This is a genomic window from Microcystis sp. M083S1 (assembly GCF_020246405.1).
In the GTDB taxonomy this organism is placed as follows: domain Bacteria; phylum Cyanobacteriota; class Cyanobacteriia; order Cyanobacteriales; family Microcystaceae; genus Microcystis; species Microcystis aeruginosa_C.
Window position 1 is genome coordinate 1 of record NZ_JADBTB010000089.1, and the last position, 50,146, is coordinate 50,146.

45 protein-coding genes are annotated in these 50,146 nt (G+C 41.7%); 17 read left to right on the forward strand and 28 right to left on the reverse strand.

From position 1 onward, the window contains the following. Positions 1–280: 280 nt before the first annotated feature. The 4 genes from IM450_RS08945 to IM450_RS08960 all read left to right on the forward strand — a co-directional run bounded on the left by IM450_RS08945 (position 281) and on the right by IM450_RS08960 (position 5,894). A complete protein-coding gene (locus IM450_RS08945; RefSeq protein WP_287669139.1) occupies positions 281–919 on the forward strand; it encodes a HEPN domain-containing protein in 639 nt (212 codons plus the stop codon). A gap of 194 nt (positions 920–1,113) precedes the next feature. Next, a complete protein-coding gene (locus IM450_RS08950; RefSeq protein WP_287669142.1) occupies positions 1,114–2,394 on the forward strand; it encodes a DNA cytosine methyltransferase in 1,281 nt (426 codons plus the stop codon). Between the two features lie 86 nt (positions 2,395–2,480). After that, positions 2,481–2,654 (forward strand): S26 family signal peptidase, encoded by a 174-nt coding sequence (locus IM450_RS08955; RefSeq protein ID WP_370445071.1) that lies wholly within the window; start codon positions 2,481–2,483, stop codon positions 2,652–2,654. Between the two features lie 159 nt (positions 2,655–2,813). Then, complete coding sequence (locus IM450_RS08960; protein ID WP_287669144.1) at positions 2,814–5,894, forward strand: patatin-like protein; 3,081 nt, start codon at positions 2,814–2,816, stop codon at positions 5,892–5,894. Between the two features lie 202 nt (positions 5,895–6,096). On the opposite strand, the gene IM450_RS08965 is transcribed toward IM450_RS08960, so the two are convergent. The 5 genes from IM450_RS08965 to IM450_RS08985 form a co-directional block, all read right to left on the reverse strand. Beyond that, positions 6,097–7,713: a S8 family serine peptidase gene (locus IM450_RS08965; RefSeq protein ID WP_287669147.1), complete on the reverse strand. Its 1,617-nt coding sequence runs from the start codon at positions 7,711–7,713 to the stop codon at positions 6,097–6,099. A gap of 43 nt (positions 7,714–7,756) precedes the next feature. Further along, a complete protein-coding gene (cax, locus tag IM450_RS08970; protein WP_287669150.1) occupies positions 7,757–8,842 on the reverse strand; it encodes a calcium/proton exchanger in 1,086 nt (361 codons plus the stop codon). Then, complete coding sequence (locus tag IM450_RS08975; protein ID WP_287669153.1) at positions 8,839–9,300, reverse strand: cupredoxin domain-containing protein; 462 nt, start codon at positions 9,298–9,300, stop codon at positions 8,839–8,841. Before IM450_RS08975 ends, cax begins: the two co-directional genes overlap by 4 nt. Before the next feature lie 251 nt (positions 9,301–9,551). Next, the gene (locus IM450_RS08980) at positions 9,552–9,860 is read right to left on the reverse strand and encodes a DUF6679 family protein (RefSeq protein ID WP_002735547.1); all 309 of its coding nucleotides are present in this window, start codon (positions 9,858–9,860) and stop codon (positions 9,552–9,554) included. Positions 9,861–10,212: 352 nt separating this feature from the next. Then, complete coding sequence (locus IM450_RS08985; protein ID WP_287669155.1) at positions 10,213–11,064, reverse strand: alpha/beta fold hydrolase; 852 nt, start codon at positions 11,062–11,064, stop codon at positions 10,213–10,215. Between the two features lie 231 nt (positions 11,065–11,295). On the opposite strand from IM450_RS08985, the gene IM450_RS08990 reads away from it, so the two are divergent. Together IM450_RS08990 and IM450_RS08995 are read left to right on the forward strand one after the other, a co-directional pair. Beyond that, the gene (locus tag IM450_RS08990) at positions 11,296–11,748 is read left to right on the forward strand and encodes a hypothetical protein (protein WP_043997674.1); all 453 of its coding nucleotides are present in this window, start codon (positions 11,296–11,298) and stop codon (positions 11,746–11,748) included. A gap of 406 nt (positions 11,749–12,154) precedes the next feature. Next, complete coding sequence (locus IM450_RS08995) at positions 12,155–12,427, forward strand: lipopolysaccharide assembly protein LapA domain-containing protein (protein ID WP_287669159.1); 273 nt, start codon at positions 12,155–12,157, stop codon at positions 12,425–12,427. A 226-nt stretch (positions 12,428–12,653) separates the two neighbouring features. On the opposite strand, the gene IM450_RS09000 is transcribed toward IM450_RS08995, so the two are convergent. From IM450_RS09000 to cas10, 7 genes are all read right to left on the reverse strand, one after another. Continuing rightward, entirely contained in the window at positions 12,654–14,129 is a 1,476-nt protein-coding gene (locus tag IM450_RS09000) for a hypothetical protein (protein ID WP_287669161.1), read from the reverse strand. 4 nt (positions 14,130–14,133) lie between these two features. Further along, positions 14,134–16,077, reverse strand: a complete 1,944-nt coding sequence (cmr6, locus tag IM450_RS09005; protein WP_287669163.1) for a type III-B CRISPR module RAMP protein Cmr6 — start codon at positions 16,075–16,077, stop codon at positions 14,134–14,136. 63 nt (positions 16,078–16,140) lie between these two features. After that, complete coding sequence (locus tag IM450_RS09010; protein WP_287669165.1) at positions 16,141–16,530, reverse strand: hypothetical protein; 390 nt, start codon at positions 16,528–16,530, stop codon at positions 16,141–16,143. A 20-nt stretch (positions 16,531–16,550) separates the two neighbouring features. Beyond that, positions 16,551–17,114: a Uma2 family endonuclease gene (locus tag IM450_RS09015; protein WP_287669167.1), complete on the reverse strand. Its 564-nt coding sequence runs from the start codon at positions 17,112–17,114 to the stop codon at positions 16,551–16,553. 9 nt (positions 17,115–17,123) lie between these two features. Then, entirely contained in the window at positions 17,124–17,903 is a 780-nt protein-coding gene (cmr4, locus tag IM450_RS09020) for a type III-B CRISPR module RAMP protein Cmr4 (RefSeq protein ID WP_008200464.1), read from the reverse strand. Between the two features lie 442 nt (positions 17,904–18,345). Further along, entirely contained in the window at positions 18,346–19,470 is a 1,125-nt protein-coding gene (locus IM450_RS09025) for a type III-B CRISPR module-associated Cmr3 family protein (protein ID WP_287669171.1), read from the reverse strand. Next, on the reverse strand, positions 19,443–22,481 hold the full coding sequence (gene cas10 / locus IM450_RS09030; RefSeq protein WP_287669173.1) for a type III-B CRISPR-associated protein Cas10/Cmr2: 3,039 nt from the start codon (positions 22,479–22,481) through the stop codon (positions 19,443–19,445). The genes IM450_RS09025 and cas10 overlap by 28 nt, the downstream gene beginning before the upstream one ends. A gap of 1,036 nt (positions 22,482–23,517) precedes the next feature. Between cas10 and IM450_RS09035 the strand changes: the two genes are divergently transcribed. Beyond that, positions 23,518–24,537, forward strand: a complete 1,020-nt coding sequence (locus IM450_RS09035; protein ID WP_287669175.1) for a methyltransferase — start codon at positions 23,518–23,520, stop codon at positions 24,535–24,537. Positions 24,538–24,581: 44 nt separating this feature from the next. On the opposite strand, the gene IM450_RS09040 is transcribed toward IM450_RS09035, so the two are convergent. Both IM450_RS09040 and IM450_RS09045 read right to left on the reverse strand, forming a co-directional pair. Further along, positions 24,582–26,015, reverse strand: a complete 1,434-nt coding sequence (locus tag IM450_RS09040; RefSeq protein WP_287669178.1) for a phosphoglucomutase/phosphomannomutase family protein — start codon at positions 26,013–26,015, stop codon at positions 24,582–24,584. Between the two features lie 68 nt (positions 26,016–26,083). Further along, entirely contained in the window at positions 26,084–26,428 is a 345-nt protein-coding gene (locus IM450_RS09045; RefSeq protein ID WP_002773423.1) for a hypothetical protein, read from the reverse strand. 387 nt (positions 26,429–26,815) lie between these two features. Between IM450_RS09045 and IM450_RS09050 the strand changes: the two genes are divergently transcribed. Continuing rightward, the gene (locus tag IM450_RS09050; RefSeq protein ID WP_002800587.1) at positions 26,816–27,649 is read left to right on the forward strand and encodes a photosystem II manganese-stabilizing polypeptide; all 834 of its coding nucleotides are present in this window, start codon (positions 26,816–26,818) and stop codon (positions 27,647–27,649) included. A gap of 216 nt (positions 27,650–27,865) precedes the next feature. Here the strand turns inward: IM450_RS09050 and IM450_RS09055 are convergent, their stop codons facing one another. The 3 genes from IM450_RS09055 to IM450_RS09065 all read right to left on the reverse strand — a co-directional run bounded on the left by IM450_RS09055 (position 27,866) and on the right by IM450_RS09065 (position 31,288). Further along, positions 27,866–28,648 (reverse strand): DUF3226 domain-containing protein, encoded by a 783-nt coding sequence (locus IM450_RS09055; RefSeq protein WP_287669216.1) that lies wholly within the window; start codon positions 28,646–28,648, stop codon positions 27,866–27,868. Then, a complete protein-coding gene (locus tag IM450_RS09060) occupies positions 28,645–29,826 on the reverse strand; it encodes an AAA family ATPase (protein WP_287669182.1) in 1,182 nt (393 codons plus the stop codon). The genes IM450_RS09055 and IM450_RS09060 overlap by 4 nt, the downstream gene beginning before the upstream one ends. Positions 29,827–30,136: 310 nt before the next feature. Beyond that, on the reverse strand, positions 30,137–31,288 hold the full coding sequence (locus IM450_RS09065; protein ID WP_287669185.1) for a type I restriction endonuclease: 1,152 nt from the start codon (positions 31,286–31,288) through the stop codon (positions 30,137–30,139). 199 nt (positions 31,289–31,487) lie between these two features. Here IM450_RS09065 and IM450_RS09070 point away from each other — a divergent pair, with 199 nt between their 5' ends. Together IM450_RS09070 and IM450_RS09075 are read left to right on the forward strand one after the other, a co-directional pair. Next, complete coding sequence (locus tag IM450_RS09070; protein ID WP_002800591.1) at positions 31,488–31,937, forward strand: DUF29 domain-containing protein; 450 nt, start codon at positions 31,488–31,490, stop codon at positions 31,935–31,937. Positions 31,938–31,949: 12 nt separating this feature from the next. After that, positions 31,950–32,699, forward strand: coding sequence for an amino acid ABC transporter ATP-binding protein (locus IM450_RS09075; protein ID WP_002762440.1), 750 nt, complete (start codon positions 31,950–31,952; stop codon positions 32,697–32,699). An 18-nt stretch (positions 32,700–32,717) separates the two neighbouring features. On the opposite strand, the gene IM450_RS09080 is transcribed toward IM450_RS09075, so the two are convergent. The 4 genes from IM450_RS09080 to IM450_RS09095 all read right to left on the reverse strand — a co-directional run bounded on the left by IM450_RS09080 (position 32,718) and on the right by IM450_RS09095 (position 40,385). Next, positions 32,718–34,283, reverse strand: coding sequence for a cation:proton antiporter (locus IM450_RS09080; protein WP_287669190.1), 1,566 nt, complete (start codon positions 34,281–34,283; stop codon positions 32,718–32,720). Positions 34,284–34,442: 159 nt separating this feature from the next. Next, a complete protein-coding gene (locus tag IM450_RS09085) occupies positions 34,443–37,745 on the reverse strand; it encodes an efflux RND transporter permease subunit (protein ID WP_287669192.1) in 3,303 nt (1,100 codons plus the stop codon). A 6-nt stretch (positions 37,746–37,751) separates the two neighbouring features. Beyond that, positions 37,752–38,951, reverse strand: a complete 1,200-nt coding sequence (locus IM450_RS09090) for a proton extrusion protein PcxA (RefSeq protein ID WP_287669195.1) — start codon at positions 38,949–38,951, stop codon at positions 37,752–37,754. Positions 38,952–39,251: 300 nt separating this feature from the next. Beyond that, positions 39,252–40,385 carry a glycosyltransferase gene (locus tag IM450_RS09095; protein ID WP_287669197.1) on the reverse strand — a complete coding sequence of 378 codons (1,134 nt, stop codon included), beginning with the start codon at positions 40,383–40,385 and terminating at the stop codon, positions 39,252–39,254. Positions 40,386–40,678: 293 nt separating this feature from the next. Here IM450_RS09095 and IM450_RS09100 point away from each other — a divergent pair, with 293 nt between their 5' ends. From IM450_RS09100 to nblS, 3 genes are all read left to right on the forward strand, one after another. After that, the gene (locus tag IM450_RS09100; RefSeq protein ID WP_002800600.1) at positions 40,679–40,858 is read left to right on the forward strand and encodes a hypothetical protein; all 180 of its coding nucleotides are present in this window, start codon (positions 40,679–40,681) and stop codon (positions 40,856–40,858) included. Between the two features lie 75 nt (positions 40,859–40,933). After that, positions 40,934–41,281, forward strand: a complete 348-nt coding sequence (locus IM450_RS09105; RefSeq protein WP_002800601.1) for a DUF4359 domain-containing protein — start codon at positions 40,934–40,936, stop codon at positions 41,279–41,281. Between the two features lie 114 nt (positions 41,282–41,395). Then, entirely contained in the window at positions 41,396–43,387 is a 1,992-nt protein-coding gene (gene nblS, locus IM450_RS09110; RefSeq protein WP_287669200.1) for a two-component system sensor histidine kinase NblS, read from the forward strand. On the opposite strand, the gene IM450_RS09115 is transcribed toward nblS, so the two are convergent. Both IM450_RS09115 and IM450_RS09120 read right to left on the reverse strand, forming a co-directional pair. Beyond that, entirely contained in the window at positions 43,368–43,727 is a 360-nt protein-coding gene (locus IM450_RS09115; protein WP_002800603.1) for a hypothetical protein, read from the reverse strand. The genes nblS and IM450_RS09115 overlap by 20 nt on opposite strands. Positions 43,728–43,924: 197 nt before the next feature. Beyond that, positions 43,925–44,332 carry a hypothetical protein gene (locus IM450_RS09120; protein ID WP_002800604.1) on the reverse strand — a complete coding sequence of 136 codons (408 nt, stop codon included), beginning with the start codon at positions 44,330–44,332 and terminating at the stop codon, positions 43,925–43,927. A 44-nt stretch (positions 44,333–44,376) separates the two neighbouring features. Here IM450_RS09120 and IM450_RS09125 point away from each other — a divergent pair, with 44 nt between their 5' ends. The 3 genes from IM450_RS09125 (at position 44,377) to folE (ending at position 47,104) form a co-directional block, all read left to right on the forward strand. Continuing rightward, complete coding sequence (locus IM450_RS09125) at positions 44,377–45,282, forward strand: hypothetical protein (RefSeq protein ID WP_287669204.1); 906 nt, start codon at positions 44,377–44,379, stop codon at positions 45,280–45,282. A gap of 345 nt (positions 45,283–45,627) precedes the next feature. Beyond that, the gene (locus tag IM450_RS09130; protein ID WP_287669206.1) at positions 45,628–46,356 is read left to right on the forward strand and encodes an SDR family oxidoreductase; all 729 of its coding nucleotides are present in this window, start codon (positions 45,628–45,630) and stop codon (positions 46,354–46,356) included. A 49-nt stretch (positions 46,357–46,405) separates the two neighbouring features. Further along, positions 46,406–47,104: a GTP cyclohydrolase I FolE gene (gene folE, locus IM450_RS09135; protein WP_002800609.1), complete on the forward strand. Its 699-nt coding sequence runs from the start codon at positions 46,406–46,408 to the stop codon at positions 47,102–47,104. A 55-nt stretch (positions 47,105–47,159) separates the two neighbouring features. On the opposite strand, the gene IM450_RS09140 is transcribed toward folE, so the two are convergent. Continuing rightward, positions 47,160–47,798, reverse strand: a complete 639-nt coding sequence (locus IM450_RS09140; protein WP_002800610.1) for a phosphoribosylanthranilate isomerase — start codon at positions 47,796–47,798, stop codon at positions 47,160–47,162. A 120-nt stretch (positions 47,799–47,918) separates the two neighbouring features. Here IM450_RS09140 and psaK point away from each other — a divergent pair, with 120 nt between their 5' ends. After that, positions 47,919–48,185, forward strand: a complete 267-nt coding sequence (psaK, locus tag IM450_RS09145) for a photosystem I reaction center subunit PsaK (RefSeq protein ID WP_002736399.1) — start codon at positions 47,919–47,921, stop codon at positions 48,183–48,185. 348 nt (positions 48,186–48,533) lie between these two features. Here psaK and IM450_RS09150 read toward each other — a convergent pair whose 3' ends face one another. From IM450_RS09150 to IM450_RS09165, 4 genes are all read right to left on the reverse strand, one after another. Further along, positions 48,534–48,836, reverse strand: a complete 303-nt coding sequence (locus tag IM450_RS09150; RefSeq protein ID WP_002784443.1) for a type II toxin-antitoxin system RelE family toxin — start codon at positions 48,834–48,836, stop codon at positions 48,534–48,536. After that, entirely contained in the window at positions 48,793–49,020 is a 228-nt protein-coding gene (locus IM450_RS09155; protein ID WP_002756856.1) for a hypothetical protein, read from the reverse strand. Before IM450_RS09155 ends, IM450_RS09150 begins: the two co-directional genes overlap by 44 nt. Before the next feature lie 280 nt (positions 49,021–49,300). Next, the gene (locus IM450_RS09160; protein ID WP_287669214.1) at positions 49,301–49,828 is read right to left on the reverse strand and encodes a DUF3011 domain-containing protein; all 528 of its coding nucleotides are present in this window, start codon (positions 49,826–49,828) and stop codon (positions 49,301–49,303) included. A gap of 146 nt (positions 49,829–49,974) precedes the next feature. Further along, positions 49,975–50,146: photosystem II protein D2 (locus IM450_RS09165; RefSeq protein ID WP_271931852.1), on the reverse strand; the 172-nt coding region annotated here is incomplete at its 5' end.

Sequence of the window (50,146 nt, forward strand, 5' to 3'; positions counted from 1 at the left end):
ACTCGACCGACCCAACTGCAACAAAAAGCGTTAGATTTATTGGAAGTTTCTCTGATTTGTACCCAGTAACGGGGCGCTGGAAATTTTCTTAATCCTTTCTACAGCACGGGTTATGGCTTTTTGTCAACGGGGAAGTCCAGAAATACTAAACAATCAACCTATGATCGTTTTCATTTATGGGGTCAAGCTTTATCAGAAGTATTAGATATTAACTTCAATATTCCTCAGATGGAAGACAATCGTATTATTTTTAAGGGGTTAAGATAGTTGTTTTTTTACTATGCCGAAATCTCTAAGATTTAGACAACTAACCAAAGAATTAAATCGACTCAAAAAACAATTCCTACCTCGTAAATTCAGCGAGATAAATGACTATTCTGAAAGACAATTAGCTTTAACTTTTGCCTATCGAGTTTTTGCTCATGCTGAGATTGAATCTTATCTTGAAGATCGAGTTTGGGATACAGTACAGACAGCAAAAAATATCTGGGATAATCAAGGTAAAGCTGGTCGAGTTTTGTTATGTGTAATCGCTTTTTCTGGTCAAGAAATGGAAAATCCTCCCGACACCCTTACTCCTCTTAAAGGTAACAAAAATGTCTCCCTAGACAAACTGAAAATAACTAAAAAAATTGACATAGTGATTAGATGTTTTAAATCAGTTATCGATCAAAATCATGGGATTAAAGAAACTAACCTATTAAAATTACTCTTACCAATCGGCATCGATAGTGATGACTTAGATCAAGTTTGGTTACTAAATATGAATACTTTTGGAAAAGAACGCGGTGAAATCGCTCATTTTTCGGGAATAAAAACGAAAAAAACGCCTAACCCTGCCGACGAATTAGAAAGAGTTAAACAAATTATTCAAGAATTAGAGAAAGTCGATCAATTGATTACTAACTTGCTCAAGTAATTGCACTCTTAATAAAACTTAAATTGTTAATTATATCAGAAATACAGTATAATAAAAAGCAGAACGTAGGTTGGGTTGAAGCATGAAACCCAACACCCGCATAGTTTACGCTACCGCTAACCCATCCTACCAATAATTGTGCCTCCCTACTTACAGTATAATAAAAGGCAGACAATAGAGAGCTAATCATCAAAGTGAAACATAGACCAATTGCGATCGATTTATTTGCCGGCTGCGGTGGGATGTCCCTTGGTCTAGAAGCGGCGGGATTTGATATTGCTGTAGCGGTGGAGTTTGATGCAGTCCATTCCTTGGTTCATCATTTTAACTTTCCCTATTGTCAAACTATTTGCCGGGATATAGCCAAAGTAACAAGTAGAGAAATATGGGAATTATTAAAACTAAAAGGCTATGCCACCGATGTTAGTTTAATTGCCGGCGGTCCCCCCTGCCAAGGTTTTTCACTGATTGGTAAACGACAAATAGATGATCCTAGAAATTCTCTAGTATTTGAATATCTGCGAATTGTAGGGGAAATTAAACCCAAGTATTTTATCTTTGAAAATGTCCCCGGCATGGCGACGGGTAAACATAAACAATTTTTAGAGGAGTTAATCTCTGAATTTGAAGCTATTGGCTATGCAATCAATCAGCCAATTAAAATCCTTGATGCCAGTGAATACGGCGCACCACAAAAGCGCAGAAGATTAATCTTAATTGGTAGTCGAAAAGACGTGACGATGGCTAAATATCCCCTGGCAAAGACCGTAGATTTGAACTCAGCCAAAAAATCAGCTTTTACCAGCGTCTATGATACGATTTCAGATTTAGAATTAATACCGGCTTTTATCGATACTGATTTAGGCATACCTGCATCAAAATTAGATTATAGTGGTAAGAGGAAAAAATATTCAGTGCAGCCAGGGGATATTTTTAAACTTTGCCATCAAAGAACAGTAGATACAAAAATCTATGGACATATAGGCTCAGTTCATACCCAAAGATCAATTGATAGATTTATCGTAACCGAACCGGGTACAGTGGAACCAAAAAGTCGCTTTTTCAAGCTTTCTCCCACTGGTTTATGTAATACTCTCCGGGCCGGAACTAATAGTGACAAAGGGGCCTATACTGCTCCTAGACCCATTCACTATTCTATTCCTCGTTGTATTACTGTACGAGAAGCCGCCAGATTACATACATTCCCCGATTGGTTTCAGTTTCACCGCACAATATGGCATGGTTTTCGTGAGATTGGTAACGCGGTTATTCCGCTATTATCGAAAGAACTTGGCTCTTCTGTGATGGGAGCAATGAATATCAATACCGCTAATCTCAACCGAGTTATTTTAGAAAAAATGCCCGAAGACTTATTGCTATATAATATGTCTCAAGCATCAAACTATTGGGGAATCTCTGACGATGTTATCCCGAAAAGAAAACGAGGTGTCTCTCAGAGGCTGTTCGGTATTTAAATGATACCAATCAAAGAGTATTATCTTTTAGAAGCACCGCGCTATAATTTGCCGTTAATTCAGGTTCCTTCTGGTGAATATTTTTCATGGGAGATAATCGTAATCATAGCAACGATTTCCATATCTGGGGATTTTTACCAGTCAAGAACCTGATTAGCTGTGCAGTTTTTCGCTTTTTCCCACTGCATCGCTTTAGCTGGTTTTCTGACTTCTGTTTTCCGGCAACCTCAAATACCAGGATAAATGTAAAGATTTATTAAAATATAGTGTAGGATACAACGTTTGTGGCGGGGTGGTGTGTATCCTTTTATATTGGGAAATGTGGTAGAGCGTCCCAACCCTGATCGCAAAAACCGCCACAAACGACTCCCAACTGTATCTGTCCCTTTTAGAACGCCAAATAACTGTGGAGACTTGCTATGACTGCAACACCTGGTCAAAACACACAATCTTCGTCAGCCACTTGCTTGAAAAAACCAGATTTTCGTAGGGAAACTCGCTTAGGATTAGTGCTTTATGGTGGGGTTTCTCTAGCAGTTTATATGAATGGTGTTTGTCGAGAATTTTATAACGCAACAAGGGGTCGGGGGATTTATAAATTAATTAAAGCACTGACAGATTCAGATATTGTTGTTGATATTGTATCGGGAACTTCAGCGGGAGGAATTAATGGAGTTCTCTTGAGCTATGCAGTTGCTAATAGCTACGAAAAAATTGTAGTTGACTTTAAGGAATTTGGAGATATTTGGCGAGAAAGTGGAGATATAAATAAATTACTGCGTCCGATCAAAAAAGAAAATAATCAGACCAATGTCAACTCTCTTTTAAACGGCGAGGGATACTATCAGGAAGAACTTTTTAAAGCTTTTGAAAAAGCTGGAAATAACCAACAATCTGCTCCTGATGGAGAATGGTATTCAGAGTTTAACGAATTAGATTTGTTTATCACTGGCACTGATGTTTTAGGAAGAATCTATAAAACCTTTGACAACACTGGAAAAGTCATCGAAATAAAAGATAATCGTTGCGTTTTTCATCTTAAATATCGAGAAGATCAAGATTTTGGAGATCCTTTTTCTACGACAGATAAAGATACTCAACAAGCCTTAGCTAAACTCTGTCGAATCACCTCTTGTTTTCCCCTGGCTTTTCCCGTAGTACCTGTCGAAATCAAGTCTGATAATAAGGTAGATAACCAACTACAAGAATGGGGAAAGCTTTTGAGAAATCGCATCCTTCCGCAAGAACCTCCAAAAGAGGGATATAAAATCTATTTTGTTGATGGGGGAGTTCTAGATAATCGTCCTTTTAGTTATACCACTGAAGCCATTTATTATCGTACAGCAGATCGTCCTGTCAATCGTCAATTATTTTATCTCGATCCCAATCCGGAAAGCTTTGTTGACAGTACCAAATTTAAAGAAATGGAGCAACCTACTGTTTGGGAAGTCATCACAGGTTCTCTAATCAGTTTACCCAGATATGAAAGTATTAGCAAAGATCTTCAACAAATCAAAGGTATTAACGACAAAATTCGTCGCTATAATTTGTTATTAAAAAGTGTTGATGAAGAAGTATCTGAACAAACAACAGAAGCCAAAAATCGTTATTGGAGGTGTCGTTTAGTCAGTTTAAGAGATAGTGTTCTCTCCGTAATTTTTGACAATCAATATTTTGTTGGAAAAGAACAAGAACAGGAAGAACTATTAGAAAAAAGTGCCAGTTTATTGACCCAATTTATTAATAATTCTGAGGAAATTAAAAAGCGAGAGGAAACTTTAAACTCCCTAGCTCAAGATGTTGAAAATCTAGATATTCAATATGCTATTAGAAAACATAACTTTCTCTTGTCCCAAATTTACTCTCTGATATCTGATGCTATTACTAAAGATACAGATGATATTACCAAATATACAGAGTTGAAAAATTTAGCCAATAAAATCACTTGGCTGCTAGAGTTGCTCAAAGTCATTGATCAGGTTATCAAAGAAGTGATAAAATCCGAACCTGTTCGACAAAAATTTTATCAACTCATCACAGAAGAGGAAGAGGACAATAATCAAGAATCTGTAAATTTGAAGCGCAAAAAAATATATGATTATCTATTAACGTTGTTGCGTCTTATCTTAGATAGTCAAGATTTAGCCGATGTTACCGTAGAAAATCTCAAAGAGCTAGATTTTGACAAAATCAATTTTATCCGGGGACAATTACGGAACAGGGTTAAAGTTATGGCTCTAGATCAAGATTGGGAAGCATTAACTATAACCAAAGGTGAAACAATATTAGAAAAAATAGAACAAGCTTCTGCGAAGTTGTTAACTGAACAATCGGAGAATGTAGAATCAGCAATTGGCAAATTTGAGAAATTTCAGCTAATTGATCAAGTAATATATCCCTATCAATATTTGTCCGATGTCCAAAACAACAGTCTAATTAAACTTGTTCGTATTTCTCCCAATGATGCTGATAAAGGATTTGGCAAAGATAAGGGACTTGAAGAAAAATTAGCTGGAGATCAATTTCGTGCTTTTGGAGGCTTTTTTAAGAAATCTTGGCGTTCTAATGATATACTTTGGGGACGGTTAGATGGACTCAACCGTATTGTTGATGGGTTATTAACTTCAGAATCCTTAAAAGCCTTCTCTGGAGTTGTAAGTCGCCAAATTAAACTAGAACAATTCTCAGGAACTCAGGAAGAGAAAATTCAAGAATACGTCAAGCGACTTGTTGATGAATCTTTTCCCGTTGATGAATCTTTTCCCACAGAAACACAAACAGAAAAAAATGAGCTAATTCAAGACTTAATTAAACTTGCTCAACCTAATACAACCCTTGCAAAAGAAGAATTAGAAGAATTCTTAAATAAGCTTGTCAGTTTAGGACATAGTGCTATTCTTAAGGAAAATTTAGGGAATGTATTCAAAGACGCAATTTCTGAACAATTGGAATGGAATCAACAAAAAATTGACTCAACTCCTGAGCCAAACTACAAATATGTTGGTGGCTATTTTGACAAAGCAGTAACTCCCTTAGCTGCTGCAGAAATTGCTAAACGTTCCCTAAAAGATTTAAAAGGGAAAGAAAAAGAATACTTCCTGGGTGAATATGGAGTTGGTTCAGAAACAATAGTGAAAGATATACCTTCTAATATTCTCAAAAGTTTAGGCGCTCGGTCAGCGATAATTTTGAGTTATATCATAGAATCTAGTAAGACTGGTAAGCGACTGCTGAGACTTCAATCTTATCAGCTTCTCAAACAAATTCTGAATATATACTATTTCCTGTCCCAAAGAAGTAGTCCCAGCAGCTATAAAACACAAGCCTCTCCCCTCATCTCTGCTTTGAAATCATTGCTTCTTTTTATTATTGGATTTGGAGTAATAGCCTATCTACTAAATGTATTACCAAGATGGGCTGTGTTGACCATTGCAACCTTAGCATTACTCTGGATAATAAAAAGCTTATTGGGACTATTATTCGGGAAGACCTCTAAATAACCGCTGGCAGCTGTGCCAAGGAAAAATCAAGGTCCTGTAGGGGTTGCCATGGGGGAGAGAATCTGGTTTATGATCGGCGCTCGCGTCCTGTAGGGGCGAAGCATTCGGGCATAACCTATCGCTGAAACCGTAGATTTCCTATCCGAATGCTTCGCCCCTACTTTTTCAGCAAACCCTACTTACTATCTTACTATCATTTTTATTATTCGGGAACCGTCCACCAAGCAAGAGCAAAAGCTTGTTCTTTCTCGTTAACTTGTTGACGATATTGAACCCGAATTTTATAGTTTCCAGAGATGGGGACAGGACAAAAAATATGCTCTAAACTATCACTATCACTCAGGGAAGCACAGGTGTATTTATTATTATCCTCCTGGGCAGGTAAAAGATAAACATCTAAATTATTCAGTCCGCGATCCTGGAAACTTTCATCGAGATCATAGAGATTATTGCGATTAGTATCGATTAGTTCTACCAAACGATCCCAAGCCAAAGTTATCGAAACAAAACTATTAGCTTTTAAGGGCTTCTCTAGGGCATAATCTTGATAACTATTAGCGGTAACTGTAGCGTAATCCCAACCAATAGCAGGAATAGATTCTGCGGCGGACCATTGACCATTACTAAACTGTTGGTAGGCGCGAAAAGTGTTAAGATGTCCCGTCCCCATCTGCATATCTAAAGGAATTTTCGGGTATTTATAAGCATCGGACTCTAACCAAGTTTTTTGGTCTTTAGTTAAGACCGTCCGTCTCATACCTAATCGTAACCCATCGCCCTTATCTTTAATTTTATCGGCAGCATTAAGCATTACTGCTTTCATCACTTGATGATGACGAGAATCGAGACTCCAATGGGGATTTTTTTGATTAATTTGTTGATCGCCGTATTCTTGTAAAAGTGCCACCGATGCCGTAATATGAGGAGCGGCGAAACTGGTGCCACTAACAGTATTTAATTTACCTTTGAGATCATAAAGCTCTATTTTATTGCCGGGAGCAACTAAATTAATTGACCGTCGCGAACCATCATTAATTTCCCGTTTAATTAAACTGCGACCAATACCCACCGGCAAAGCACTAATATTAGCAAAATCAACTTTAGTGAATTTTCCTTCTCTTGTCGCTGTATAAGCGGTAGTAATGCCGTTAAAATGATCGGTGGGAATGGGAATTCCTCCCTTACCTTGATTACCAGCAATTACATAAAGAACATCCTCAACTCGCGATGACCAATCAACACATTGAGTTAATAAAGCTTGACCATCTAATTTTGGTTCCTGTCGCTGATCTCTTTGCAAAGATTCCCCAAAACTAAAGTTAATTGCTCGCACATCACCGCTATTTTGTCGGGCAATATTTTGACTGGTAAGACATTCTTCCGGTTGTCCGCCGCGTCGCAAAGAACCCACCGCCCCCGAATATAATCTCGCTTTTGGGGCCACTCCGGGGATTTTTTTATCATCACTGACCATCACCGTTGCCACCATAGCGGCGTGATTATCTAGATAGGTGTTGGGTTTGGCAATTTGATCGCGAAAAAAAACACCAGCTAATTTATAGGGAGGCTGCCAAGCTGCCACTTTATCATAACCGAACTGAGCCGGTCGGCCGATTTCCACTTGACCGATGGCAATTTTTCGCCCTAATAAATTATAGGGTTCCGCCCGCAGGCGATCAGCATAAATTCCCTGTTCACCGATGGAATTAGAAAGAACTAGGGAAGGAAGGAGAATTATCGTTACTACTAACCCGACGACAAACCAAAACCCTCTTTTCATCATCAGCAATCCTGCGGCAGTAAGGTGATATCGATCCATTTTAAGACAGAAATCTCAGAAAATACCTAAATCTCTTTTTTGGCTAGGCGGGATGGTAATAAAAAGCCACGGACAAGATTAAATAGGTGGCTAGTAATAGGGTTCCATCTAACCAATTGGAACGACCAGTAAAGCTGATTAAATTAGTGACAACCACCGCTACAATCAAAGCCACCACGTTAAAGGGATTAAAATTTAAATCCATCGGTTGCTGCCAAAATTGACCGATAAAAACTAATAAAGGTGCCACGAATAAAGCCACCAATAAACTATCACCCATAGCCACGGAAACCGTTAAATCCATCTGATTTTTTAGGGCTAATTGAGTGACGGTAACTATTCCAGAAACATCGCTAATTAAAGGAATGAAAATCACCCCGATAAAGAGAGGAGTGAGATTAAATCCTTCCATCACCGATTCCACTACATTAACAAATAAATCTGACTCATAGGCTACAGCTACGGTGGAAGTAAGCAGCACAAGTAACCAAATCCAGACTTGAGCTTTTTCTTCCTCACTAACCTGATTGTCAGGGGTATTTTCATTACTTAATCCCACTTCGTAGAGATAGCTATGGGTTTTGAGGGAAAATAATAAAGTTAACCCGTAAACTATTAATAAAACCGTAGCGGTGACTAGGGAAAGACTGAGAATATCGGCAACTTCCACCACCTTAGAAGTATATATTACCAAAGTTGGTAAAGCGATCGCTATTACTGCTAAAGTCATGGAAGAACCATTTACCCGCGCTAAAATCGGTTTAAATTCCTGCTCTTTGTAGCGAATTCCTCCCGTGAGCATTCCCATGCCCATAAATAATAATAAATCGCTGAGAATACTGCCAGTAATACTGGCTTGTACGATGTCCACCAAGCCTTTTTTTAGGGCAATTAAGGCAATAACTAAAGTGGTAGTATTGCCAAAGATAGCATTAACTAATCCTCCCAAAGTTGGCCCGGTGACTACGGCAACTCTTTCCACAGCCGTACTTAACCAAATTGACAGGGGAATGATCGATAAAGCTGCAGTGATAAAAATAGCTTGATCTCCCCAATTAAGACGACCAGCGATCACCGATAGAGGAATAAATAATAGGAAAGCAAAGGAGACAATTTTTCTTAAATTCATGGGTTATTAATGGCGATTTCTCCCACCATTCCCGCTTCAGCATGACCTGGAATAGTACAGATTAATTTATACTTACCGGTTTTGAGAGGAACTATCACCCATTCTGCCTGTGCATTAGGTTTTAATTCTAGTTCGTGAATCGCCCCTTTAATCTCCACTTTTCCCGCTTCAACTTTCTGCGTCCAACTAGCATCGGCAAAGTCTTTAGCGGTAAAATAATGTTTAGTGGGACTGGGATTATCGAGAATTAATTTGTATTTTTGTCCAGCAATAAAGTCTAATTGACTAGGAAAGAATTTTAATTCTCCTTGCCCGGAGCCTAGACTAATTTTAACTTCTAGAGGGGCGGAGCCGGCAAAGGCCGGAAAAGTTACTAACCAACAACTAACTAAAACTATTACTACTGCCCCAAATTTTTGATAGATATCCTTGGCAGCGAAGTAGGGATTAGAATTCATTTTGCTCCTCCAGCTTATAATAGAGAAAATCCGACGGCTTTTAAGTAGCTAGACACAATCAATTACACATATCTAACTACTTCTTGCCTTTTGCCTATCCTAACCAAGAAATTAATTCTTCACGACTACTTAGGATAACTTTACAACAAGTGATGATTCTGACTGGCTCTCTTCCCTTCTATCCCTTAAAAGTCCCTTGGCCATGGTTAAAACCTCGGGACTTCTAGCCACTGTCATTTAAATCGACTAAATTAATCTAAGCTATCGGGAGAATGGGGATAAAGTTGTTCTGCTTCCGGACAATCTTCCGAGACATTAATATCAGGATTCGTCCGCGACACGGAGGCCAGTTTTCTGCTCACCGCACCGATACTTTCTAAACGCACCATTTCTTCCCAAGAACTAATCTCGTCTTCTTCTTCTGTTTCGTAGCGAATGGTGACGAGATCGCTTTCTAGATCGATAATACGAGCATTATCAATCCATCTTTGCTGATCGCGCAAGAAAATGCAGACTTCCTGACCATCCATACAGAATTGATAAATCTTGCGGTGTAACATAAATTGCTCCTAAACAACTTCTTTTGTTGGATTTAACTAACGGGAAGTGACAAAATGCCAATCTCAGCAATAGCTCAAAAATTCCCGCGGATAACACAAAAGGGAGAAAAATTCCGCTAGTAGTGGCAAGAATGGGTAAGAAAAGTCAGGTTTCCAGTTTGGGGCTACGTTCTTCAAAGACATCGATTCGATTAATAGACGGCCTCGGCGATCACTAAAAAATCGCCCTTATAGAGTCATTGTTACATAAATTTTCACTTCATAACAGTATCTGTGGATGGAATGGGGTGATGGGGTGATGGGGTGATGGGGTGATGGGGGAATTTCAACTAAAACCTCAACACTTAACCCCCTAACACCGATGCTGATTTAAAATAGCCATCATCTTTTGGGCCACCGCTGCTGTTTGTTCGAGCATGGCAAAATGACCACAACCGGATAACTCAATCACGTTGCCGCCAGTTTCAAACAAAGGATGAAAACTGGCCAGATGGTTAACGTACTTAACTTCCATAATCGTATCCTCTTTCCCCGCCAGAAAATAGACCGGCTGCGGGAGACGGGAGACAATCTGTGGTAAGAGATGAACTTCGCTGATAGTGGTGGTTTCCAAAAGTGACCCTAGGGCCGCTTGGTAATCGGCCCGGACAAAATCAATCACTCGCTGTTTGCCCCATTTTTTACTTAGGGTTTGCTTGACCATCATCCGCGAGAATAAAACATCAATCAAGGGAACACGGGGCAACCAAGGCGGTCTTCTCTCTAAGATCTGTCTTCCGGCTTCCCGAAATCGCTCAAATTCCTCCTTTAGATAGATGCCGCCGCCGGCATTCATACAGATTACCCCTTTAATGCGTTCAGGACAGCTATCCGCGGCCCACAAAGCAACACTACCACCGAGGGAATGACCGACTAACCAAGCAGCATCGAGGTTTAAGCGGTTAAGAAGGGTAATAACGTCTTGGGAGTAGGATTCAAGGTTATAACTGCTAGGAGGACTGTTAGAGGTGATTTTTTGGGAGTCGCCAAAGCCCCGGAGATCATAAACTAGACAGGGATAGTCTGGGGAGAGAATATCTACCAAAGGCTGCCAGTAGTGACGACTCAGCAGCCAACCGTGTATAAAGACTAAAACCGGTTTATCCGCTTGGGGCGAAAATAACTCGTAACTGTGGGATACTCCCGATATGTCGATGGTAGGCATATAATCAATCTCAACCTAAATTAAACCGTTGATAGGGGTTACTAGGGAAACTTCTAGAGAAAAAAAGGTGTATTTAGCCTTGTTTATAGAGCAAAATCGGGGAAGTTCCTAAGCTTCCCCCGATAGCTGATCACTCACTGCTATAGACAATTTCAAAAGCTTCTACTCAAGTATAAAACATTGGAGATACCTTCCTAAAATAGGATGAACACCCTAGACCAGGATTTATCTATGAAATGCGATCGCTTTTTGACTCTTTCCCTCGTGTTAAGTCTGGGATTAGTTTTTCCCCCTTCTTTACCCGCTCAAAATCCCCCCGCTACCACCTTTCACCCGGGTCCTTGGCAACCTGTTGCTAGGGTGAATATGAGTCGTCCCGTGGAGATCAAAATTATCAATCAAACCGATATTGACCTCAATTATGACCTATCGGCCAATATTAATTCCTCTCCCCAATTATTATCTCCAGGTGCGGAGACAACCCTAAGAGGTTTCGTAATTCCAGCATATATTCTGATTAATCGGGCTAATGCCGCCGCGGATCGCTATTCTTCTAGTTTAATCTATGCCGTAGAGGTCAATGATGATAATTTAGTCACGATTACTGTCACCAAAGTTCCGGGGAGTACCCCCGGTTATACCACCTTTAACATCAATCAACAGGGTGCTATTTATATTTACTAGCTCTAGCTTAGGGCGATCAGACTACAATTATATGATCGCGATCGAGATTTATTCGAGATCGATCGACAATTGTAACGTTTTAGTCAATTAACGGTAATTTCCGCCCCACGGAGGTTAAATTAATAGGGGTATAACTCCCAAATTAAGTAGCTGGTTATAATTAAATTAAAAATGGATTTTAGGTTCGATCCCCCCTAGCCCCCCTTGATAAGGGGGGAAGCCGAAGGCGGGGGGATCCCCCTTGATAAGGGGGGAAGCCGAAGGCGGGGGGATCCCCCTTGATAAGGGGGGTGCCGATCCCCCCTTAGTCCCCCCTTAATAAGGGGGGCATCTGATAATTTTTCAAGCCTACCTACTTAGCCTACAAAAGGTTAAAAAATATCCTACAAACCTGGCGAGGACAAGCATGAATACAATCACTAATTTTTTAGCTAGTGCTATTGTCGGTGGTTGGATTATGACTATGGCAGTTTTTGCTATCCAAAATATCCAACCAGTTTCTTTAAAGTTTCTACAATTTGAGTCAATTAAAGTACCCATCGGCATTTTATTGGCTTTTTCTTTGGGAATAGGATTTTTTATGGCCGCAGTTATTCCGACTTTTTTGAGAAAGTCGAAAAAATCTCCTCGCAGTCGCTTTTCTTCCCCAGAATCGGAGTTAGACGAATTGGATTTTTAAATAGTCTTTTGACTGGCTAATTTATCGGCTCTCTTAGGGTTTGGTGGGTAAAATGTGTTCTAAGATACAGTCTTGCCAGCGAGGGACTGGAACGAACCACAAAGACACAAAGGACACAAAGATCGATCGGTCTTATATAAGTTAAACTGATCACACCAAGAATAAGAGAGCCATTTATCGGCAGCATCCCGGGTGTATATTGTAGGAGCTAATTGCATTTTGTACTTTAAACAACATTATAATTTTTGATAGCTGTTCTGACTCTCTCATGAATAGAAGCAAATAAACTTCCTTGCCATAAATAATTAAATTTATTTTCTGTGATTAGATTGAGACAATTTAAAATTCGCTTTTCCCAGTCTTTTTGATTGTAAGTATCTTTTCCCCAAGCTTGATATAATTCTCCCTCACTAATGCCACCTAATTTATGAGATAATCGATTTCTATGATTACGCAATTCTTCAGAACCCCAAGCTTTTAAATCCTTAAAGTTTGCCTGGGGAGAAGTGAGAGCAATATACTTCTCTATTAATCTCTGTTGAGTGCGACTATCTAGCTTAATTTCAGAGACAGGATTGCCATTATTAACAAAAAGTTCTTTAAGAGCAGGATATTTATTCAACACAGATGATTGTAAAGATGAATAAGTATATTCAGAATTAACCATATAGTCTTTAAATTCATGTTTTAAACACTCATAAATTAAGCCTTCTACCGCTCGGAAACTATGAAGCATAGCCTCGGTTGTATTTTTTTGTTTTAGTCTAACTACTGCGGTATAAGCTTGTTCATAGGCCATCCACCAATATTGTTGATGCTGCTCTTTTTGTTGATTATTGAAACTAAAAGAAGCGGATTGAAAAAAATCTTCAAATTGTCCTTGATTCCAGCTTACTCCAGATTTAATTAGAGCATAAGTTTCTTTCCATTTTTGTTTATTTTGTTCATAGTAAGGTTTAACTAAGTTATGAAGACCAGCATAATCATAGCGTTCTAATAATTGTAGGGCTTGTTGTCGAGTGCGATCCCAAAGATAGTTAGTCCCTAAAAAAGGCCCGGTGTAATCTGAAGAAATTCCCTTTTGATTGTTAGAAGGGGTGGGAATAAATTCATAGAATTTAATATCGTTTCCATAAAAACTCAATCCCGAAATTCTCGACGCTTCTGAAGCTTGCCCCACCCCACCTTTTAAGCACAATAAAATGGGTTGATCGGGTTGAGGTTCTATATTTTCTTTCCATACTTGTTGCCACCAACGGAACATTTCCTCGAAGTTAGAAGGGTTTTCATCATTTCTACCTATATAGAGAATATTTACTACCAAATCAGAATTTAATTTATTTAGCCAATACTTAATTAATTCTCCTGAGTAAAGAGTATCTTTTTCTCTTTCTTTTACTGTTTCATTTTGATCAGTTACTACTAAATAAACTTTTTCGAGATCATTGATTTTATCTTCCAAAAGCTTACCCAGAATCACTGGTTTTACCTGATCGCCATAATATTCAATGTTTTCCCAAAGGTATTGGGATATTTCTCGAAAAGATGATTTTTCGGTCAGAGCTAAATCAGACACTACTTCTATCTGTTCTCCGAGAATATCACCTTTCATACGATCATCGCCAATATTATACCAGTCACCAGTGGTGACTTGAAACATTAAATCTCTGGTTCCGATCGTTGCAACTAAAATTGATTTCATGAGATTATAAAGGGAATATTTGAGCAAAATTTTGAGGACTTGTATTACTTCTTAATTGTTTGATAAACTCTTGACGGGGATTCAGATTAGCGCCGAATACAGTAACTATCTGGTAATTTCCTAAATCAGCAATCCACACGGGAGAAGGTTTAGCTCCACCACTGACTTTACCACAGAGATTACCATCATATTCTCTTTGACCATTTTTACCGGTAATTTTCAAAGTATCACTGTGAAGAATGGCTAAAGCATGGGGTTTACCTCTTTGTTCATTTCCTGCACAGACAAAAATTTGACAGTTACTATCGGCCGCATCAATCCATTGATTTTGTGAAACTTGATCTACTGTTCTGAGATTATTAGTATTGATATTGGTTTCACTAATTTTATCCAAAATACCATAAAAATCTTGCAATCTTTGCTGAAATTGTTGTTTAAACCCCTGCACATCCTTGGCAATTGCCCAAAAATCTTCTTCACTGTCAATATACAATGTCGAACCACGAAACCAGGGGGCGTATTCACGAGTTTTGCGAGAATAATTAGGTCGTCTTGCACCTTGACCAATACCACCCATATCAGCTAAAAACCAAAGCAAATTTTTAGCTAATTTTTTAACATCTTCTTGTTTATCTTTTGGGGTTTCAGAAGATAAAGATAAGACTAAAGTTCCCCGTTGTTCACCACAAGGATCATTTTTACCCTGAGCATTGGTTCGAGGTTCTTTTTGGGTAACTTTACCCTCAAGAATATTCACTTGTAGATAACCGTATTTTTTAGGATTAATACCTCCAAATAATTCAGCTTCAATCTTTTGAACTTCGTTAATAGGTAAAACTCCAGAGGCCAAAACACGAAACCAGTATCGCAGCATCGATTTAAAGGCTGTCGGACGAACTTCTGCAACGGGTGCGCTCCGCATTTGCCATTCATTGCGTCGGTGATTCCATTGCCATTGGGTGAATCGTTGATAACCATGAATTAATTGACCTTCTAGCTCAAAATTTAATCGATAAAAACTCGAATCGTTGTCATTTTTATTATTATCAGGATGAATATTATCATCAATTGGCTTTAATTCACCGTAACCACTATTTACTTGTGAACCTATACCAAGCTGTAGCCCTTTATTAAGCCATTGTCTTACCTGTTCAAGTATCTTTTCATCCTCACAGTTACTAGCTAGACGTAAACCAATTAAAAAAGTTGGTTCTTTGAGAGATAAAAAAGGATTAGGGTTAGGAGAATATTCCATAGAATCATCTTTACATGACCAAATATTATTAGCCATGTCCATTTCTAACCCCCCGTTTTTAGAAGGTAAAGGATAGGCATCAAAAAAGACAACTTTACCCGTTTTATTTTTTTCCTCTTTGGCGTTTATATCGCCAAAATAGAGAGTGGTTTTTTCCACAGCTTCTTTCCATTCCAGATTATTTGTCGCCATGATTTCTCGGATGGCTTGGTTTCTGGCAACACCGCGCAATGTACTAGATGGAATATAGGGCATTCCGAGGGCATCAAAGGCAGGTAAAAGAATACTTTCCGGTCCACGATGACCACCGACACGAATACGCCAGGTGGATTTGATTTGAAAAGTGATTCCGTCTTTCGCTAACAGTTGAGTACGTTGATTGAGTTGCTCAAGACGCTGAGTGTAGTTAGCATTTTCTTGGGCTGTTTGCAGAATTTGGGTTTTAGTCGCATCTTTGTGTGGATAGTCGGCAGCACGCATCCAACGGAGATATTCGACAAAACTGGCTGATTGGTCAGGTTGAGGTTCCTTTTCGGCGTTTAACCAGGGTGAGGGTTGAGGAGGATTATTATTGCCGCCGCCGCCACTAGGAGGCTTTTTGGGGGGTTGGTGGTTATTTTGCTGCTGTATAGCCGGATTTTTTAGGGTGGGTTTTTGAGGGGGATTAGGACGTTGTAAGGGGCTATGGGACATAATAATTATAATTTCCTTTCTAGTTCAATGAATTATAAAAACTGTGGTGACAATTTACCTGAGTTAGTCCCCACTTTCCACATCGGAATAGATGGCATTGGCCCAGAAGCTAAATTCTTGGGCGATTTCCAAGCCTAAACCCGTTAGACCCAGATAATCATCGGTAGATAAATCTTTGAGAGTAGTTAATCCTTGAGAATTAGAAAGATTATTTATTTGAGATAACTCTTCTAGGCATTGAAAATACTTTTTAACGACCTCTTTTTTTCCTTCTTGATTTAGGGTAGTTTCCTCAGCTTTTAGGCGCATCATTCCCCAAGTCGAAAGATAGATATAAAGTTCAAGAGCTTGTTTTTTTTGTTCTTTGCGGCGACTATCATCACCAGTATTTAAATATAATTCTTGTAAAGCATTGAACACGGGATTGCTAATCGTTCTAGGGTCGAATGTCACGGTTATTTTGGCTCCAAAAGTTAAAAAATATTCCCTGACCAAAGGGCATCAAGAGAAATGATAATATCGGGAAATGCGGCGGCAGATAAAGTTCCTGTAGTAAATTTTTCTTGATATTGATAATCAGAATTTATCGGTTGACGGAAAACATAAATCTCTCGATTTTTGATGGCAACTACCCAATATTCTGCAATACCAGCTTGGGCATAGATGTGTTTTTTTTCGGTTAAGTCTTTACTGAGAGTTGAGTCGGAAATTTCGATTAACCAAAAAATTTCATCAGCATAGGGATGATGATCTCGATAGCGAGAACGAGGGGGAAAAACTACAGCGATATCGGGTTCAGGTTCTGAGTTTTCTAAGGTAATGGGTCCAACTTCTCTTACCCATGCTTTATCCTTGAGACGTTGACGGAGAAAGTGGGCTAATCCTTCTCCACTGTCTTTATGTAAAGGGCCTTCTGGACTCATTTCGAGAATATCTCCATTCAGTAATTCTACACGCCGATCGATTAAAATTCCCGCCGCAATCATGCGATGATAATCGACCACTGACCATTTAGCTAAGGCAAGATTATCAGTCATAAATTACCTCTACAATTGTTGCACAAAACCGCGTCCTAAACTTTCCTGCCCACCGATTTGAATAATGTCATTGTTTGCTAATAACCGTTTAAAATCAGCTTGGGATTTTTGTTTGGTTTGATTAGCTTGAGAGGTGACACCCCAAGGAAAATACATTAAGGTGTCGGGGGGAATAGCTTCTTCATAACGAAGTCCACCATCGACGGATTTATGCTCATCTAATTTAATTTTAACTTGTCGCCATAAACTCATTTGAATGAGAGTCGTGCAATGCTGATCAGGCAATACTAAGACTTGATTAATGCCACTGCTGACAGAGTTTTGGGGAATAAAACTTGACCAAGTTGACCAGTCTTTTAGATCATTATCCTTGAGAATGGCATCCTTGAGATAGACGTTCCTGTTAGCTCTTTTAAAACTACAGCTATATTCGGGGGGAATTGTCAGACGAGGATTAGTTAATCTTGTCCAACGACGGAGAAGTAAAGGCGAAGTGATCCAGACGACACCGTGACTTAGAGAAGAGATGGGCAACCAGAGAATCGAACCATCTCCTATCCAGATGTCTCCCTGTTCCAAGTTTTCTGCACCTTTATCGATTTCATTACCGAATAACTTAAATTTTAGGGTTTCTTCGGTAGCTAAAGAACGGATTTTCCCGCGAATCGTACTGGAGGGAATATATGGTAAAGTGGTATGGGATTCACGAGCAATACCCACTAGATTGCCTTCTTGAGTCATGCCTCCGGTGTGTAGGGGAGAAAGTAGATAGAAGTGAATTAAGTTCATGATTAATTAACCTGAGTTCAGGATAAGTAAAAGGACGGGTAGTAAGCTGAAAGTAACCTAAAATTCCGATAACCTGTCCTAATATTTAGTTTAGATGCTTTATTTGATCCTGTAGATGATTTCTGTCACCAGTTTGAAGGGCATTGGCCTCAGAAGTTATGGCATCATGGAGTAATCAAACGAGTAAGGGCAAAAAGTCGGCTCGCTTATTCTTTGTTTGATCAGTTTAACTTAACTATAGAAGCGATCAATTTTTGTGTCCTCTGTGTCTGGAGTGGTTCCTTCCACTCCCTCGCCAGCAAGACTGTATTTTAGAATACATTTTACCCACCAAACCTAAGAGAGCTAAAAGTCTCTGTTTAAGTGAGATAATGACCATTTTGATTGCTTGTCATCAAAATCATTAACGCAATTTTCAGCACTTCTATCTCGATCCTGTAGGTTAACTATTCTCCTTATAGTTTATCCAAAGTAATTCTGAGTAGCCTAATTTGCGCCAGCGTTGGTGATATTCGGGACTATCGGGCTGATCTTGAAATAGGCGCTCGGGTTGATTTAAATAGTATTGACTACCCGGGGGGGCGGCGAAGACTTGGGGGGCGGGAATGCTAGTATTTTCTTTTGATTGAATGCGGCAACTGATGGGGATAGCTCGATCGGTTGCGACACTGACTAAATTGCCCGGTTTCTGATTACTATTAACAGTATGGGCGAGTTTCCATTCCCAGGGCCAAGAGCGACAAATGGCTTGATTATTATCGTGACGGCGTTCAAAAATACCGGGGGTAACGAGATAGGCGATCGCTTTATTTATTTGTTTAAAGTTCTCCTCGGATTTTTGTTTTAACTCTTGCCATTGTTGACCTAAATTATCGCATTTTTCCAGTATAACTCGGTGTCCTTCTCCTCCTAACCGCAAAGTTGTGGGAGTGGGAATATTAACATCAATTCCGATCGCTATACTCCAACCGGGTAGCATTCGGATCGCTTTTTCGACAAAGTATCCATCGGCATCTTCTACCTGTTTACTTCCCGGTTTCATGGCGTTATGGGAACGAATTTCTTCTCGCCAGGGTTTATCTTCTCCTTTGTGTTTTACTAACCAGCAAGGGTCGATCGCTCCTGTTTTTAAATAATCGAGAATAACTTTAAAAGGTAGATACTGACGATATTTACCTTCGTTCTCTTCTTCCGCTTGATTTTCTCGATTTTGGCAATTTTTGTTAGGTTTAGCCTTAGCTAAGGGGGCAGGTTTCAATCGATCCCAAAATATATGGTTTTCTGAAATCGTTAAATTATCACTCCAAGAAACAGGAATTAATGGGTCAGAATTGGCGAATCCTAAAGGACGGGGTAGATATAAAGTATCTCCAGCAAAAGATAGGAATGGACCGGTGATTTTAAAATAACTATTTTTAGAGCGATCTAGTAAAGCACTTAAAGCCCCGGCGATCGTGTAACTGTTGGGGGGAAATGTACTTCCCACCCAGGCTGTTTCCTTGGAGCTAAAGGGTTTCGCATCGCGGAGGAGAAGAACATCTAGGGGAGTGATTGTGTACCAATACATGACAGGGAATCTCCGATCTTAATCTCTCTTTTTCGAGTCATAAAAGCTGCTAGTTTAAGCCAATTGTTGATAGCTTTATTAAGAACTTTTGGTGTGTTTTCTGTAGTTTGCCAAAGGCTATCTAGAAAGTTGCCAAGTTCTTTTTGAATCTGCTCTGTTTGTTCTTTTGATAAGTTCTCGCGACGGCTACAGAAGGCTTTTGTCCAGGGAAAAATCGCTTCTTGTACTGGTGCGGGATGTTGTTCCCAAATTGTCGCAGCTTGTTCAAAGATACTGGCATCTAAATCGAATTCTAAGAGTTTTTGCCATTGATAAAAAACATCAAACTTAGCTGTAGATTTTAGGATGTTTCCGTTGCCGTAGAGAACGCGCACTTGTACAGCGTCTTTTTTGACTTTTTTGCCGTCAAAGTCTTTATAGGCGTGTTCCTTGGCTTTTTTCTCGGCTTCCCAGAGATTTTCTAGGGCGATAGCGAGGGGTACGGAATGATGAGCAATGACAATACCGAAACTGATAGTCGCCCACTTTCCCATGGTAAATAGGGGACGTTTGGAGAGATTTTCGGGAGTTTTTTCGCCTTTCCATTGCCAATAGTCACCGGCGTTATTAAATTCGCCATGGGGGTCTTTTTCTCCCTTAAAACATTGGCGGATATCCCATAACCATTTATCCCATTCCCAGAGATTAGTATAGGCAAGAATATTATCACCGCCACCATAGATTAAGCGTCCTGCATAGCGTTGTTCGGTGAGGTAGGGAACGAGTTGATTAGAGAAGTCTAAAAGGGCGCGACTGAGGGCGCTATGGGTAGATGGTCCCATGGGTTTATCGAGGGTGACAAAATCGGCAAAAGCTTTTTGCACTTCTTTTTCTAGGGTATCGGTTTCGGTCGGGGGATGATCGGCGTATTGATGAAGTGACTTAGGGATATATTCTCGATAGGGTTTCATTTTTTGGCCTTTTAACCATTCCCCCATTCCGTCACCATCTCCTGCGGCGATAACATACCAATCAGCCGGGTTATTGTTGGGATAGTTTTGGTCAATTAATTGGCTTAATTGATGGCGATAATTAGCCATTTCTTCATCGGTAATCTCTAGTTCTTCTACTAACCATCCCGCATTGAGAAATCGAGGGTGATAACGTTTATATTCTGGTTCGATGTGATCGTCAATGTAGGGGATTCCCCAGGGTTGGGTAAGTGCCGGGGGAATCTTTTTCCCGTCTTCTCTTAACCTACGCGAGATGGTGCGACAAGCGTGATGAAAATGGTCGAGATCACCGCCTGTTTTGAGATAACCGGCGACTCCCACGGTTAAATCGGGATAAGCGGCATCTAGACGCTTTTGGTCGCTATTTTTTAAGAGTTTTGGCAGGATTAGGTGTAATCCGCGTTTAACGGTTTCGGTGGCGTTGAGTTGTTCGATCCCATCGAATAATCCGGCATTTCGTTGCCAATATTCTTTGCTTGCTTTTTCGCTAATCCAATCGTTGTTACTATCGGGATGGACGACGGGGCCAAGTCCAGAAATGGTGGAACGGGGGCCGAAAGCGGTGGGAATCTGCCAATCGCGGGCGTTTTTGACGGCAGCAAGCGCTGAACGGTTTTGATCGAAAGCACTACTCCACCAAGAACCAACATTAGAACTAAAGGGATGTTTTTTCCATTTCTCAAGGCGTAGTTTTCCAGCTTTTTGCAGAAATTCCCGCTCTTTTTCTAAGAATAGAGCTTTTTTATCGTAGAGATTATAAAGTTCGTTTTGTTTATCTGGCCAGCTTTGCGCTTTTTCTGGGTCTTCGGCTTGATTTTCGTCGATATTTTCGTTTTCTTTGTAAATTTCGCCACTGATGAGGGGTTGGTCTTCTCTACCGATGGGAACCCCCACATAATAGGTTTGCCATTGGGCATTTAACCAACTGTCCCAGGTACGACTATTTTCTTTTAATTTGGGCATCCAGTGACGTTCTGCCAATTCCTCGAAAACTTGCCGACTAATTTCTTTCCATTCTTTTAATAATCTAGATTTGGCGGTTTGCATAGCCGCCGCGACTTTATCTTTGGGCAAGACGAGGATAATAATGTGGGGAAATCCGGCGGTTAGTAATTGTTGATCGCCCGGTGGGTCGATCCAGGAGCTAAAATCGGGGTATTTTTCTAGTAACCATCGATCGATTAAGGGTTGTGCGTAGAGAGAGGGATAGATCAAACTATCGGGGCCGTATTGTTGGGCCAGTTGCCAGCAGACTTGAGCAGATAGATAGTGCAGAATCCAAGAACCTGCCCAAAAATCGCGCATTTTGCGGCTGGCTTTGATTAGTTCTTGCACAGGGGAAAAGGTGAAACTAACGAGATAAGCGTGGGATAATTGTTTTCCTGTCGGCCATTTATTGACCACATCCTCGGAGGTGAGATCATATCCCGCTAGGGCCCCGGCGATGGCTGCCGTTAAACTGGCATGACTCCAGATCGATCCGTCCGGTATTCTGGTTTCGGCGGGCATTAAAAGCAGATTTTCGTCATCGAGTAATTTCGTCGCCGCTTGGGGAAGACAGCGCCATAACCACCAAAATAGTTCTTTAGCTTCGTTTTCTGAGATTCCTGTGCGTAATCTGGCGGGAATTTGGTTAAATAGTTGGTTTTCCTGTTCTTTTAAGTAATCTGTGCGGTTAGAAGCGATTTTCTTATGGGTTGTGTCGGCTAATTTGAGATCTAAGGGTTCTCCGGAGAGGAGGTGACGCAATTCTAGACCTGTTTCTCGATCGTAGTTAACGAATTGGGTTAAACTACCGATCGCCGATCGATCACTGGCCGAGGTGATATAGTCAGCTAGTTTGATTTGTTTAAGAATTTTTTTAGTCGATTCTTCGGGGTTATATTTTCCCCACAACTTCATTACTTCTAAATCTCTCCAAAAGCTGTCACCACCCCGTCCTGAGTTGCTATGCAGTGCTTTCAAGACGGGATCTCGTAGCAATCCCCAGATTTTCGCTTGCCAGTATCCCAGGGCCACAAACGCCTCAACTTTTTGCCGACTGATCTTCTCGTTATACTCAATATGCCCCAGTAATCCTTGAAGATAACAGGGTATTTAAAAGATTTTTAGTAAAATGCTTCAAAAGCTTATCCTGTCTGAGTTTCTGCTAATATAGATTTTTTTTCTATGATTAGAATATTTGGATAGTTTTTTGTCTATGCAAACTCTTTATCCGGTAAAATCCCTCGACATACCACAGGCTGGAGATTTTAGCGGTTTATATGGCTGATTTACCTAAAAATTGGGTTTAAAGCCTCGCCCTTTGAGGCGACTTTATAGGATGATTGAATGGCAACTTGACAAGATATTTATAGTAATGTTACATTAACCCCATCTCTATACTCACTGAAGAAATTAGTTGAATGGAAACAAATGGATTCTCCCGACTTCAAGTTTTCAACTGCCTGACTCTCTGCTTGTGCTTAGAAATTAGTTGAATGGAAAGATAAGGTCGAGGGCGAACCGCTATTTACAGGCTTTTCTCTCTACTCGCACTTAGAAATTAATTGAATGGAAAATTATTGTAGGGCTAATTCATGAATTAGCCCTACAATTCAATTAAAGCCATTTTCCTATCTCTACTCGCGCTTAGAAATTAATTGAATGGAAACATTTGTCAGGTTAATTCATGAATTAACCTCTCTACTCGCGCTTAGAAATTAATTGAATGGAAACACGCTTTAAATTTTGGATTGAAATTTTGTATTTAAGTAGGTAGGCGTTAAAAATTATCAGATGCCCCCCTTATTAAGGGGGGATTAAGGGGGGATCCCCCCACCTATCGGCACCCCCCTTATCAAGGGGGGCAGGGGGGATCGAACCTAAAATCCATTTTTAATTTAATTATAACCAGCTACTTATCTCTCTACTTGCGTTTAGAAATTAGCTGAATCTCCCCCAATCCCTTTCCTGTTGACCCTTGCAAAAGTGCCTCATTTCAATAGGCAATTTAAATGCGCGGGCAGCTTATTCTATATGGTAATGTTTAATTTTATTCGCGTAAAAGTTGCTTATGTCCTTACCTGAACTCCCTCTTCATCTTCAATTAACCCAAATGGTTTCGGGTTACTGGCTATCTCAGGCCATCTATGCTGCGGCTAAATTAAGTCTAGCCGAGCATTTAAGCAAAGGAGCGAAATCCTGTCAAGATTTGGCCTCCCTAACTGAGACTAATCCTGCTGCTTTATACCGACTGATGCGAGCATTAGCTAGTGTGGGAATTTTTCAAGAAACTGAATCTCAACAGTTTATACTAACTCCCTTAGCCGAACATTTATCTAGTGACCATCCCCGGTCAGTAAAAGCGACAGCGATTATGTTAGGAGAAGCCCCCCATTATCAAGCCTGGGGAAATGTGTTACATAGTATTAAAACGGGACAACCATCCTTTGATGATGTCTTTGGGATGGGAGTCTTTGAATATTTTCAAACTCATCCGCTAGATGCAGAGATTTTTGAACAGTCGATGAATAGTTTTTCTTTTTCGGAGGAGAAGGCTATTTTAGCTGTGTATGATTTCTCGGAATTTCAAACCCTAGTAGATGTAGGTGGGGGATACGGTGAGATGTTGGGGACAATCTTAGAGCAATATCCCCACCTCAAAGGGATTCTTTTTGATGAAGAATATGTAATTTCCCATTGTCAACCGACTTTAGAAAAACACGGCATTCTCCATCGTTGTCAAACCGTTGGGGGTAGTTTTTTTGAATCCGTACCGTCGGGAGGAGATGGCTATTTACTAAAACATATTATTCATGATTGGGATGATCAACGAGCGATTGCTATTTTGAAAAACTGTTGTCAAGCTTTAGATAGCAATGGGAAAGTTTTAGTCTTGGAAATGGTTGTTCCTGCGGGTAATAATCCTTCGGCCGCTAAAATGTTAGACCTAAATATGTTAGTTATGTGTCCGGGAGGTAAGGAAAGAACCGCAGAAGAATTTGAGGAATTGTTGAGTCAAGCGGGATTAAAATTAAATCGAATTATTCCAACTCAAGAAGATATTTGTATTATTGAATGCGTTAAAAAATAATAGAATAGAAAACGGGTTTATTCAAGAAACCCGTTTTCTATTGTTTAGATATAAGTAGCCCAAGATTTTGCCCAGGCAAGAATTTCATGAACTCGATCGATGGTTGAAGATTCACAGTAGAGACGCAAAACCGGTTCTGTACCACTAAAGCGAATTAACAACCAACTGCCATCTTCTAAACGGAATTTATAACCGTCCATAGGATTACAATCAGTCACTTGTTTACCGGCAATTTCCCTTAAGGGTTCCTGATCCAAAGCAGTAATTAACTGATCGCGAGCTTCCATATTAGCTAGGGGTAAATCAATGCGATCATACTGAGAATAAAAACCAGTTTTATCCTGTAATTGCGCGTAAAGATCGCTTAAATCTTGGCCCGATTCTACCACCGCTTCCAAAACGTATAAAGCTGATAATAAAGCATCCCGTTCGGGAATGTGAGTACCATAACCGACACCTCCGGATTCTTCCCCACCAATTAACACAGGAGTGGTCAACATTCGATCAGCGATATACTTATAACCGATCGGGGTTTCAAAGACCGATAAACCGTATAAACTGGCTAATTTGGGGATTAAATCGGAACCGCTCACCGTTTTGACAATTTCCCCTCTCATTCCCTTTTTGCCGGCTAAATGCTCGATTAAAATCGGGATGAGATTTTGGGTGCTTAAAAAATTCCCCCGACCATCGATCGCCGCCACTCGATCGCTATCGCCATCGAAGACCAAACCTACTCGCAAAGGGGCTAAATTGGCGCTGTGAGCCAGTTTATCGATGATTTCCGTCAAATTTCTCGGTAAAGGTTCCGGAGAGCCGCCACCGAACAAAGGATCGCGATTGCCGCGTAATTCCGTGATCCCCACCCCCAAAAGACGCTCTAAACCGGTAGCCGCCGCACCGTGCATAACATCGGAATAAACTTTTAGTTGTCCCGATTCGATCGCCTCGGCAATAGCGGCAATATTAACTTTTTGGCGTAAACCCTGACAATAACCTGACCATGGCTCAAAAGTGCTTAATTTACCAGCAGCTGCCTTAAATTGCGGCGGATTAGACAATAAAGCTTCAATTTGTTGGGTAATTTCCGGCGAGACAGAACCACCAAAATAACCTTTAACCTTCAAACCGAGATATTTAGCCGGGTTATGACTGGCGGTTAACACGATCGCACCGAGAGCATTTTCTGATCGAGCTGCCCAACTAAAAGCGGGAGTGGGAGCATAGGATTGGGAGAGAAGCACATCAAAACCTGCTTTTTGCAGCGATTCCGCCGCAGTTTGAGCAAAATCCTCCGCCATAAACCGCCGATCATAGCCGACGATCATCGTCCGCGAACCCGTGATCTGACCATAATTATCCGCTAAAACCTGAGCCGCCAAGGGAGCGAGCAGAGCGACTCGATCGAAAGTAAAATCGGCGGCGATAATCCCGCGCCAGCCATCGGTTCCAAATTTAATCGGGTTCACGGTGGTCATGATTTACGAACTACCCCTAAAATATCCATTTTCCCAATACTGTAACCCGCTCCGTACTCTCTGGACACTCATTTTTCCCGATCATCGGTTTTTGCCGCCGGATCGAGCGCACCGGCTTCACTGATTAATAATTTTTCCATTAACATTTGTAACTTCATCCGTTCTATATAGGGCCATCCCCCGGTTTCCTCGATATCCCGGAGTAATCCGTATAAGTCCTTACGAGTATTGGGTAAAGATGGCTCGAACATCTGCTCGCGAATTTGCCGATGTAAATTTTCTAAAGTTCGCAGCAACCTTAACAAACCGTTACAATCTCCCTGTTGTTCTTCGGCGATCGCTGTCACCGTCGTTACAAGGGAATGCAGTTGGCTATCTAATTGGCTATTATCTCCCGGCAATCGGCTATTCATCGAAATTTCTGCACCTGAAAACAGTCACACCGATCATATCAGTCATCAGCTATGAGTTTCTTAGAGCCTTCTGACTTGAAAGAGGGTGTAGGGTGTAGGGTGTGGGGTGTAGGGTGTGGGGTGTGGGGTGTGGGGTGTGGGGTGTGGGGTGTGGGGTGTGGGGTGTGGGGTGTAGGGTGTGGGGAGAACAAAGCTGCCTATTGCCTATTGCCTATTGCCTATTGCCTATTGCCTTCTGTCTCTCCTCTCCCTGTCCCCCATCTTCTCAATGGTCACGGATCTTTGATAAACTGAGTTTCGGTGAATTGGCCCGACCGATTCGATAATTCATCAGGCTATGGATCAAGGGTAGTAATTGTAAAGATTGACAAAGAGAGGTTGACATAGATGAGATTTCGTGCCTTGTTAGTTGCCTTTTTAGCCTTGTGCTTGGGGGTGTTGACAGCTTGTAGCGACGCGCCTAGTGCCGTCCTGAATAGAAACGAGCTAACCTATGATGAAATTTTAAACACGGGATTAGCTAACAAATGTCCCCAGATTTCCGAGTTCACCCGGGGTACTCTCCCCTTAGAACGCGGCGAGAGTTATGTGGTGACAGATTTATGCTTGGAACCCCAAGAATATTTTGTCAAGGGTGAACCCGTTAATAAGCGGGAAGCAGCCACTTTTATCCAGGGTAAACTCCTAACCAGAGATACCACCAGTTTAGAACAGATGACAGCGAGTTTAACCGTAGGTGAAGACGGTGTTTTAACCCTCAAGGAAGAAGACGGTATCGATTTCCAACCCATTACCGTACAATTACCCGGAGGTGAAAGAGTTCCCCTCTTCTTTACCATTAAAGGTTTCACCGGCAAAACCGAAGCCGGCTTTAACTCGATTAACAGTTCCACCGATTTTGAAGGCGACTTTAAAGTTCCTTCCTATCGTGGCGCTGGTTTCTTGGATCCCAAAGGTCGGGGTGTGGTGACGGGTTATGATAATGCTGTCGCTTTACCCGCTAGTGCTGATAGTCAAGATTTCCAACGCGCTAACGTCAAAGCAACGGAACTGGGTAAAGGTACTATGTCTTTACAGGTAACTAAAGTTGACGCTTCTACCGGCGAGTTTGCTGGTGTTTTTGAAAGTGAGCAGCCTTCCGACACCGATTTAGGGGCAAAAGATGCTGAAGAAGTGAAAATTCGCGGCATTTTCTACGGTCGTCTCGAAGCTCGTGCCTAATTAATAAATTCAGAGTTTCTGGAAATTACGGCGAATTTCTCCCTAGAGAAGTTCGCTTTTTTTCTAAGCTTTGACAGAATTAAGTTATACCACTTTTCTTTAGTTGTGACATAGATAATGTAATAGGCAAGAGGCACTCATGCAAAAGGCAAAAGTTATATTGAGAGAATTAAGCATTAGTTCGTAACTCCCCAAGTTTTCAGCAGATAAATATAATTATATCGACTCCATTTTGAGTAGTTGTTTCAGGAAAGTTAAGAGATTTTGTAGTGATGGTATTTGTGTTGCAGTTTGTTCGCTAATCCATCGATCATCGGAAATGGTTGCGGTGTTGGTTTTTCCAGGTTTAAGAATACTAGCAATGGCGGCAATAGTGGCTTTTTCTTTATCAAAAGGTTTCCAGCCAATTTGACTAATTTCTTCCTCGGAAAATTGTTGAATATATGCTTTTGCTCTGTTCATATATTCAGGATAGGCGATTTTTCCACAATCACAAAGTAGGGTATCTAAGACACCTTGATCAACATTATTAGGCAGTATATATAATCCGACTCTTGGTCTGTTTTCTTGAATAGTTCCCGTAGCAGCTACTACCCTGGGAAAGTCGGGAAAATATTCCCGAAAACCCTGAGGATATTTGCGAGCAACTTCTGCTGGGTTATCTTTATCCGCATCGGCAATAATGGCAAAAGCTGATAATTCATTGTTATAATCCATATCGGCAAGTTTATTGGTTAAATTTTTAATTAATTCACTGCCACCCCCGGCATAAATTGCCACGGATAAAGTCTCAGTATAAAGAATAGATGGCATATCGAGTCTGATGTAAAGTTTTCCAGTTTTAGGAGGAGGATATTTCGGAATAAATTTTTTCCAAATTGGCTCTAGATTTGAGAGTTCTTCACATTTAGAAAACCCCAGCAGTTTACACATAACTTTCACCAGAAAAGCTTGATCATGATTACCCTCCACTCCAATCAATATATGTTCTCGACTCACCAACGAACCTCCTGTCCTAAGTCTTCTCGTAAGCTTTTTAATCGAGTCCAATCATGTCTAACTACTCTAGTATAATTTTCCTTTGGTTCGAGACGATAAAGCACTAAATCTGATTCTGGTTCGGTGACTTCTAAAAGAGCATCAACAGCTTCTAGACTGTGGGTAGTAGCAAACAGTTGTACATTCATTTTTTGACACCATTTAACTAACCAATTAAAAGAACTTTGCAGTGCCTCTGTATGAATAGCTGATTCTAATTCATCAATGAATAAAATTCCACCTTTAACACTGGCAAGTTTGAGGGCGATATGAAGTAAGCGACGCACCCCATCACCAAAGGTACTAACGGGGACAAGTCCCAATTTTTCATGTTGAATATAAATATTAAATCTGGCAGATAAAGAATGAGGAGGTAAGAGAATTTCTAAGTCAGAAATATTACTGTCCATTTGACGCAGTAAATCGATAACATCTGTTTTAAAATTGGCAAATCTCACTTCTGAAAGTAACCGAAATTGACCAATATCAGAACGATGAGAAGCGGGACTAACCAGAGAAGTTAGTAAGCTAGGTTCTTTTTTTCCCGATAGTCTAGAGAGAGGGCTATTTTCCCAAAGTTGATAGTTTTCTTTCAGGGGATTTTGGGGATAATTAATTAAACTTAATTGTTCTTCAGCAAGAAATACTGTTATCGATAAATTTATACCTTTTCTTGTTTCCCATAACTCTTCATTATTATCAATTAAATCTTCATTTTCTTCGCTAATTATCTCATTAGGATTAAGCTTGTCTTCGGGACTGTCAGTTAAAATAATTCCTTCGAGTTCTTCATAAATTGCCTCGATTTTCTGAACTTTAAAGGAGCCATTTCCTGTGATTGATATAACCCCGTGATTAAGTTGTTCTTGCTCAATCATTGCCTCGTGGGTAAATAACCACTGTAGGGAATCTAGATAAGGAGTCCGAGAAACTCTGTACTCTTGTTCTCTTTGTCTAGCAGTATTTAGCCAAACTTTTAGATCTAGGGGATGACAATAAATAGATAACGCTTCGAGAACGCTGGTTTTTCCCGAATTATTAATTCCCACAAGCAGGTTAATCTGTCCGAGATTCTTTAGCTCAAGCTCTCGCAGTCCTCTAAACTGATGAATGGTAATGTTTTCTAGGCTTTTAGTCATAAACTTAGTTTAGCTGAAAAGGGTGACAAAAAACTAAGTCATCTCCTCAAATGTATTGAAGTTTTAATGAACTTCTAGTTATCAGCTTTTTCCTATCTCCTGTTTCCCGTCTCCTTTTCATGACCACTTACTTAACCGTAACTTCCTATACCTAGATAAAATTTTACAACGATAATCAGCGATTACTAAAAATTATATCATTAAAAACCCCTATCGGTCGTTAAAGAGATAGGGGCTAATTATTTTAGATATAGTCATTTCAATTAAGATTGAGAATATCAATCCGAGATTTCATAAGGGTTTTGTCGGCCTAGACTGTATCAGACTTATCTGAAATGACTATACTTTCCGTTTTTTCTGACTTGCTTTTATAAATATCTTGAGTCAGATAGCGGATACGAGATTTCAGAAATTCAGCGACTCCATAAATTTCATCAAGACTGTCTATATTGGTGGTTGCTTCTTTACCAGTTTCGACGTTATCGGGAATACTGATTGATTTCTTGCCAGTTTTTTCATTGAAGCGCAGACGACAGACTGTTTTGGTTACTTTTCCATCTAAGTTGATACCAAAATAACTTCTAGTGTCTTTGAATTGAATGCGTGCGGTATTGATTTCTTCCCGTAGAATTGATTTAATAATGTAAAATCCTTCCAATTCTTCGGGGGTCGTATTAATTTTATCTTCCCCTGTTTCTTCTGGTGGAGTATCTTCTAATGCTGGTGTATCAGGAGGATTTGGTTCAGGTTCTTTTCCTAAAACTTCCTCAAATTTTTCTTTGATGATATCATTGATATACTCTTTGAGAGAACGCTTAATAATTTCTTTGAATTTTTCGACAACCGATGCAGTTCTCACCCCAGAATACACATGACTAACAAAAAACTTAACAAATTCGGGGGAAGGATCATTTAATTGCTGGGCAATCACTTTTTTAACTTCTTTTGTGTGCAATAAATTGCGAGCAACCTCTTCTAGTTCGTCAGAATTAAAGCTAGATTTAGAAAATCGTTTTAATTCGTTAACAGAAGAGTCGTCAAAGTCGAGAATGTTAAACTCAAAAAATGGCTTATCGTCCATGATATTATCCTTGACGATATCCGTATAAAACCGATAGATAATCCCATTAGTTAAAACTCCAAAGTTAGCTCCAGTTGCGTTAAAATATCGATGCAGTTGGGAACTATGTTTAGGATGCTCAAGATTTTGATGACAGCTTTTACATTCCATCAAAATAATCGGTTGATTGTCCAAACAAATAGCATAATCTACTTTTTCCCCTTTTAATCCAGTTAAATCTGCACTATATTCGGGGTGAACTTCCATGGGATTGAATACATCGTAACCCCATGCTTGCAAAAAAGGCATAATAAAAGCTGTTTTGGTTGCCTGTTCGTTTTGGATTTGAGAACGAGAGGTTTCAACTTTTTGAGCAATTGCTTTGAGTTTATCGATCTCCATGATAGCCTCATTATCTAGGATGTGTGGGTTCTCAGCCTAACCATAATTTAACCTTTTTTTTACCTCATGGTCAAGCATTTTTTACTGTCATCATTATTAATTCACAAATATTTACACTAATCCCGTACCGTTCATATCTTTTATGCTATCATTCCTAGGAACGGGTTATTTTTCTTCTGTCCCCATTTAATCAAGGACAATGCTTGCTTTAGAACAGCTTTATGAACGGGAGTATGATCGCTGGTTAAGCGAGACGATCGAGTTATTAAAAAATCGTCAGTTAGATCAGTTAGATTACGAACATTTAATCGAGGAGTTGGCAGCTTTGGGACGAAGCGAAAAAACTGCTGTTAAAAGTTTAAGTTTACAAATAATAATCCATCTGTTACTCTATCAATTTTGGACAACAGAAAGAGAAAGAAATAGTAATCATTGGGCGGCAGACATTATCACTTTTCGAGTACAATTAGAAGATAAGCTCACCACCAATTTAAGCAAATTTCTAGAACTAGAGTTAGAGAATATCTATGAAAACGCTCGCTTAATTGCCGAAAAAAAGACAGGATTAAAAAATTTACCGATAATTTGTCCCTACTCTCTGAGACAAATTCTTGAGAAACAGTGGTTTCCCGATACAGATAATCAATAAACTCTCAAAAATATGGACTCTCACAACAGTGAACCGATTATAATTGCCGAAGCGGTGGAAAAATGGTATGATAACCGCTTTCATGCTTTGCGGGGAGTCAATCTCACCGTTAATAAACAGGAAGTTGTCGTGATTATGGGGCCGTCCGGTTCGGGAAAATCCACCTTTATCCGCACTTTTAACGGGTTGGAATCCTATCAAAAAGGCCGCATTATTATTGACGGAATAACTGTGTCTCACAACCTCAAAAATATCGAGGCAATCCGTCAGGAAGTTGGCATGGTTTTTCAACAATTTAACCTCTTTCCCCATCTGACGGTATTAGATAATGTCACCCTTGGTCCGATGTGGGTGCGCGGTTGGAAAAAAGCGCAAGCGGAGGAAATAGCGAGAAAACTCCTCGAAAAAGTTGGTATTCTCGAACAAGCGCTTAAATATCCCCCTCAGTTATCGGGAGGACAACAGCAGCGGGTGGCGATCGTTCGCGCTTTGGCCATGCAGCCGAAGGTGATGTTATTCGATGAACCCACCTCAGCTTTAGACCCAGAAATGGTGCGAGAAGTCTTGGAAACGATGCAAAGTTTAGCCAAATCGGGGATGACCATGGTTTGTGTCACCCACGAGGTAGGATTCGCGCGAGAAGTGGCCGATCGAGTGGTATTTATGGATCAGGGTTTAATTTTGGAAATTGCCCCCCCAGCAGAATTTTTTAATCATCCCCAATCCGATCGAACTCAGCAATTTTTAGCAAAAATTCTTTGATTTTCCATGACTTGATCATTAAACCCTCTCTTTTTCTTCTTCTACCTCCACTAAAAGGGGAACGAGATTTTCATTTAAACGACCGGCTCGAATTAATTCTGCGTAGGTATTAGCTTCGATATCGAGTAAAGTATCTTGAAATTGTTCGGCCACCACATCTTTTAATTGTGGATGTTCCTGTAGTAATTTTTGCAACTGATCCCGCAAGGACTTTAATTGTCCTTCCACCAGAGTTTTTTTATAGCGATAAAATTCGGGATCGATATCGGGAAAACGTTCTGGTTGTTGCAGATAATTAGACACCCTAGTTAAAGCAATTTGACGAGCAATTAGGGCCGAATATTCGGCGCGAATCGGTTGATCACCGATAAGATTGAGGGCATTTAACAGCCATTGTATAGATAATCCTTGCACCAATAAAGTAAATAAAACCACCCCAAAAACCACGTCAATAATTTCTTGACGGTAGGGGATAGCCGTGGGAACACTTAACGCTAGGGCGATCGAAACCGAACCGCGCAATCCTCCCCACCATAACACCGTTCTTTCCTTGAAATTGATGTTATTGCCCGTAATTAGGTTACTAATTGCCCCTAGTCCAAAAATTGAGAACAGACGGGAAACCACCATAGCAGCGATCGCTATTAAAATCCCGGTTAAGTGACTACCAAGACTCTCAAAACGAGTTTGATCGCCGATCAGTAAAAAGATGATGGAATTGACAAAAAAGGCGATAAATTCCCAAAATTCGCTAACTACCAGGCGCGTGCGGGGACTCATACCAATGCGCGAACCGAGATTACCGAGAATAATCCCGACAATTACCACCCCAATCACACCGGATCCGCCTAATTTTTCCGTGACGAGATAGGTTCCGTATGCAGAAACTAGGGTGAGAGACTGTTCCACGAAAGGCAGATCGAAGCGTTGGGTAAGGTAGGAAATGCCGAAACCGATCACGCAACCCACACCGATGCCAATCCCCACAAAGGTGCAGAAACGAGCGATCGTGACGGGTACGGAAAAGGTATCGACTCCCAAGGGAATCCCCACCAAGAGGACGAAAGCCACCACAGCGACCCCATCATTAAAGAGACTTTCCCCTTCCATCAGGATCGTCAGTTTTTTACTGGCCCCCAATTCTTTAAATAGGGCAATTACAGAGACGGGATCGGTGGCAGCTAGGGCAGCCCCCAAGAGAAAAGCGATCGATAGGGGTAAATTGGCAAAAATATGTAGGGGATAGGCAACCCCCAAAACGGAGATAATCACCCCGATAACGGCAAAAAGGACGATAGTAACCCAATATTCCTTTAATTTAGCCCAAGGAATATTCCAAGCGGCTTCAAAAAGGAGGGGAGGCAGAAAAATTTCCAGAATTAATTCCGGGGAAAGATTGACCAAACGCAAATCTAAAAAAGCTAAACCCATACCGACAATAACTAACAGCAGGGTGTAGGGAATTTTGCGGAGGAAGGCAACGGTTCTCGATAAAGTGGCGACACTCAAGGAAATGGTCAAAACTAGCAGGAATTGCTCTAAATTATGAGCGATCGCCTCATTAGCTGTAGATTCTAGACTCATTATTTTCAGTTATCAGATATGGGAATTATGAATTATGAATTATGAATTATGAATTGGGGAGTGGGAAGAATAAATAAAAATAATCTCCTGACTACTGACTACTGACTACTGACGACCGACGACCGACGACCGAACACCTAACCCCCAAAATCCAACACCCTAGTCATTCGGGGACTGAGGAGAGATTTTCAAAGAGGAAATGGCCCCTTCTTCTATCGGGGTTTCTGATGTATTTCTTTCCCCATCGAGAGAAGGGGTTTTTTTGCCGCCAGAACCGCCACTTTTCGGGGGTTTCGAGGAGAGGAATCGGGCCTCGAACTGTTTGATCAGCACATACAACACCGGGACGAGAAATAAACTCAACACCGTGGAAATCAGATAACCGCCTAGGATTGCAGTTCCCAGGGACCAACGACTCATCGCCCCGGCGCCGGAAGCGATAACCAAGGGCAAGAAACCGACTAAACCGGAAATAGCCGTCATCAGAATCGGTCTTAAGCGTTCCGTCGAGGCCCGGGCTGCCGCATCGGGAATACTTAAACCCAAAGTACGGGACTGGTTAGCGAATTCCACGATTAAAATCGCATTTTTAGCCGCTAAACCGATCAACATGACCAAAGCCACCTGAGCATAGATATTATTATTCACCGCCGGGAAGAGACTACCCACTTGTAGGAAATTCGCCCGCAACAGTAAGGCCCCCATGGCACCTAGGATCGCTAGGGGAACCGTAATCATGATGATAATCGGGTCAATGTAGCTTTCGTACTGGGCCGCAAGGACGAGGAAAACCACGATAAAGGCTAATCCGAAGATAACTGGGGCAGCCCCGGCGGAAGTTTTTTCTTGGAAAGCTGTACCCGTCCAAGCGTAACCGAAACCGGGCTGCAGGACTTTCCGACAAACATCTTCCATCACTGCGATCGCCTGTCCCGTACTAAAACCGGGGGCGGGACTACCCTGAACGTTAATCGAGGGATAGAGGTTAAAGTTAGTGATAATCGGTGGATAGGTGAAGCGTTTGACGCTAACTAAACCCGATAGGGGAATATTGGCCCCGGTACGGGAACGGACGTAAAGACGGTTAATATCTTCGGGATTAGAACGATAATCCGCTTCTGCTTGGGCAAAGACTCGATACAAGCGATCGCCTAAGACGAATTGGTTAACGAAGTTGGAACCGAGATAGGTTTGCAGGGTTCCGAAAACGGCCTGCATATCGACGTTTTGGGCCTGTAGCTGGTTGCGATTGATGGAAAGTTCCAGCATCGGCGTGTCGGTGGTAAATTGGGTGAAAATTCCCGATAATTCCGGTCTTGTTCGGGCCTCGGCCATGACTTTATTAGCGTTGGCAATCAAAGCGTCCATGGGGAAAGAAGCGCGGTTTTGGATAAATAACTCGAAACCGCCGGTAGAGCTTAATCCATCCACGGGGGGCGCATTAACGGCGAAAGCGCGAGCATCTGGGACTTTAGTGGCTAATTGTTGGTTAATTTTCCGCAGAACCCCGAAAACCGACTTATCTTCGCCGGGCCGTTCCGACCATTCTTTTAACTTGACAAAAAATAGCCCTTGGTTGCTACCACTTCCGGCAAAACTAAAGCCCGCCATACCGACAAAGTGTTCGATTTCTTCGATACCGTCGAGAATTTCTTCGTTAATCTGACGGATAACCTGGTCGGTGTAGCGCAAGGAAACCCCGGCGGGTGCTTGCACCAAAACGAAGGCATAACCTTGGTCTTCTTCGGGGATAAAACCCTGGGGAGTGGTGCTATAACTCCAAGCTGTGAGAAAGAGGGCGGCGATAAAGAAGGGTAACACTAAAAAACGGATGCGGATCAGAAATTCGATCGAGCGTCGATAGCCCTCTTTAACTGCGTTGAAACCCCGATTAAAGCCCTCGAAAAACAGTCCCAACGGTCCGCGGGTGCCTTGGGGCGGTTTCATGATAATCGCCGACATGGTGGGGGAAAAACTGAGGGCGTTAAAGGTGGAGATGATAATTGAAGCGGAGATGATGACGGCAAATTGTCGATAAACGATCCCCACCGTACCGGGGAAGAAGGTGACGGGAATAAAAACCGCTAATAGTACAAGAGAACTGGCGATCACCGCCGAGGTTAACTCGCCCATGGCATCAAGGGCAGCTTGAAATGGCCGCATTCCCTGCCGTAATTTTTCCGATACCGCCTCTACAATCACGATGCCGTCGTCCACCACTAAACCGGTGGCCAGAATGACGGCAAACAAGGAGAGGTTATTGAGAGAATAGCCTAAAGCCAGGGCGACGGCCATGGTTCCGATCAAAGATACGGGAATAGCGATCGCAGGAATGATCGTGGTGCGCCAATCCTGAAGGAAGATAAAAATGACGAGAATAACCAGTAAAATCGCCTCCACCAGAGTGCTAAAGGCTTCTTCCAGGGAAGCGGCGACAAAGGCGGTATTATCGAGGGTAATGGCGATATTTAACCCCGGGGGAAAACTCGGTTCTAGTTCCGCCATTTTTTCTTTGACCAGTTTGGCAGTATTCCAAGCGTTGGAACCGGGTAACTGATAGACGATATAGACGACGGCGGGGGATTTGTCGAAATAGGCGGCGGTACTGTAGCTTTCGGCTCCGATTTCTGCCCGTCCCACGTCTTTAATTCGGATTAAATCGCCATTTTCACCGACTTTGACGACGATATTTTCTGCTTCCTCCCCGGTGGCAACCCTACCAACGGCGCGAATGGCGATCTGGAATTGCTGCTCTTCGGGACTGGGATCACCGCCAATTGTCCCCGCACCCACCTGAATATTCTGTTCTCGGATCGCCTGTACTACTTGTTCCGCCGATACGCCCCTAGCGGCTAAAGCATCGGGATTAAGCCAAAAACGCAGGGCGTATTCCCTCTCCCCGATGATGGTTGTACTACCAACCCCCTCGATCCGACGAATCTCCGCATCGATAACTCGGTCAACAAAGTTACTTAAAAAGACTGTATCGTAGGGATAATTGCCCTTTTCGTCCGGTTTGGCGGAAATCCCGTAGGCAAGGGTAACGCTGGGGGATTGGGTATTGGTTGTCACCCCCTGCCGGTTCACTTCTTCAGGTAAACTAGCGGCGGCGGTACTGACACGGTTTTGTACCAAGACTTGGGCAATGTTACGATCCATTTCCACCGGGAAAAAGACATTCACCGTACTTTGTCCGGTGTTGGTACTCTGGGACTGCATATAAACAATCTGTTCTGTCCCGTTAATCTGGCGATCGAGTACCGTGGTAACGTTATCCTGTACGGTTTTGGCATCGGTTCCCAAATAGTTGGCATTTACCGCCACCTGAATAAATGCCAACTGGGGCAGTTTTTCTAGGGGTAAAAAGGGAACAGCGATCGCTCCGATCAAAACGATTAAAATCGAGCAAACTGTGGTCAGAACGGGTCTTTTAATGAAGGTATCGGCAATACTAAGGATCATAGGGCGTTACTGGTTCATCTTTTCTAGGATAGTTGCGGCGGTGGGAGATTTACGAGTCAGATAATTAAATATTAATAGTTTAAAGATGGTATCTAGGATAACGGGAACAGTGGCCACAAACAAGCTAATGAATGTAATATTCTCGCGCCAACCAAAGTGCCGGAACAAAGTTTCTAAGATTACCGTCCAACCCTCCGCCGAGTGAAACCCGACAAATATATCGGTAAAGAGAATAAAGATAAAGGCTTTGGTGATATCATTTAAGCTGAGAAAATAACGACTAAGATAGGCTCGCGTAATTGCCAATTGTTGACGACCAAAAATTAAGATGGCGATAAAGGCTATTAGTCCAGTAATATCGGAGAGCAAGTTTTTCCAACCATCTTGACTTTCATAACCCGCTTCTCTGAATAATTCCTCGACCTGTTCCCGAAAGGTTTCTTCTGATTCATGCCCTGCTTTTGCTACTCCTAAAACGTGCTTGATTTCTTGTATTTCTTGAAGTCTAGCAAATTCCCTGAGATATTTTTCACCAATTTCCTGAGAAATATAAACTTCTGATATTTTCGCTCTATCCACACCAAAATAGTTTAAGACAGGGCTAAAAACGAAGTTTTTACTAATAAACTGCACCGAGAGAGGAACTAAAATAATAATCAGGATAAAACGGATAGCAATCCGTTGTTGTTGTCGCAGGGTACGGAGTTGTTTAATAACGGTTTGTTCGTATTCTGGGGTTAATTCTTGCTGGAAGTTAAAAAATTTATTACTGGTTGCAGGAGAAATTATCTGGTTATCTTTATCCCTGGGTTTATCACTGGTGAGATTGGTATTAGGCAGATTTGGGGTTTGATTATTCGGTAATGGGGGCAGCAATTCCCCTAAATCTAGGCGATATTTACCGATAATATCCTCGATCGCCTTTAAAGTCTCTAGGATGTTATTATTTTCTGGGTTAGTTTGCGGGTTAAGAAAATTACCCAGACGCACTTGAGTTAAATCGAAACGTATCTGTAATAATTCTCGCTCTAGGGTACTTTGAAAGTAATCATAAACACTTTTTCCTCCCACGGCAGCCGGGGAAATTTTTTGTCCCCCAAAATGTTTATCTTCGATCGCTTTAATTTTCAGCGCTCTCTGATAAGCTGATTCTAAGGCCACTAAAGAGCGTCTTTCTACCCATTGATTAACTCGATTCCAAGGCACGGCTATAATCCTCGCTTTTCTGTCATCACAATCACCACGGTAAGCTATCAGCGTTGGCTAGATCTCCACGTTAGAGAAATATCCATAATATTACATTTTGAGCGCAGGTGATGCACTCCCACCATTGAGGAAATACAACGTTTCTCATCAAAATATTGTAGGGGCGAATTGCATTCGCCCTCTTTTACAGCGTTTCTCATCAAAATATTGTATAACCTAATTTTTTATCAACGATCGATGACCGACTCCCTAAAACGAAAACTTCCTAGCTCACCATTAGGATAACTGCTCTAATTAAAGTTAGCAATAATTTTTAGATATTGAATGTTCCTCGACAAATAAACTATAGTTACTTTGAAAGATTTCAGGAGTAAATCTATTAGCCTGTTGCCGACAATTTTCTGGGTCAATTTTATCCGCATGATCGACAAAATATTTAACCGCTTCCTGCAAGGATTGGGGATTTTGTTCCCCAAAAAGTAATCCTGTTCCCTGGGGAGAATTTTCCCGCAGATCTCGCACGGTTTCTAAAGCACCTCCGGCAGCAAATCCAATCACGGGAGTACCACAAGCTTGCGCTTCCACTAAAGCAATACCAAAATCCTCACAAGCAGCATAAATAAACGCTTTTGCTTTCGACATATATTCTGCTACCATTTGATCGGATACTGCCCCTAAAATCTGAATATTATCCTTGGCTAACTGTCGAATTAAAGCCATTTGTGGACCATCTCCAATAACCACTAGGGGTAATCCCAATTGATTAAACGCTTCCACAATTAAAGGGACTTTTTTATAACTAACCAAACGAGAGACTACTAAATAAAAATCTTCTTTTTTCTCTTGGTAGGGAAAACGCTCGATTTGTACGGGAGGATAAATAACTTTTGCCTCCCGTCGATAACAGCGCCAAATTCGTCTAGCGGTGTGGTGGGAATTAGCCAGAAAATAGTCCACACGATTAGCAGAAATCACATCCCACTGACGCAACCCATGCAAGAGATAACGGGTGAAAATACCGGGTAATCCCTGTCCTAACTTACTATTAGCCAGATAGTCAAAAGTTAAATCCCAAGCATAACGCATCGGAGTGTGACAATAACAAATGTGCACCTGATCCGGTCGAATTAACACCCCTTTAGCCACACAATGGGAGGAGGATAAAATCACATCATAATCCTCTAAATTTAACTGCTCGATCGCCAGGGGAAGAAAAGGTAAGTATTTTTGTACGCCATTTCTCGCTTTCGGGAAGTTTTGCAGAAAAGTTGTCCCGATCGAGCGACCATAGAGATAACTATCGGGATTAGTGGACTCAAAATCGACCAAAGCGTATAAATCCGCCTCTAGACATTGTAAAATCTCCTTAACCACTAATTCCGATCCCCCCGTCGCCTTTGGGGTTAACCACTCGTGAACCAGAGCATACTTCATAGGATAATCAATAATATCAGCCGTAATTATAGCAGTAAGGGATCGGCAGTTTAAGAGTTCATTTTCTGGTTTTCTCTTCCCCAAAATTACCGACACATATCCGATCACGGTAAAAAACCCTAGAAAGAAATTATTAAATTTTTCAAGAAAAATTGCAAAGTTTAGTAAAAATTACTAGCCAGATCAGATTAGCGACTCCATAATGGGGATCAAGGAAAAAATAGGCTTAAACCGATTGGGATCAAGAAAAACTAGCTTTATATACAAAAGATAACTAATTAACGAGGTTTGCTATGATCACCCTGCAACAAGTACGCTGTCCTAATTGTGGAAATTTTGCCGAAAGACAGCATATTTTAGAACACCATCTCGTTAGCACCGCCTGTTCTCACTGCGATTATCTGTTAATTAGTTGCAGTCTCACGGGAAATGTACTAGAGTGCTATGCACCCGGTATTGGTTTAAGAAATTAACACTGCCCCCTAGCCGGATCGAAAATGTCTTGTCAAAATAGAGTGGAGAAGACAAAATCAAGGAGCTAAGTAGCTATGGGGGGTAATTTCTTCAAGGGAGCGATCGCATTGGGGGTGGTAGCGGGGATTATGGGATTTACCAATCCACCCCAAGAACTTTACAGCGAATACGCCTCGGAAAAACTTCTCGCTCATGCCGACAAAATCGCTTGCGAAAAAATCAGTCTCTGTGACTCGATCGATTCTTTACCAGTGGCAGCCAGAAATGTGATCAAAAATCAAATCTTAAAACCAGCGATCGAAACCTCTAGTCAACGGCAAAATTTAGGTGTGTTCAGCATTTACACCACAGAGGTACCGGGGGTAGCTAAAATTAGAACTCTTGGCGCTTTTGGACATTTCTTGACTTTCTCGGAGACTTAGGTGAGATTACTGCCAGCTTAACCGCTACCAGCTTAATAATGAGTTAAGATGATCGTGTTAACCCGCGATTTGAGCGATAGACTCCTCAAGAACACCGATTAATCCTCCCTAACCGTGTTTAATTTTCTGCCCATTCTCCGAGAAGCGATCGCCCGTTGGTGGTCTGAATTCACCCTCCAAACTAAATTAATGGCCGCGGCTACTTTAGCCGTTTCTTTGTTGATGAGTGGTTTAACCTTTTGGGCGGTTAACACGATCCAGCAGGATGTCCGTCTCAATGATACCCGTTTTGGCCGGGATTTAGGGCTGTTATTAGCCGCTAATGTCTCCCCTCTGATTGCTGAGGACAATTTAACCGATTTAGCCCGTTTTTCAGCCCGTTTTTATAGTAGTACCTCCAGTGTGCGTTATTTGATCTACGCTAACGAGGAGGGTGAAATATTTTTCGGCATTCCCTATTCTACCGCCGAAGTTAAGAACTCCCTGACGATCGAGCGTCGCATTCAATTACCGGAAAATTATGGCGAAAATGGGGAAACTCCCCTCGTCCGTCAGCATAAAACCCCCGACGGTGAAGTCACCGATGTCTTTGTTCCCTTAAATCATGAAGGCAAATATTTGGGAGTATTAGCGATCGGGATCAATCCTAACGCTATTGTGGTGGCTTCTTCTAATCTAACCCGTGATGTGACTATTGCCGTTTTTGTCTCGATCTGGGCTATGGTGATTCTCGGGGCGGTTTTTAATGCTTTAACTATCACCAAACCGATCAAGGAGTTATTAGTCGGGGTCAAAAATATTGCAGCGGGAAATTTTAAGCAGCGCGTTGATTTACCCCTGGGAGGAGAGTTAGGAGAATTAATTCTCAGTTTTAATGAAATGGCGGAAAAGTTAGAACGATACGAAGAACAAAATATCGAAGAAATGACCGCCGAAAAAGCCAAATTAGATACGTTAATGTCCACTATTGCTGATGGAGCAATTCTCTTAGATACTAATTTTCAATTATTATTAATTAATCCCGCAGCTCGGGAGATATTTGGCTGGGAAGATCGGGAAATTATCGGTCAAAATGTTCTACATCTTTTTCCTTCGGAGTTAACGGTTAGACTAACTAAACCTCTCTATCAAATTGCGGCAGGAGAAACCCTCCAGCCAGAAGAATCGGCTAATCAAAATCAGAAAAATGCTGTTACTGATCAGGAAAATAATAACTATTCCCCAGCAGAATTTAGATTATCTTTAACTAACCCGAAACCCCGGACAATTCGCCTTTTGTTAACTCAGGTATTCGATCAGCATCGGGAGAATGTCCGGGGAATTGCCATGACGCTACAGGATATCACTAGAGAAACAGAATTAAATGAGGCAAAAAGTCAATTTATCAGCAATGTTTCCCATGAGTTAAGAACCCCTTTATTTAACATCAAATCTTTTATTGAAACCCTGACAGAATTTGGTGAGGATCTCAGCGATACAGAAAAAAGAGAGTTTTTAGAAACCGCCAATCATGAAACCGATCGCTTAACTCGTTTAGTTAATGATGTTCTCGATCTTTCTCGGTTAGAATCCTCGCGTAACTATAACTTAGATGCGCTCGATATCGGACAATTAATCGAACAAACCCTAAGAACCTATCAACTCAATGCTAGGGATAAAGGACTAGAATTAAGCTCGGAAATTGAAGCCAATTTACTACCAATTTTAGGTCATTATGATCTACTTTTACAGGTATTAACTAATCTAGTCGGTAACTCCCTAAAATTTACTCCTGCCGGCGGTAAAGTGGTGATTCGTGCCTATAAAATAAGCAGAGATAATCCCCAAGAAACTCCCAAAATTCGCGTGGAAGTATCCGATACTGGTATTGGCATTGATGCCGAGGATCAAAGTGCCATATTTGATCGATTCTATCGGGTAGAAAATCGCGTTCATACTCTAGAAGGGACGGGATTAGGATTATCGATCGTCAAAAATATTATTGAAAAACACTATAGTCAAATTAATTTGATTAGTGAAGTGGGAATTGGCACAACTTTCTGGTTCGATCTAGATTTATATCAAGGCTTGATCGCCAGCAAGAAAATTAACGACGTGAGTTTATAAAAGCCAGGGCAATACTGCCCAAAATCAGGGTTAATAATAGCAATAATCCCTTATTCCTGAGACACCAATTTTTAAAAACCCTAGGGAGAGGGAGAGGAGGAATTTTTTCGGCTATTATTTGGCTATTTTTGTATAAAGTGCAGCTGGTAGCGTAGGGACGTTGGGGAAAATTACAGCTATCATCGCCATGGTAGAGACAAGTTTGACATAAAAACTCGCCCGTGACAGCTTGATGCAGGGTCATGCCGGGATGACCATAGGCCTTTAAAATATTAGCACAGTAGGGACATTGCAAGGCTTGACTATCGACCTTCTGCTGACAACGAGGACAGGTAATCATAATCGCTAAATTTTCCCTTTGAGGATTGTCATTGCTAAGGTAGATCCCCCCGCCTATCGGCACCCCCCTTATCAAGGGTAGATCCCCCCGCCTATCGGCACCCCCCTTATCAAGGGGGGCAGGGGGGATCGAACCCAAAATCTATCTTCAATTTAATTATAACCAGCTACTTAGCAAAACCCCCTGGCTTTTTCTGGTTATTTGACTAAATAGCTGCGCCATTGTGAGGCAACTTCTTCCAGTAAACGCCAAGTTTTACCCTCGATCTGTCTTTGTAAATAAAGATCAAAATTGTTGTGTTGTTTGGTATCTTTTTGATGGGGCAATCGCAGAGTTAGATCGTAATCCCCCTGCAAGTGATAAGCGGGTAACTTGCCCACATAAATCGGTTCCAGACTGGTGACATTAATTTTAGCAATTTTTACCTGCGGCTCCTCGATCTGTAAAGATTGACTAAGGCGATCGGATGTGTGACGAAATTGTAATAAAAGGGCTTTGGCGACGATTTCTCCGTCAGGGGCAAATTCTTGCGGGGGAGCGACACTACCACAAGCAGTCAGGAAGACAAGGAAAATACTGGTTAAAAAACCGAGAAAACGGCGCATAGAATGATATTTTGAAAAAGAATGGCAGCGGGTTAAGAAAGATTATGACTCAACCAAACGAGCGAGAGAATTTCAGCCAAGCAGAAACGGTGATCCGACTACAAGAGGCGATCGAGCAGTTAAATTTGATCGTTTCCCAACTTAACACGGGAACGGGGACAGTGTTACCCCCAAAAGTTGCTGTTGATAATCTTCTTAACTCAACGCAACAGTTAGCCGCTGCTTTAAAACCAGACGAATTTGCAGGAGTTGAGCAAAGTTTAACCCCAGATTCTCCCATCGAAGCAGTCGAGGGAATCGACGATATTTTACCAGATTTCGAGCAGGTGGAAGGGTGGTGGACGGCAATTTTGAACAAAATTCGCCGACTTTTACCCGGGGGAATTAGCGAAAAAATTCCCGATTGGTTAATCACCGGTTTGTTAACAGGAAGTTTAGTCACTATCCTCTTATTAGCCGTCATCAGTTTACCGAAAAATCCGGCGGAAATTGCCGAAAATATGCCCGAAGTTATCCCTAGTCCCCCACCGGCAGCCGGGGAAATTATCGAAACTCCCCCAGAATTAACCGCACCAGAGGCACCGATTCCCGTCCCGATTACTAAAGCAAAACCCCGATTAACTCCCGAACAAAGTTTAGTCGCAGCTATTCAAGAGGAAATTACCGATTTAACTACTCGTTATCCCGTCGGGATTATTTCTACCGTAGAGGCAGATTTTTTGGCCAGTCGTCTAGTAGTTATTTTGGGCAATAATTGGTATAGCCTGGAGGCATCACAACAGGATAAATTGGCTAATTCGGTTTTTCAACGTTGCCAAAGTCTCGATTTTCGCCGCTTGGAAATGAAGGATAACGAGGGAATTCTCCTCGCTAGAAGTCCCGTTATCGGCGATCGAGTGGTGATTGTCAATCGCACTCAACCCAGTGCCGTCATCTCCTCTGGTGAGTAGTTTTGAGCGCCGGGAGAGGGAGTTTTCGACCAAGACAGCCTCAAGAATTCTCGCCCACCAGGCCGCTTTTTTCTCTCCCTGGTTAGATATCTATCTGAATATACACAAAAATTAGTGATCCCTGACTTAACAGTGCTATAATTGGCTAGGTAAAATTTTGTAACGATTCTTAATCTTGAACCTACTTGATAGTCAATGCTTCCCCCCGTCCTGGGTGGACGCGGCAATTTTGGTGCGAGACAAATTGCTCAGATTCAACTCAACTCCCTTAAACTTTTCTAGGGTTCCCCTGACCGCCAAAATTTTGACCTAACTACCCAGAATTAAGAGACTTCAGACTATACCATGAACTCTGTTATTCGTCAACAGCGAGCGCTGATCACCGGAGCCGGCAGCGGCATCGGCAAAGAAACCGCCCTCGCTTTCGCCAAGGCGGGAATTAATCTGGTTTTAATCGGTCGTGATCGGCAAAAATTGGCAACCGTGGCGGGAATGGCGGCAGATTTAGGCGTATCAGCCCAAGCTTACCCCTTAGATTTGGCGGATATCCCGGAAGTAGCTCCTAGTATCGCTAAAATCGCCCAAGAATCCGGACCGATCGACATTCTGATCAATAATGCCGGCATGGGTTACACAAATCCCTTGGCCGACACACCTTTGTCAGACTGGCAGCGGGTGATCGATCTGAATTTAACCAGCGTTTATCAGTGTGTGCAAGGAATTTTACCTGCCATGCGTCAACAGGGGGGAGGCATGATCGTTAATGTTTCCTCGATCGCCGCCGATAATTTTTTCCCCGATTGGGGGGCCTATAGTGTCAGCAAAGCGGGATTAGTGGCATTTTCTCGCATTTTAGCCCTCGAGGAGCGGGCTAACGCCATTCGCGTCACGATTATCACCCCCGGGGCTGTCAATACTCCCATCTGGGACAGCGATAGCGTCAAAGCAGATTTCGATCGCTCGGCCATGTTAACCCCGGATATCATCGCTCAGGCCATTCTGCAAGCGGTGTTACTGCCCAAACAGGCCGTAGTGGAAACGATGACCATTATGCCCAGTGCGGGGGCATTATAACCCAAAATACTCCTATTTATCAATCAATTCGCCTACAGGCATCCTCATTATGACCATAGCTTCTTCTAACGGTTTAAACGGTAATCTAACCGACGCTATCCAAGCACGCGTAACCAGTCGCCCTGATCGCAACACCCACAATGGCAAAACCGCTCAAATTCATCCAACTTCCGACGAAAACAAAGAACAGATGATGGATGCGGTCAGAAATATCCTGATCTCGGTGGGGGAAGATCCCGAAAGAGAAGGTTTATTAAAAACCCCCAAACGGGTGGCCGAAGCGATGCAGTTTCTCACCCAAGGCTATCAACAATCCCTGGAAACCCTCGTTAATGGTGCGATCTTCGATGAAGGTCATAATGAGATGGTATTAGTGCGCGATATTGACTTCTTTAGTCTCTGTGAACATCATATGTTACCCTTCATGGGTCGGGCCCACGTTGCCTATATTCCTAACCAAAAGGTGGTCGGATTAAGTAAATTGGCCCGCATTGTGGAAATGTATTCCCGTCGTTTACAGGTGCAAGAGCGCCTCACCCGTCAGATTGCCGAAGCGATTCAAGAAATTCTCGACCCCCAAGGGGTTGCGGTAGTCATGGAAGCAACTCATATGTGCATGGTAATGCGCGGGGTGCAGAAACCGGGATCCTGGACTGTCACCAGCGCCATGTTAGGAGTCTTCCAAGACGAGCAGAAAACCCGCGAGGAGTATCTTAACCTGATCCGTCATAAACCCAATTTCTTCTAGTCAGGGAAATGGGGGAATTCAACTAAAACCCCAACACCCAAAACCTTCTAACTGATCACTGATCACTGAATGTTTGCAGTCGCTCTAACAAGAGGGCGACTTTTTTGATGTCTTTATCACCAGGCGATCGCTCAACGCCGCTAGAGACATCAATACCCTGGGGGTGCAGCCGAGTTAAAGCTTCACTAATATTATCGGGGTTGAGTCCTCCGGCCAGAAACCAGGGCAAGGGGGGCGAAAAACTGGCTAAGGCTTGCCAGTCTAAGGTATGTCCCGTACCGCCGAGCAATTGGGGATGGTAGGCATCTAAAAGTAAAGTATCGACGCTATTGAAGTAAATTGCCGACTTTTCCCAACTTTCTCTGTCTTTGATCCGCAAAGCTTTGATAATTTCCCGGTCGGGTAATAATTGCCGCAACCTTTGGCAATATTCGGGAGATTCCATACCATGTAACTGCACACTTGTCAAGGGGGTTTTAATAATTATTTGCTGAATAATTTCCGGTTGCTCGTCGGCAAAAACCCCGATAAAATCAATTTTGTCGGGTATTGCGGCGGTAATAGCATTAATTTGCTCGATGTTGACGTAACGAGGCGAACTCGGTACGAGGATAAAACCTAAGGCCGTAGCTCCTAAATTGGCGATCGCTCGTCCTTGGTCCGGTTGGGTAATGCCGCAAATTTTAATTCGCATTTAATCTTATTCACAAAACGTTACAAAAACTGTTAAGTATTCAAACAAAAAGCAGTTTCGGGTCAAGAGCTTTTTATAATTCCCTGTGATTAACAAAATCTTATCAAGACTGGAGCGCAAATGATCCCTTCCACCTTACTTTTAGCCACTGCTCAAACCATTCCCTGGAATTTATCCGTCGGCATTACCATGACGTTAGCTAACCTAGTAGCCTTCGTTATCGGTTATTTTGCTATCCAAAATACTGGGGCCGGCCCTGCTTTACCCTTGCCGCAGTTAGCCTCGAAAAAAAGCTTCGGTCTGCCGGAATTATTGGCTACCATGAGTTTTGGCCATATTCTCGGTGCGGGACTGGTTCTCGGTCTTTCTAATGCGGGTATTCTCTAATCAGTAATCAGTAATCAGTGACCGGTAATCCTCAGAGAGAGGAGCCAGTAGTCAGTAGTCAGTAGTCAGGAGAACTAAGTATAAAGATATTTTAGGCAACTTCATCCCTATTTTTCCCATTTTTGAACTCTCAAAAGTTAATTATGTCAGAAGTCTAGTAATCGTCAAGATCGGGTGATTATTCTGGCTGCTGGCGAGAAAATTAAGAAAGCAGTGGCCCCAGTCGAAGCTGGAGACTTTGCTAACAAAGAAGAAGCAGTATTTGCTAAATTAACTCATGAAAGTTAGATGGCTGCGGAAAGAAGTATCGAAAATAATTGGTAAATCCGAACGTTGCTAATCGCTTAATTAATCGTAAATATTGCCTCTAAAGTTAATCTCATAAATAAAGATTTCGTCTGTCTCCTTGCCGATTTCAAAAATAACTCGCATTTTGCCAACACGAATTCTGGAGAATCCTTTTAACTCACCTTTAAGTTTTTTGATATCAAGTTCTTCAGGGGGATAAACGTTTTGAGTTTCAAGGCAGGTTTTGAGAATACCAATTTTAGTCAAAACAGATTTTCGGCTATTGGCATCTAGTTTCTCCAAAAATTTATTGGCTGATCTACTGATCCTGATCTTCACGATTAAACCAGCCTGTAATATCAACGAAGCCGTCGTCTTTGTAATCAACAGGATTAAAGGTTGCTTCTATGTCAGCTTGTTCTATATCATCAACATAGGGAATCAGCATCTCGAAGAATTTAAACCATTCTTCCCGCATAACTTCGCGGACGCTTTCCTTGATGATGGTTTTGAGCATTAGAGCATCTAAGGTGTTTGCCGGCTCCATATATTTTCCTCCAATCTACTTGAATTGTAGCAGCAGATCAAGAAAACGGGTTTCTTACAGCAGCTATCTTAAGGATTTTAGTTTTCTCAAGCCACTATTCGAGGCAAGTCAAGAGATTGGGAGAAATTCAGGTAATCTAAGGATAGGCGGTTAAAGTGCATCTTAGCTTACCTGATAGCGTTCTTAAAATCTATCTTCGGCAAAAGTTACTCATTTTAGCTATCTAGCTATATAAATAAGTAACTTTACAAGGTTTTAGATAGAGTTTTGGTTTCTATATTTAACCCCGATCCTCACAAACAAAGTCCACTACTCGATCGATTTCTCGGGATGAGCGGATGCGACGACTACCGCTGCCGAGTTCGCCGCCACGACAATTAACCCACCAACGCTCGCGACTGCCATTAACGATCGCATCAAATTCTCTAATTCTGCCACTATCATAATAACTGCGGCGATCAACGACAAAACGACCGATATTGGGGAGGCGAAATTCTTCATAAACATTACCTTCCCAACCGCCACCAACATTACCGTGATGGTCGTCCATGCGTACCTCAAACTCGCCCCGACAACCATTTCTGACCACAATATTGCCGTTTTGGAAATCCCAATTACCCTCACAGGGAGCAGCGGAGCGAGTGCGGGTTAATCTCACCTGGGCCCATCGAGCATTGACGGGACAGCGAGTAGTGCGACCGCTTTGACTTTCACAATTAATTCTCATGGTTCTGGCCGCTGCTGGCTCGCTCCCTAGGGGATAAATTAGCAACAAACCGAGACTAGATAATAAAATTTGGCGAAACATTGTCTTAATCTCCAAGAAATTCTCTAGTTTATCCTACATGGGTATCCAGAAAATGAGTAGTAGTTGCTTGAGATGCGTTAATCAACAAAAAAGAAGGGTGATTTAACTTCACCCTTCCCCCTATTCGGTAAATTTTCTTGCCATCCTTAGAGAGCGTTACCGCGAGGTAATACTTCTTCAGGGAAGATAAAGTTTTCGTGGGGTTGGTCTTGGGGAGCCATCCAAGCTCTCAGACCTTCGTTAAGCAGAATATTTTTAGTGTAGAAGGTTTCAAATTCCGGGTCTTCCGCCGCTCTCAATTCCTGAGAAACGAAGTCA

Bases quoted from the DNA above. Each gene is read 5' to 3' on its own strand.
- IM450_RS09075 (WP_002762440.1), top strand. From the start codon at position 31,950: ATGGACTCTCACAACAGTGAACCGATTATAATTGCCGAAGCGGTGGAA.
- IM450_RS09025 (WP_287669171.1), bottom strand. From the start codon at position 19,470: ATGTATTGGTACACAATCACTCCCCTAGATGTTCTTCTCCTCCGCGAT.
- IM450_RS09035 (WP_287669175.1), top strand. From the start codon at position 23,518: ATGTCCTTACCTGAACTCCCTCTTCATCTTCAATTAACCCAAATGGTT.
- IM450_RS09125 (WP_287669204.1), top strand. From the start codon at position 44,377: ATGACTCAACCAAACGAGCGAGAGAATTTCAGCCAAGCAGAAACGGTG.
- IM450_RS08985 (WP_287669155.1), bottom strand. From the start codon at position 11,064: ATGCCTACCATCGACATATCGGGAGTATCCCACAGTTACGAGTTATTT.
- IM450_RS09120 (WP_002800604.1), bottom strand. From the start codon at position 44,332: ATGCGCCGTTTTCTCGGTTTTTTAACCAGTATTTTCCTTGTCTTCCTG.
- IM450_RS09160 (WP_287669214.1), bottom strand. From the start codon at position 49,828: ATGTTTCGCCAAATTTTATTATCTAGTCTCGGTTTGTTGCTAATTTAT.
- IM450_RS08965 (WP_287669147.1), bottom strand. From the start codon at position 7,713: ATGGATCGATATCACCTTACTGCCGCAGGATTGCTGATGATGAAAAGA.
- IM450_RS09155 (WP_002756856.1), bottom strand. From the start codon at position 49,020: ATGGAGCCGGCAAACACCTTAGATGCTCTAATGCTCAAAACCATCATC.
- IM450_RS08960 (WP_287669144.1), top strand. From the start codon at position 2,814: ATGACTGCAACACCTGGTCAAAACACACAATCTTCGTCAGCCACTTGC.
- IM450_RS09105 (WP_002800601.1), top strand. From the start codon at position 40,934: ATGGGGGGTAATTTCTTCAAGGGAGCGATCGCATTGGGGGTGGTAGCG.
- IM450_RS09065 (WP_287669185.1), bottom strand. From the start codon at position 31,288: ATGGAGATCGATAAACTCAAAGCAATTGCTCAAAAAGTTGAAACCTCT.
- IM450_RS09100 (WP_002800600.1), top strand. From the start codon at position 40,679: ATGATCACCCTGCAACAAGTACGCTGTCCTAATTGTGGAAATTTTGCC.
- IM450_RS08980 (WP_002735547.1), bottom strand. From the start codon at position 9,860: ATGTTACACCGCAAGATTTATCAATTCTGTATGGATGGTCAGGAAGTC.
- IM450_RS09070 (WP_002800591.1), top strand. From the start codon at position 31,488: ATGCTTGCTTTAGAACAGCTTTATGAACGGGAGTATGATCGCTGGTTA.
- folE (WP_002800609.1), top strand. From the start codon at position 46,406: ATGACCATAGCTTCTTCTAACGGTTTAAACGGTAATCTAACCGACGCT.
- cmr4 (WP_008200464.1), bottom strand. From the start codon at position 17,903: ATGAACTTAATTCACTTCTATCTACTTTCTCCCCTACACACCGGAGGC.
- IM450_RS08975 (WP_287669153.1), bottom strand. From the start codon at position 9,300: ATGAATTCTAATCCCTACTTCGCTGCCAAGGATATCTATCAAAAATTT.
- IM450_RS08990 (WP_043997674.1), top strand. From the start codon at position 11,296: ATGAAATGCGATCGCTTTTTGACTCTTTCCCTCGTGTTAAGTCTGGGA.
- IM450_RS09085 (WP_287669192.1), bottom strand. From the start codon at position 37,745: ATGATCCTTAGTATTGCCGATACCTTCATTAAAAGACCCGTTCTGACC.
- IM450_RS09115 (WP_002800603.1), bottom strand. From the start codon at position 43,727: ATGATTACCTGTCCTCGTTGTCAGCAGAAGGTCGATAGTCAAGCCTTG.
- IM450_RS09045 (WP_002773423.1), bottom strand. From the start codon at position 26,428: ATGAATAGCCGATTGCCGGGAGATAATAGCCAATTAGATAGCCAACTG.
- cmr6 (WP_287669163.1), bottom strand. From the start codon at position 16,077: ATGTCCCATAGCCCCTTACAACGTCCTAATCCCCCTCAAAAACCCACC.
- IM450_RS09130 (WP_287669206.1), top strand. From the start codon at position 45,628: ATGAACTCTGTTATTCGTCAACAGCGAGCGCTGATCACCGGAGCCGGC.
- IM450_RS09140 (WP_002800610.1), bottom strand. From the start codon at position 47,798: ATGCGAATTAAAATTTGCGGCATTACCCAACCGGACCAAGGACGAGCG.
- IM450_RS09095 (WP_287669197.1), bottom strand. From the start codon at position 40,385: ATGAAGTATGCTCTGGTTCACGAGTGGTTAACCCCAAAGGCGACGGGG.
- IM450_RS09060 (WP_287669182.1), bottom strand. From the start codon at position 29,826: ATGACTAAAAGCCTAGAAAACATTACCATTCATCAGTTTAGAGGACTG.
- IM450_RS08995 (WP_287669159.1), top strand. From the start codon at position 12,155: ATGAATACAATCACTAATTTTTTAGCTAGTGCTATTGTCGGTGGTTGG.
- IM450_RS09080 (WP_287669190.1), bottom strand. From the start codon at position 34,283: ATGAGTCTAGAATCTACAGCTAATGAGGCGATCGCTCATAATTTAGAG.
- psaK (WP_002736399.1), top strand. From the start codon at position 47,919: ATGATCCCTTCCACCTTACTTTTAGCCACTGCTCAAACCATTCCCTGG.
- IM450_RS08945 (WP_287669139.1), top strand. From the start codon at position 281: ATGCCGAAATCTCTAAGATTTAGACAACTAACCAAAGAATTAAATCGA.
- IM450_RS08955 (WP_370445071.1), top strand. From the start codon at position 2,481: ATGGGAGATAATCGTAATCATAGCAACGATTTCCATATCTGGGGATTT.
- IM450_RS09040 (WP_287669178.1), bottom strand. From the start codon at position 26,015: ATGACCACCGTGAACCCGATTAAATTTGGAACCGATGGCTGGCGCGGG.
- IM450_RS09050 (WP_002800587.1), top strand. From the start codon at position 26,816: ATGAGATTTCGTGCCTTGTTAGTTGCCTTTTTAGCCTTGTGCTTGGGG.
- cax (WP_287669150.1), bottom strand. From the start codon at position 8,842: ATGAATTTAAGAAAAATTGTCTCCTTTGCTTTCCTATTATTTATTCCT.
- IM450_RS09015 (WP_287669167.1), bottom strand. From the start codon at position 17,114: ATGACTGATAATCTTGCCTTAGCTAAATGGTCAGTGGTCGATTATCAT.
- IM450_RS09000 (WP_287669161.1), bottom strand. From the start codon at position 14,129: ATGAAATCAATTTTAGTTGCAACGATCGGAACCAGAGATTTAATGTTT.